General features: G+C 70.6%; 32 protein-coding genes and 2 tRNA genes. 28 read left to right on the top strand and 6 right to left on the bottom strand.

From position 1 onward, the window contains the following. The 9 genes from KMS84_RS03090 to KMS84_RS03050 all read left to right on the top strand — a co-directional run. Positions 1–2095, top strand: a 2095-nt coding sequence (locus KMS84_RS03090) for a LamG domain-containing protein (protein WP_256914439.1), incomplete at its 5' end; no start/stop codon positions are given. Positions 2096–2254: 159 nt separating this feature from the next. Continuing rightward, entirely contained in the window at positions 2255–9151 is a 6897-nt protein-coding gene (locus KMS84_RS03085) for a polymorphic toxin-type HINT domain-containing protein (RefSeq protein WP_256914438.1), read from the top strand. A gap of 214 nt (positions 9152–9365) precedes the next feature. Continuing rightward, complete coding sequence (locus KMS84_RS03080) at positions 9366–9554, top strand: hypothetical protein (RefSeq protein ID WP_256914437.1); 189 nt, start codon at positions 9366–9368, stop codon at positions 9552–9554. A gap of 210 nt (positions 9555–9764) precedes the next feature. Then, positions 9765–10085: a 50S ribosomal protein L21 gene (rplU, locus tag KMS84_RS03075; RefSeq protein WP_007381993.1), complete on the top strand. Its 321-nt coding sequence runs from the start codon at positions 9765–9767 to the stop codon at positions 10083–10085. A gap of 14 nt (positions 10086–10099) precedes the next feature. Next, positions 10100–10354, top strand: a complete 255-nt coding sequence (gene rpmA / locus KMS84_RS03070; protein WP_015660411.1) for a 50S ribosomal protein L27 — start codon at positions 10100–10102, stop codon at positions 10352–10354. A gap of 120 nt (positions 10355–10474) precedes the next feature. Continuing rightward, entirely contained in the window at positions 10475–11911 is a 1437-nt protein-coding gene (gene obgE / locus KMS84_RS03065; protein ID WP_256914436.1) for a GTPase ObgE, read from the top strand. Positions 11912–12725: 814 nt separating this feature from the next. After that, positions 12726–14225: a D-ribitol-5-phosphate cytidylyltransferase gene (locus tag KMS84_RS03060; RefSeq protein ID WP_256914435.1), complete on the top strand. Its 1500-nt coding sequence runs from the start codon at positions 12726–12728 to the stop codon at positions 14223–14225. 158 nt (positions 14226–14383) lie between these two features. Beyond that, positions 14384–16486: a CDP-glycerol glycerophosphotransferase family protein gene (locus KMS84_RS03055; RefSeq protein ID WP_256914434.1), complete on the top strand. Its 2103-nt coding sequence runs from the start codon at positions 14384–14386 to the stop codon at positions 16484–16486. Between the two features lie 237 nt (positions 16487–16723). Beyond that, positions 16724–17950 (top strand): glycosyltransferase family 2 protein, encoded by a 1227-nt coding sequence (locus KMS84_RS03050; RefSeq protein ID WP_256914433.1) that lies wholly within the window; start codon positions 16724–16726, stop codon positions 17948–17950. Positions 17951–17984: 34 nt separating this feature from the next. On the opposite strand, the gene KMS84_RS03045 is transcribed toward KMS84_RS03050, so the two are convergent. After that, positions 17985–19373: a polysaccharide pyruvyl transferase family protein gene (locus KMS84_RS03045; RefSeq protein ID WP_256914432.1), complete on the bottom strand. Its 1389-nt coding sequence runs from the start codon at positions 19371–19373 to the stop codon at positions 17985–17987. A gap of 255 nt (positions 19374–19628) precedes the next feature. On the opposite strand from KMS84_RS03045, the gene proB reads away from it, so the two are divergent. The 5 genes from proB to KMS84_RS03020 all read left to right on the top strand — a co-directional run bounded on the left by proB (position 19629) and on the right by KMS84_RS03020 (position 24878). Beyond that, positions 19629–20735 carry a glutamate 5-kinase gene (gene proB, locus KMS84_RS03040; RefSeq protein ID WP_256914442.1) on the top strand — a complete coding sequence of 369 codons (1107 nt, stop codon included), beginning with the start codon at positions 19629–19631 and terminating at the stop codon, positions 20733–20735. Positions 20736–20916: 181 nt separating this feature from the next. Continuing rightward, a complete protein-coding gene (locus tag KMS84_RS03035; protein WP_256914431.1) occupies positions 20917–21447 on the top strand; it encodes a DUF8830 family protein in 531 nt (176 codons plus the stop codon). A 243-nt stretch (positions 21448–21690) separates the two neighbouring features. Beyond that, on the top strand, positions 21691–22977 hold the full coding sequence (locus KMS84_RS03030) for a glutamate-5-semialdehyde dehydrogenase (RefSeq protein ID WP_256914430.1): 1287 nt from the start codon (positions 21691–21693) through the stop codon (positions 22975–22977). A 131-nt stretch (positions 22978–23108) separates the two neighbouring features. Further along, positions 23109–23684, top strand: coding sequence for an SCO2584 family spore wall biosynthesis protein (locus tag KMS84_RS03025; protein ID WP_256914429.1), 576 nt, complete (start codon positions 23109–23111; stop codon positions 23682–23684). A gap of 123 nt (positions 23685–23807) precedes the next feature. Beyond that, positions 23808–24878 carry an SCO2583 family membrane protein gene (locus KMS84_RS03020; protein WP_256914427.1) on the top strand — a complete coding sequence of 357 codons (1071 nt, stop codon included), beginning with the start codon at positions 23808–23810 and terminating at the stop codon, positions 24876–24878. A 37-nt stretch (positions 24879–24915) separates the two neighbouring features. Here the strand turns inward: KMS84_RS03020 and KMS84_RS03015 are convergent, their stop codons facing one another. Further along, on the bottom strand, positions 24916–26076 hold the full coding sequence (locus KMS84_RS03015) for a M48 family metallopeptidase (protein WP_256914426.1): 1161 nt from the start codon (positions 26074–26076) through the stop codon (positions 24916–24918). Positions 26077–26213: 137 nt separating this feature from the next. On the opposite strand from KMS84_RS03015, the gene KMS84_RS03010 reads away from it, so the two are divergent. The 7 genes from KMS84_RS03010 (at position 26214) to KMS84_RS02980 (ending at position 30838) form a co-directional block, all read left to right on the top strand. Then, positions 26214–26375 carry a hypothetical protein gene (locus KMS84_RS03010; RefSeq protein ID WP_256914425.1) on the top strand — a complete coding sequence of 54 codons (162 nt, stop codon included), beginning with the start codon at positions 26214–26216 and terminating at the stop codon, positions 26373–26375. Positions 26376–26518: 143 nt separating this feature from the next. Continuing rightward, positions 26519–26683 (top strand): hypothetical protein, encoded by a 165-nt coding sequence (locus tag KMS84_RS03005; RefSeq protein WP_256906461.1) that lies wholly within the window; start codon positions 26519–26521, stop codon positions 26681–26683. A 97-nt stretch (positions 26684–26780) separates the two neighbouring features. After that, the gene (gene nadD, locus KMS84_RS03000; protein WP_190151494.1) at positions 26781–27407 is read left to right on the top strand and encodes a nicotinate-nucleotide adenylyltransferase; all 627 of its coding nucleotides are present in this window, start codon (positions 26781–26783) and stop codon (positions 27405–27407) included. Between the two features lie 16 nt (positions 27408–27423). Beyond that, positions 27424–29364, top strand: a complete 1941-nt coding sequence (locus tag KMS84_RS02995) for an LCP family protein (protein ID WP_256914424.1) — start codon at positions 27424–27426, stop codon at positions 29362–29364. Between the two features lie 189 nt (positions 29365–29553). Beyond that, positions 29554–30000: a ribosome silencing factor gene (gene rsfS, locus KMS84_RS02990; protein ID WP_256914423.1), complete on the top strand. Its 447-nt coding sequence runs from the start codon at positions 29554–29556 to the stop codon at positions 29998–30000. Continuing rightward, positions 29997–30671 carry a histidine phosphatase family protein gene (locus tag KMS84_RS02985; RefSeq protein ID WP_256914422.1) on the top strand — a complete coding sequence of 225 codons (675 nt, stop codon included), beginning with the start codon at positions 29997–29999 and terminating at the stop codon, positions 30669–30671. Before rsfS ends, KMS84_RS02985 begins: the two co-directional genes overlap by 4 nt. 94 nt (positions 30672–30765) lie before the next feature. Beyond that, a tRNA-Ala gene (locus tag KMS84_RS02980) sits at positions 30766–30838 on the top strand. Positions 30839–30941: 103 nt separating this feature from the next. Here KMS84_RS02980 and KMS84_RS02975 read toward each other — a convergent pair. Beyond that, positions 30942–31817 (bottom strand): helix-turn-helix transcriptional regulator, encoded by an 876-nt coding sequence (locus KMS84_RS02975; RefSeq protein ID WP_256914441.1) that lies wholly within the window; start codon positions 31815–31817, stop codon positions 30942–30944. A gap of 202 nt (positions 31818–32019) precedes the next feature. Here KMS84_RS02975 and KMS84_RS02970 point away from each other — a divergent pair, with 202 nt between their 5' ends. The 4 genes from KMS84_RS02970 to KMS84_RS02955 all read left to right on the top strand — a co-directional run bounded on the left by KMS84_RS02970 (position 32020) and on the right by KMS84_RS02955 (position 34238). Beyond that, positions 32020–33522 (top strand): MFS transporter, encoded by a 1503-nt coding sequence (locus tag KMS84_RS02970; protein ID WP_285893071.1) that lies wholly within the window; start codon positions 32020–32022, stop codon positions 33520–33522. Between the two features lie 69 nt (positions 33523–33591). Beyond that, on the top strand, positions 33592–33765 hold the full coding sequence (locus tag KMS84_RS02965) for a hypothetical protein (RefSeq protein ID WP_256914421.1): 174 nt from the start codon (positions 33592–33594) through the stop codon (positions 33763–33765). Positions 33766–33768: 3 nt separating this feature from the next. After that, a complete protein-coding gene (locus KMS84_RS02960; protein ID WP_003976229.1) occupies positions 33769–34002 on the top strand; it encodes a hypothetical protein in 234 nt (77 codons plus the stop codon). A gap of 163 nt (positions 34003–34165) precedes the next feature. Beyond that, positions 34166–34238, top strand: a tRNA-Ala gene (locus tag KMS84_RS02955). 161 nt (positions 34239–34399) lie between these two features. Here the strand turns inward: KMS84_RS02955 and KMS84_RS02950 are convergent. Together KMS84_RS02950 and KMS84_RS02945 are read right to left on the bottom strand one after the other, a co-directional pair. Further along, positions 34400–36010, bottom strand: a complete 1611-nt coding sequence (locus KMS84_RS02950) for an NADH-ubiquinone oxidoreductase-F iron-sulfur binding region domain-containing protein (protein ID WP_256914420.1) — start codon at positions 36008–36010, stop codon at positions 34400–34402. Then, positions 36007–37323: a cytochrome b/b6 domain-containing protein gene (locus KMS84_RS02945; RefSeq protein ID WP_256914419.1), complete on the bottom strand. Its 1317-nt coding sequence runs from the start codon at positions 37321–37323 to the stop codon at positions 36007–36009. Before KMS84_RS02945 ends, KMS84_RS02950 begins: the two co-directional genes overlap by 4 nt. 427 nt (positions 37324–37750) lie before the next feature. Between KMS84_RS02945 and leuS the strand changes: the two genes are divergently transcribed. From leuS to KMS84_RS02930, 3 genes are all read left to right on the top strand, one after another. After that, positions 37751–40639: a leucine--tRNA ligase gene (gene leuS / locus KMS84_RS02940; protein WP_256914418.1), complete on the top strand. Its 2889-nt coding sequence runs from the start codon at positions 37751–37753 to the stop codon at positions 40637–40639. A gap of 195 nt (positions 40640–40834) precedes the next feature. Further along, complete coding sequence (locus tag KMS84_RS02935; protein WP_256914417.1) at positions 40835–41590, top strand: hypothetical protein; 756 nt, start codon at positions 40835–40837, stop codon at positions 41588–41590. Between the two features lie 112 nt (positions 41591–41702). Beyond that, positions 41703–42548, top strand: a complete 846-nt coding sequence (locus KMS84_RS02930; RefSeq protein WP_256914416.1) for a DegV family protein — start codon at positions 41703–41705, stop codon at positions 42546–42548. A gap of 197 nt (positions 42549–42745) precedes the next feature. Here the strand turns inward: KMS84_RS02930 and KMS84_RS02925 are convergent. After that, a partial coding sequence (locus KMS84_RS02925) for a hypothetical protein (RefSeq protein WP_256914415.1) occupies positions 42746–42937 on the bottom strand: 192 nt, incomplete at its 5' end.

Raw genomic sequence — 42937 nt, 5'->3', positions numbered from 1 at the left:
GAAGCGGATCTGCGGCAACGCCTACCTGTCCATCTCGTACAACAACCTGCCGCGGCAGATCAAGACGTCCGACATGTCCACCGACCCCGGTGGCGTGTGCAAGTGGGGCGCGAGCCGTCCCACCGTGGACACCCCGCCCAAGCTGCGGGCCATCGCGAGCGACCCCGACCACGGCAACGGCCAGACCGACAAGGTGAAGGTCGAGTTCAAGGTCGAGTGGGGCGGCACCACGCCCGGTTCCTACACGTACATCACCAAGGACGCGCTCTCCCCGACGGCCAACACCAAGTTCGAGCACACCGTCAAGTCGAGCATTCCGCAGAACACCGTCATCTACTGGAGCGCCCGCGCCAACGACGGCGACGGCAACGGGCCGTGGAGCTCGGACGGCGACCCGGCCCAGCGCTGCGAGTTCGTCTACGACGCGACGTGGCCGGGCAAGCCGCTCGTGATGTCCAAGCAGTACCCCTCGGACACCGTCTACCACGACGGCGTGGGCACCTACGGCAGCTTCACCTTCTCGCCCAACCCGAACGACAAGATCGCGGACACCGACGTCGTCAAGTACCAGTATTCCTTCGACGGCGCCGCGCTGACGCCCCTCACCCCGACCACCGGCGGCGGCTCCGTCACCGCGCAGTGGGTGCCCACCAGGGCCGGACGGCACGTGCTCGAGGTGATCGCCCTCGACAAGGCGGCGCACGCCTCCAGCAACTCCTACGACTTCCTGGTGGCCGAGGGCCGGCCGGTCGTCGGCCAGTGGAACCTCGCCGACGAGGCCGGCGGCGAGGCGCACGACGAGAGCGGCGAGTACTCGGCGACCGCGGGCAGCGCCGTCACCTTCGGCGTGGACGGCCCCGGCGGCCGGGCCGACAAGGCCGCCCGCTTCGACGGCAGCGCCGAGTCCTACCTCGACGCCGACGAGACCGTGCTCGACTCCGCCAAGTCCTTCAGCGTCAGCGCCTGGGTCCGGCCCACCGCGCTGGACAAGGACATGGCGGCGATCAGCCAGGACGGCACGGGCGAGCCCGGCTTCACCCTCGGCTACGACGCGTCCGCGCAGACCTGGAAGTTCTCCGTCCCGGTCAACGACGTCGACTCGCTCGGCGAGTGGAAGGCCGTATCCACCGGTCTGTCGGTGGTCAAGGACCAGTGGGTGCTGCTGACCGGCGTGTACGACGCGCAGAAGACCGGCGGCCCGCTGCTCCAGCTGTACGTCAACAAGGACCTGAAGGCCTCCGCGGGCCGCCGCTCCACCTGGAAGTCGTACGGCCCGCTGCAGATCGGCCGCGCCACGGCCAAGAGCGGCTACCGCGACCACTTCACCGGTGACCTCGCCGAGGTGCGCGTCTTCGACCGCGTCCTCCTGCCGGCCGAGGTCGCCGAGCTGCTGACCGTCAAGCCGGCCCGGAAGGGCTACTGGCAGCTCGACGACGCCGCGGGCGGCGCGGCCGCCGAGACCGGCGGCGGCCAGGCGCTCACGCTGGCCGGCAACGCGTCCATCTACCGCCCCGCCGACCCGCTGTTCGACACGGCGGCCCTCGTCGGCGACGGCAACCTGGTCCTGGACGGTGACGGGGACTACGCGTCCACCGCCACCGCCCCGGTCACCGGCAACAGCAGCTTCACCGTGACCGCCCGGGCCCAGCTCACCTCGCTGGACCCGGAGAAGTCGCAGACGGTGCTGTCCCTGCCGGGCGCCAACGCCAACCGCGTCCAGGTCCGCTACCAGGCGACCACCGGCCAGTGGGAGCTGGCCGTCGCCAAGTCGGACGTGGCCGCCCCCGCGGTCGTCACCTTCACCGACGACCAGGAACTGCCCGACACCGGCGGCTCCGGCCAGCACCTGGCGGTCGTGTACGACGCCTTCGCCAACTCGCTGCGCCTGTACGTGGAGGGCCAGCTCGTCGCGGGCGCCTACGGCACGGACGACACCCTGTGGTCCGCCACCGGCGGTCTCCAGGTGGGCCGTTCGCTGCGCGGGGCGAGCGAGTACTTCGCCGGGGCGATCGACGAGGTCCGTGTCTACAGCGGAGCCGCCGACCCGGTCACGGTCCAGCAGATGGCGGCGCTGACGGCCGTCCCCGAGCTGTGACAGACCGTCGGTTCTGAGGTGTGCCGGGTCCTTCCGAGGCCCGGCACACCTGTCCCGTCACCTTCTTTCCCCCTTCTTTCACGACGTCTCCTTCACGACGTCCTCCTCCGATCAGGAAGTTGCCGAATGTTCTTCCGTGGCCGCTCACTGAGCCGCCGCATGCCCAGACCGGCGCTCGCCGCGACAGTGCTCGGGCTCACGCTCGCGCTGTCCGCGTCGTCGGTGCAGGCATTGGCGCTCGACGACGGCGACCGGGGCCGCACCAGCCGCCCCGGCGTCCAGGACGACGGGGATCCCGCCAGGGGCTCCGCCGCGAAAGCGAAGTCCCGCCCCTCCGACCCCGCGCGCAAGGCCGCGGTCAAGGGCCTCGACAAGGCCGTGTGGCCCCACCAGGGCGGCGCCGAGGTGAAGCTCGGGGCCACCGCCGAGGCGGGCGGCCTGCCCGTCAAGGTCGGCAGGGCGCAGGCGAAGGCCACGGCGTCACAGGCCGCCGGCAAGGTGCGCGTCGACGTCCTCGACCCCCGGCGCGCCGCGAAACTCGGCGCCGGTGTGCTCCTGGGCGTCGCGCGCGCCGACGGGGCCGACCGCTCCGCGAAGGTCCGTCTCACCGTCGACTACTCCGAGTTCGCCGAGGGCTTCGGCGGCTCCTACGCCTCCCGGCTGCAACTGGTCCAGCTCCCGGCCTGCGCCACGACCGCCACCCCCGGCAGCAAGGCCTGCCCCGAGCTGCCCAGGGCGCTGCCCACGGTGAACGACGCGAAGGCGGGCACCGTCTCCGCCGACGTCACCGCCGCGCCGGCCGCCGCCGAGGGCGTCTCCACGATGGCGGGCACCGCGACCTCCCTGGTCGCCGTCGCCGCGGGCCCCTCCGGCGCCCAGGGCACGTACAAGGCGACCGCCCTCTCGCCGTCGGCGAGCTGGAGCGTCGCCACCTCCTCCGGCGCGTTCAACTGGAACTACCCGCTGAACACGGTGCCGACCCCGGGCGGCCTGACCCCCACCGTGGGTCTCGGCTACTCCTCCCAGTCGGCGGACGGCCGCACCTCGGCGACGAACAACCAGGGCTCCTGGGTGGGCGAGGGCTTCTCCTACGACCCCGGCTACATCGAGCGCCGTTACAAGCCCTGCTCCGACGACGGCCACTCCGGCTCCGGCGAGCAGTGCTGGGCGTTCGAGAACGCCACGATCATGCTCAACGGCTCCTCCGGCGAGCTGGTCAAGGACGACGCCACCGGCAAGTGGCACATGTCGTCCGACGACGGCTCCAAGGTCGAGCGGCTGACGGGCGCGGTCAACGGCGACGACGGCAGTGCCGACGACAGGGGCGAGCACTGGAAGGTCACGACCTCCGACGGCACCGAGTACTTCTTCGGGCTGAACCGCCTCCCCGGCTGGGCGACCGGCAACGAGGAGACCAACTCGGTCTGGACCGCCCCGGTCTTCGGCGACGACTCCGGTGAGCCCTGCTACAACGCCACGTTCACCAGCGCCTCCTGCCAGCAGGCGTGGCGCTGGAGCCTGGACCACGTCCGGGACACGCACGGCAACGTGATGTCGTACTTCTACGACCGCGAGACCAACTACTACGCCCTCAACGGCAAGACGGACGTCAACGGCACCGCCTACCACCGCGGCGGCTGGCTCAAGCGCATCGACTACGGCCAGCGCGACGGCAGTGTCTACGCCGCCAAGGCCCCGGCCCGGGTCGTCTTCAACACCGCCGAACGCTGCCTGACGACCTCCGACTTCGACTGCGCCGAGAGCAAGCGCACCAAGGCGAACGCCTCGCACTGGCCGGACGTCCCGGTCGACCAGGAGTGCAAGTCCGCCACCAAGTGCACGTCACCGGTCCAGACGTTCTTCACGACGAAGCGTCTGACGTCGGTCGTGACGCAGATGCGCAAGGACGCCACGAACTACCAGGACGTGGACGCCTGGCTCCTCACGCACCTGTTCACGGACAACGGCGACGACTCCAAGACGCTGTGGCTGTCGAAGATCGAGCACGAGGGCCGCGTCGGCACCGCCGTGAAGCTGCCCTCCGTCGACCTCTTCGGCGAGCAGCTCGCCAACCGCGTCGACGCCGTCGGCGACAACATCGCCCCGTTCTACCGCTTCCGACTCTCCATGGTCCTCAGCGAGACCGGCGCTCAGCTCGACGTCACCTACGCGCCGGCCGACTGCACCAAGGCCACGCTGCCCAGGCCCGGCGAGTCGAAGAAGCGCTGCTACCCGGTCAAGTGGGCCCCGCCGGGCTATGTCGACCCGATCACGGACTGGTTCCACAAGTACGTGGTGTCGGCGGTCATCGAGACCGACCGCACCGGCGGCAGCGACTCCATGGTCACCCGCTACGACTACCAGGGCGACGCGGCCTGGCGGAAGGCCGAGCCGGACGGCATCACCGACGACAAGTACCTCACCTGGGGCGGCTGGCAGGGCTACGGCAAGGTCAAGGTCACCAGCGGCACCGCCGACCAGCAGAAGACCCGGGTCGACTACACGTTCCTCCAGGGCATGAACGGCGACAAGGACGCCGACGGCGCCACGCGCTCGGTGTCGGTCAAGGACTCCACGGGAGCGTCGTACGACGACGACAAGGAGTTCACCGGCCAGGAGCTGGAGGTGGCCACCTACGACGGCCCCAAGCTCGTCGCGAAGACCATCAACGTTCCCTGGAAGTACAACACCGCAACGCAGAAGCGTAGTTGGGGTACCTCCAACGCGGTGATCGTGCGCACCCAGACCGGTCGCGGCTTCAGCCTGAAGTCGGACGGCACCTGGAGCGAGACGAAGTCCACGACGACGTTCGACACGGCGAACGGCACCGGCCGCACGCTGACCGTCGACGACCAGGGCGACGTCTCCACTGCCAAGGACGACACCTGCACCCGCACCACCTACGCGGACAACGCGACGAAGAACATCCTGTCGTTGCCGGCCCGCAGCGAGGTCGTGTCCGTCAAGTGCGCCACGACCCCGGACCGCAAGACCCAGGTCCTGGGCGACGAACGCACCTCGTACGACGGCGGCGCGTTCGGCGCGGCGCCCACCAAGGGTGACGCCACCAGGACGGAGCGGCTGACGGCGCACGACGGCACCACGGCGACCTACCAGGTCACCGGCGCGACGACCTACGACGTCTACGGCCGTCCGAAGTCCCAGCAGGACGCCAAGCAGTACGGCACGGCGGACCAGACGAAGACCGTCTACGTCGAGACCAACGGCCTGCTGACCAGGACGACCGTCACCAACGCCCTCGGCCACAACACCATCACCGACTACGCCCCCGCCTGGGGCATGTCGGCAGGACAGACCGACCCCAACGGCAAGCGGACGGACCTCGCCTACGACGCGCTGGGCCGGCTGACCTCGGTGTGGCTGGCGGACCGGGCCTCGACCCAGACGCCGAGCATCAAGTACTCGTACAACGTCCGCAAGGACAAGGTCACCGCGATCAAGACGGAGAAGATCGAGAACGACGGCTCGTACGGCGCCGAGTACCAGCTGTACGACAGCATGCTGCGTTCCCGTCAGATCCAGACCGAGGGTCCCGACGGCACCCGCATGGTCGCCGACACCTGGTACGACGGCACCGGCAACATCAAGAAGACCAACTCCACGTACAACGCCGAGGGCGCCGCCTCGGACGAACTCCTGCTGGTGAGCAACAGCCAGGTCGGCGCGCAGAGCCTGCTGGAGTACGACGGGCTGGGCCGCGCCACCGCCCAGATCTCCGCGGTCTCGGGCGCCGAGCAGTGGCGCACGACGACCTCGTACGACGGCGAGCTCACGAACGTCGACCCGCCGGTCGGCGGCGTGCCCACGACGACGATCACCGACAACCAGGGCAACCTCTCCGAGATCCGCCACTACCGCGGAGCCTCGCCGGGCGCCGGCGTCCCGTACGACTCGACCAAGTACACCTACAACACGGCCGGCCTGCTGGAGACGGTCACCGACGCCAAGAGCAACGTGTGGCGCTACGAGTACGACCAGCTCGGCCGCAAGACCAAGTCCGTCGACCCGGACGCGGGCACCTCCCGCACGGAGTACGACGAACTCGACCGGCCGGTCGTGGCGTACGACGGCCGCAACAAGAAGACCTCCACGTCCTACGACAAGCTCGGCCGCGTGACGACGACCTGGCTCGGAGACCCCGACACGGGGACCAAGCTTACGGAGACCAAGTACGACAAGGCGGGCTGGCTCGGACAGGCCTACGGGACGCTCAGCTACGTCTCGCCCACTGACTACTTCGCTTCGGCGGTGCAGTCGATGGACGAGTTCTACCGTCCTTTGAAGACCGCCTATCAGGTGCCCACGTCCCAGGGCTCCCTGGCCGGCACCTACGTCTACACGTCGACGTACAACCGGGACGGCACGCTTCAGACGTCCGGCCTGCCCGCCATCGGCGACCTGCCGGCGGAGGTGCTGACCTACACGTACGACGCGTTGCAGCGTCCCAAGACGATGAAGGGCACCACCGACTCCTACGTCACCGACACCGTCTACAACAGGAACAGCCAGCTTCAGCAGCTGGAGCTGTTCACGGGCGGCAGCGGCAAGAAGGTCTGGCAGACCTACGGCTACGAGACCGGCACCGACCGGCTGACCCGGTCGGTGGTCGACGTCTACGGCGCGACCGCCCCGGCCAAGGACTCCACCTACTCCTACGACCAGGCCGGCAACGTCCTGTCCATCGCGGACACCGCGAACTCCGCCACGCCGGACGTGCAGTGCTTCGCCTACGACAGCCGGCAACGGCTCCAGGACGCCTGGACGCCCTCGGCCACCGCGGCGACCGCGGCCGGCTCCGGCAGCCGCGGCTCCACGACGCCGGTCAACGGCACGGGTCCCACGGCGTGCGACTCCGCCGCCGGTTCCACCTCGCTCGGCGGTCCGGCCCCGTACTGGAAGTCGTACGAGACCGACGCCATCGGCAACCGTGTCTCCGAGGTCAACCACGACACCGGTCTGAACGCGGCGAACAACATCACCCGCAGCTACGAGTACGGCGGCGCCGGCGCCCTCGGCGACGGCCCGCACCAGGTCACCAAGGTCACCGAGACCCTCCCGACCGGCACGAGGCAGTCCTCGTACGAGTACGACGACGCGGGCAACACCACCAAGCGCACCATCGGCGGCAACGCCCAGGCCCTCGCCTGGGACGACACCGGTGCGCTCACCAAGGTCACCGAGGCGAGCGGCGCGGAGACCGGATTCCTGTACGACGCGTACGGAAACCGTGTGCAGCGCAAGGACCCGTCCGGTACGACCGTCTATCTGCCCGGCACCGAGCTGGAGTTGTCGGCCGACGGCACCAAGAAGGAGGCCACCCGCTACTACGACTACGCCGGTGAGACCGTCGCAGTTCGGACCGCCTCGAACGTGTCCTTCGTCGGCGCCGACCACCACGGCACCGGTGAAGTCGCCATCGACGCGACCACCGGCGCGATCTCGCAGCGCCGCTTCGACCCGTTCGGTGTCGACCGTGGCACGAAGACCGGGACCTGGCCGGGGGAGAAGGGCTTTGTCGGCGGCACGATCGATGCCTCTACCGGCCTGACCCACCTGGGGGCGCGGGAGTACGACTCGGCGATCGGCAAGTTCATCTCGGTGGACCCGGTCATCGACTACACCCAGCCGCAGCAGATCAACGGCTACGCCTACGCCAACAACTCCCCGGTCACGCACGCCGACCCCAGCGGCATGATCGTCCCGGAGTGCCGTGAGGGCCTGATCGAGTGCCGCGGCGGAATACCGGTCACCAATGCGGACCCGGAAGTCTCCAAGGCGCAGTCCGACGTCAGCAAGGCATCCAGTGACGTTGCGGTGGCGCAGCAGCAGCAGGCGTCCGCCCGGCAGCGCATCAAGTCCGCGGGCAAGGCCCTGATCAAGATCGCCCGGGACATCCTGGGCGTGGACGCGGCCCTGGACTGCATCTCCAGCGGCGACGTCGGCGCCTGCGGCGAGACGCTGCTCAACATCGCCGGAAGCTTCGCGGGCGGCCTGGCGGGCAAGATCCTCGCCAAGTACGGGGCGCCCTGGAAGTGGGCCAAGGGCATCAAGCTCGCCAAGCGGGTCACCGGCCTGGTCAAGGACATGATCGGCGGGGTCAAGGGCCTGTGGAACGCCAACAAGGCGGTGGGCCGGGCCAAGCTGGGCCTGTCCAAGGCGGCGGAGAAACTGGCCGAGGTCAGAAAGAAGGCCGCGGCGGCCCGTAAGAAGAAGGGGGCCGAAGACGACATCGGCGGCTCCTGCCCCTTCGAAGGCAAGCACAGCTTCCTGCCCGGCACCAAGGTGTTGCTCGCCAACGGCAAGACCAAGGCGATCGAGAAGGTGAAGCTCGGCGACAAGATCATCGTCACGGACCCCAAGACGGGGAAGACAGCGGTACGCCAGGTTGTCGGCACGATCGTCACCGAGGACGACAAGCACTTCGTCGACCTGACGGTGAAGGCCGGGTCCGGCAAGGCCGAGGCGCTGGTCTCCACCACGACCCATCCCTTCTGGTCGGAGTCCGAGAAGGAATGGGTCGAGGCCGGCGACCTCGAACCGGGCATGCGGCTGCACACGGCGGACGGCGACTCGGTCGACGTCACGGCCGTCCGGCCCTTCGACCGACGCCAGCGCACGCACGACCTCACCGTCGAGGACATCCACACCTACTACGTGTTCGCGGGGGACTCGCCGCTCCTGGTGCACAACTGTGGCGAGCGGATCTACGAGGCGGGAGGAAAGCACGGCAGCGAAGCCCGAGGAAGCTCCCGCGGCGAGAACAGCGCCGAACCCAACAACGGGCAGGATGCGCTCGACAACTCCGTGCAGATCAAGGAGACGTCGCCACGACGGGTAGGCATCGACCGGACCACCGGCGATAGCGTGGTTCTCGACCGCACCCGGGAGGTTCCCTGCGGATGCACGGTCGAAGGCGGCACCAACGAGATCTTCCACGGACACGTGCGGACGGACATCAATACCGATCCGAGCATGGCCAAGGCGAAGAGCGCACTACGCCGGGGGATCAAGAGCAAAGAGGTCAAAACTGAGTAGACACGATGCCCAAGGACGGTCTGCGCCGGACGGGTCGGCCGGGCCGGACGTCTCCGCGTGGCGCGCGGCCCTCACGGCCGACGTCGGCGGATCCGACGTCGGCCGGGCCACCCGGGCGCTCCTCGCCCTCACGTACGACGATCCGGACCGGCAAACGGTCGAGGCGCTCCTCCTGGAGTGCCTCGGCCCCGCCGGCCGGGCGGTCGACCCGCAGGTGACGGCGCTGGCGGTGACCTGCGTGGGCCACATCGCCCGGCTGCACGGAGCGATCGACGCCCGGCTGGTGACCCGGGTGCGGGACCTGTTGCAGGACCCCGTACTGGGCGGCCGGGCCGAAGACGCGCTGGACGACATCGCGTCCTTCGCTCCGGGAGCACTGAAGCAACGCGACGACGCCGACTGACCGGATCGAACACGGACCGGGGCCCGGTTTGACCCCTCAAGCCGGGCCCCGTAGCCTTGACCATCGGCGTGTCGAGTGGCGCGCCACATCTCCGTAAACCCTCTTCCTCCCGGGTACCGGTACCTAGGTGGCCGGGAGAGGCCGTCCGTGTTCGTTCCCGGGTGGCTGGACTGCGGGGATGCCGTCCCAGAGCGAGAGAGTGAGATCCGCGTGTACGCCATCGTGCGCAGCGGTGGTCGCCAGCACAAGGTTGCTGTCGGCGACATCGTTGAGGTTGACAAGATTTCCACTGCCAAGGTTGGCGACACGGTCGAGCTCTCGACCCTGCTCGTTGTCGACGGCGACGCTGTGACCAGCGACCCGTGGGTCCTGGCCGGCATCAAGGTCCAGGCCGAGGTCGTGGACCACCACAAGGGCGTCAAGATCGACATCCTTCGCTACAAGAACAAGACCGGCTACCGCCGTCGTCAGGGCCACCGCCAGCAGTACACGGCGATCAAGGTCACTGAGATCCCCGCGGCTGCGAAGTAAGGGACTGAGGAGACATGGCACACAAGAAGGGCGCATCGTCCACCCGGAACGGTCGCGACTCCAATGCCCAGCGGCTCGGCGTGAAGCGCTTCGGCGGTCAGGTCGTCAGCGCGGGTGAGATCCTGGTCCGCCAGCGCGGCACGCACTTCCACCCCGGCGCGGGCGTCGGCCGTGGCGGCGACGACACGCTGTTCGCGCTGAACGCCGGCGCGGTGGAGTTCGGTACCCACCGTGGCCGCAAGGTCGTGAACATCGTTCCGGTCGCCTGATCGGAAGCTTTCGCGAGGCGGACCTCACTTCCCGTGCGGGAAGGCGGGTCCGCCTTTCGCGTGTTACGCAGTAGACAGATACGTACGTTCCGTTTTGTAGCCAGTGCTGGAGGCACCCAGATGACCACCTTCGTGGACCGCGTCGAACTGCATGTCGGCGCGGGTAACGGAGGCCACGGCTGTGCCTCCGTCCACCGTGAGAAGTTCAAGCCGCTCGGCGGCCCCGACGGGGGCAACGGCGGCCGTGGCGGCGATGTGATCCTGGTCGTCGACCAGTCGGTCACCACGCTGCTCGACTACCACCACAAGCCCCACCGCAGCGCCACCAACGGCAAGCCCGGCGAGGGCGGCAACCGGTCCGGCAAGGACGGCCAGGACCTGATCCTGCCGGTCCCGGACGGCACGGTCGTCCAGGACAAGGCCGGCAACGTGCTGGCCGACCTGGTCGGCCACGGCACCTCGTACGTCGCGGCCCAGGGCGGCCGCGGCGGCCTCGGCAACGCGGCGCTGGCCTCGGCCCGCCGCAAGGCGCCCGGTTTCGCGCTGCTCGGCGAGCCCGGCGACCTCCAGGACATCGTCCTGGAGCTGAAGACGGTCGCGGACGTGGCCCTGGTCGGCTACCCGAGCGCCGGCAAGTCCTCGCTGATCTCGGTCCTGTCCGCCGCCAAGCCGAAGATCGCGGACTACCCGTTCACGACCCTGGTCCCGAACCTGGGCGTGGTGACGGCCGGCTCCACGGTCTACACCATCGCCGACGTGCCGGGCCTGATCCCGGGCGCCAGCCAGGGCAAGGGGCTGGGCCTGGAGTTCCTGCGCCACGTCGAGCGGTGCAGCGTCCTGGTGCACGTGCTGGACACCGCGACCCTGGAGTCCGAGCGCGACCCGCTCTCCGACCTCGACATCATCGAGGAGGAGCTCAAGCAGTACGGCGGCCTCGGCAACCGGCCGCGACTCGTGGTGCTCAACAAGATCGACGTGCCGGACGGCAAGGACCTCGCCGAGATGGTCCGCCCGGACCTGGAGGCGCGCGGCTACCGCGTCTTCGAGGTGTCCGCGGTCGCCCACACGGGTCTGAGGGAACTGTCCTTCGCGATCGCCGAGATGGTGGCCGCGGCGCGCGCGGCCAAGCCGAAGGAGGAGGCGACCCGGGTCGTCATCCGTCCGAAGGCGGTCGACGACACCGGCTTCACCGTCTCGCTGGAGGAGGACGGCCTGTTCCGCGTCCGGGGCGAGAAGCCCGAACGCTGGGTGCGCCAGACCGACTTCAACAACGACGAGGCCGTCGGCTACCTCGCCGACCGGCTCAACCGCCTCGGCGTGGAGGACGCGCTGATGAAGGCGGGCGCCCGCGGCGGCGACGGCGTCGCCATCGGCCCCGAGGACAACGCGGTCGTCTTCGACTGGGAGCCGTCGGTCACGGCCGGCGCCGAGATGCTCGGCCGCCGGGGTGAGGACCACCGCTTCGAGGCCCCGCGTCCGGCGACCCAGCGCCGCCGGGACAAGCAGGCCGAACGCGACGAGGCGGCCCAGGAGTTCGAGGGCTTCGAGCCCTTCTGATCCCCGCCCCGCCCGATCGCTTTCGGGCACCCCTGAGCACGTGAACACCGTCGAGGCAGGCGCCCCACTCCGGGCGCCTGCCTCGGCCGTTTCGCCGGCGTCCCGCCCCGCCCGCCGCGCCTCCTGTCGATGACTCCCGCCTCGCCTCCTGTCGATCACGCCCGCGCCCGTCGGCGCCCGCCGGGTCTCATCCGCCTCCCACGCTCCCCTCAGGGAGCCTTCAGGAACCCCGTCCGGCGTTCGTCGCGAGCGCCGCCGAACGGGTGGTGATTTCCCGGCGGTTCGCGCCCCGCACGGCAGACCGTTCTCCCGCGGCCGGCGGCGCCGAAATGCCGAGAAATACCGGCGGGGAATTCCCCGATATCGACTTCCGCCGACTTCCGTCAGGACCGCTCAATTCACGGCCGGCCCGCCGCCGGGCGTCCCGTATATGAAGGACGGGTGCAGCACCGTCGGCCGGGACGTGAAGATCCGGAACCGGGGCCGGACGGCCGCCGCGCCGGGAGCCCACGAGGAGGCTTGTGCGGGGCATGCTCGCGGCCGCCCCGGACGGCCGCGGCGATGACACCCCTCCGGGACCGTTAGAGTCACACCCGTCACCCCCGGCCACGGCAATGCGTTACTTCTGTGGAGTAACTCACAGGATTTCCCAAGGGCATCCGCGGGAAGCCGCGCCGATGCCTCGACAATCGTCAGCGTCGCAAGGTGAATGCCAGGTTGCCAGCACATTTGCAGCGAACGGCGCTCACCTTGCATCGCGGTAACCGCAAGTGGGACCATTTCCCCGTCCCTGACGCCCCAAGGTAGGTCCCCTGTGTCCCAGCACATAGCCAAGCCCCGTACCACCGCAGTGATCCTGGCCGGTGGCACCGGCCAGCGCGTGGGTCTGTCGATCCCCAAGCAGTTGCTGAAGATCGCCGGCAAGGCAGTCATCGAGCACACGCTGACCACCTTCGAGAAGGCGGACTCGGTCGACGAGATCATCGTGCTGATGGCGCCCGGCTATGTCCCCGACGTCGAGAAGATCGTCGCCAAGGCCGGTTTCAAGAAGGTCCGGGCGATCATCGAGGGCGGCTCCACGCGGAACGAGACCACCGAGCGCGCCATCGCCGCGCTGGGCGAGGGACTGGCCGACGGCGAGGACCTCAACGTCCTCTTCCACGACGCCGTGCGCCCCCTGCTCTCGCGGCGGGTCATCGACGACTGCGTCACCGCCCTGGAGCGCTACCAGGCCGTGGACGTGGCCATCCCGTCCGCGGACACCATCATCGTCACGCGCACGCACGGCGAGGACGGCGAGTTCATCACCGAGATCCCGGACCGCTCCCGGCTGCGCCGCGGCCAGACGCCCCAGGCGTTCAAGCTGTCCACCATCCGGCGGGCCTACGAGGTGGCGGCGGGCGACCCCAACTTCCAGGCCACCGACGACTGCACGGTCGTCCTGCGCTACCTGCCGGACGTGCCGATCCACGTCGTCGCGGGCGACGAGTACAACATGAAGGTGACGCAGCCCGTCGACGTCTTCATCGCCGACAAGCTGTTCCAGCTGGCCTCCTCCGCCACCCCCGAGCAGGTCGGCGAGGAGGTCTACCGCGAGCTGCTCACCGGCAGGACCGTGGTCGTCTTCGGCGGTTCGTACGGCATCGGCAAGGACATCGCCGAACTCGCGGAGTCCTACGGCGCCCGGGTCTACGCCCTGGGCCGCTCCACGACGGGCACGCACGTGGAGAACCCGGAGGAGGTCGACGACGCCCTGTCCAAGGCCTACAGCGAGACCGGGCGCATCGACTACGTCGTCAACACCGCCGGAGTGCTGCGCATCGGCAAACTGGCCGAGACCGACAACGCGACCATCGAGGAAGCGCTGAAGGTCAACTACCTGGCGCCCGTGCAGATCGCACGTTCGGCGTACAAGTACCTGGCGGAGACCAAGGGGCAATTGCTGCTCTACACCTCCAGCAGCTACACCCGCGGCCGCGCCGAGTACAGCCTGTACTCCTCGACCAAGGCCGCCATGGTGAATCTCACCCAGGCCCTGTCCGACGAGTGGGCCGGCGACGGCATCCGGGTGAACTGCGTCAACCCCGAACGCACCGCGACCCCCATGCGGACCAAGGCCTTCGGGCAGGAGCCGACGGGCAGCCTGCTGTCCTCCGAAGCCGTCGCCCGCACCTCCCTCGACGTGCTGCTTTCCGAGCTCACGGGCCATGTGATCGACGTCCGTCAGCAGGACCCGACGGCCGCCGCCGGCAAGGCCTCCGACTTCGAGCAGGCCCTGGCCGCGGTGCTCGATCGACAGGACGGCGTGGCATAATCGTCGCCAAATAGCCATCGAATTTTCAGGCCTCTGTGGCTCCCGGTTTACGGAGAATTCACAGAGGCCTGAATCCGTAAAACTCCCGAAACCTTCAAAAAGGATTTTCCGGACTTTCAGGTACCTATGACCGGCCCCCTCCCAGAGCAGGTTTCTCCGTGATATCCACCGCTATTCGCGTAGCCCGGGTGGGCAGCGCGGCCGAACTGGCCGCAGCGGTCCTCATGATGCTGGGCTACCCCGGCCTCATGGCGACCGCGCTCGTCCCGAGCGCTCCCGCCTTCGCCGTCGCGGCCGCCGTGACCTACCTGGCGGACCTCTATCTCCACCGCAAGCGCAGTCGCCTCATCGGGCTGCTGTCGAAGGTGCGAGCCGGTGCGTCCACCCGGTTCCTGGTCCGCGAGCTGCTGCTGATCCTGCTGCTGGCGAGACTCGACCTCTCTCGGGAGCCGGTCTTCTACGCCGCGATCGCGTGCTTCACGGTGTTCTTCGGCCTTCAGGCGCCGCACGGCGCGCTGGTCACCCTGATCGGCAAGCGCCGCCAGATGCCGGTCGCGACGAGGAACGTCGACCTGGCCTCCCGGCTGCGCATCCCGGACGCCCCGCCGCGTCTGCTGCTCAACCGCGCCACCGTCAAGATGCTCCACCTCGACCTCGCGGCCGTCGTGGGCCTGCTGCTCGTCGCCATGAGCGACTCGGTGCGCCCGGGCTTCGTCGGCATCGCCGTCACCCTCGGCCTCGGCGCGCTGTACGTCCTCGCCCTGGTGCCGCACCTGCGGGCCAGGCGGCTCCCGCCGAGGGCGCCCAAGGTGCTGGCCACCGTCAGCGCCTGGCTGCGCGAGTACCGCCCCGAGGTGGTCCTGTACTTCTCCGGCTCCGACGACTCCGCCTACCAGGTCAACATGTGGCTGGAGACCATGGAGCGGATGGAGGCCCGGCCGCTGGTGATCCTGCGTGAGCGCGCCATCCTGGAGAAGATGGCGCCCACGTCGGTCCCGGTCGTCTGCGTGCCCGGGGGGGTGCACCTGATGAACCTGGACCTGTCCATGGTGCGGGTCGCGCTGTACTGCGCGAACGTCGGCAAGAACATCCACCTGCTGCGCGTGCCGACCATGAAGCACGTCTTCATCGGCCACGGCGACAGCGACAAGGTCGCCAGCGTCAACCCGTTCAGCAAGGTCTACGACGAGGTGTGGGTCGCCGGGCGCGCGGGCCGCGACCGCTACGCCATCGCCGACGTCGGCATCCGCGACGAGGACATCGTGGAGGTCGGCCGCCCGCAGCTGGCGTCCATCAGGCCGGGCGACGGCGTGCCCGCGGACCGCCTCCCCACGGTCCTGTACGCGCCCACCTGGGAGGGCTGGGACGACAACCCGGGCAACACCTCGCTGCTGCTGGCCGGCGAGAACATCGTCAAAAAGCTGGTCGCGGCCGAGCCCCCGGTCCGCGTCCTGTACAAGCCGCACCCGTTCACCGGCACCCGCAGCGCCAAGGCCGGCGCCGCGCACCGGCGGATCGTCGCCCTGGTCAAGAAGGCCGCCGCCCAGCGTGCGAGCGACCCGCGCTTCACCGCGGACCCGGCCGCCCAGGCGAAGGCCAAGGCCGAGCTGACCCGGCTCAAGACCCGCCTGGACAGCCTCTCGCTCGCCTTCGACGAGCGGGCCGACGAGGCCGTGACCAGCCGTGACGGCATCGTCGACGTCCGCAAGCACCAGGAGGCCGCCCGGTTGCGCGCCGAGTGGAACGAGACCTACTGGCGCTCCTTCCCCTCGTACGAGCACCGGGTGATCACCGGCGCCTCCCCGCTTCTGTACGACTGCTTCAACGCGTCCGAGGCGATGGTCTCCGACATCTCCAGCGTGGTCTCCGACTTCATCGCGAGCGGCAAGCCGTACGCGGTCACGGACTCCGCGGAGCTGGGCGAGGAGGAGTTCAGGCGGCAGAACACCGCGGTGCGCGCCGCGGTGATCCTCGGCAACGACGCCGCCGAGCTGGACCGGCTCCTGGACGCCGTGCGCGACCCGGCCGGCGACCCCCTGGCCAAGGACCGCCTGGCGCTCAAGGAGTACCTGCTCGGGCCCGACGAGCCCACCTCCCGTGAACGGTTCGACACCGCCGTCACCGACCTCGCGCTGAAGGCCGAGGCGCGCAACGTGGGCCAGACGTCCCTTCTGGTCCCGCCGGACGACATGCCGGACGGCGAGACGGACGCCGAGACGGACGCCGAGACCGCACGCGCCAAGGACGTCACCACCGCCTGACGGCGCGCAGCCCGACGACGCGCCGTACGGCGGCGCACCGCCGTGGGCCGGGGCCCCGGAGAGAGAACTCTCCGGGGCCCCGGCCTTGGTGCATGCTGTGATGTGTAACACGTGCGGCAACCCAGGCAACCCGTCCTGTTCGCCTGCCGTCTATCGGGTGTCCAAAGCATTCTTGTGCCGGGAAAAGCGATCTGGTGCCGGGAAACCGTTGCGTGCCGAGCGCGATGAGAGGGAACAGTGACCGTTGCGCAGCCTGACGTCACGGTGGTCATCGGGGCGTACGAAGCGATGCCGTACCTGGTGGAGTGCCTGGCATCGGTCGAGGCGCAGACCCTGGACCCGGCCCGCATCGAGGTCATAGCCGTCGACGACGGGTCCCGGGACGGCACCGGCGACTGCCTGGAGGAGTTCGCCGCCCGCGTTCCCATGGACGTCACGGTGATCCGCCAGGACAACTCGGGCGGCCCCAGCGGCCCGCGCAACGTCGGCCTGTCCAAGGCCACCGGCCGCTACGTCTTCTTCCTCGACGCCGACGACCGGCTCGGCGCCGAGGCGCTGGAGCGCATGGTCGCCATGGCCGACCGCAACGGCACGGACGTCGTCCTCGGCCGGGTCGAGGGCGTCAACCGCAAGGCGCCGGGGTCGATGTGGGGCGAGACGCTCGACCGCACGGACGTCTACTCGTCCAACATCAAGTTCACCCTCAGCGCGCAGAAGCTGTTCCGCCGGGAGTTCCTGGAGCGCCACGGCATGCGCTTCGACGAGTCGCTGTGGACCGGCGAGGACGCGCTGTTCACGATGGAGGCGTATCTGCGGGCCGACGGCGTCTCCGTGGTCGCCGACTACACGTGCTACTACCTGGTGGGCCGCTCCGACGGCAAGCATGTGACCAAGAGCGGCAGCTACACGCTGCGCTTCGACTCCGCGCGCGCCCTGATGGGCCTGCTCGAGCGGCTCGTCCCGCCCGGCCCCAAGCGTGACGTGCTCATGGTCCGCCCGTTCCTGGTCACCGTGCTGCCGCAGTTCGGGCCCGTCTTCCTCAGGAACGACGAGGGGATCCGGAGCACCAAGCTGGAGCTGGCCAAGCCGCTGATGGACGCCTACTGGAACGAGGGCGTCGCCCAGCGACTCCTGGTCCACGAGCGGCTGCGCCTGGAGCTGGTGGCCCGCGGCCGTGCCGACCTGCTCGTGGACGTCCTGCGGTTCATCCAGGCCAAGAGCAAGCCTGAGCCCGTCCTGAAGAAGCGCGGCACGCAGCTCTACCTGGCCTACCCGCACTACGGGTCCGCCGAGGCCGGCGTCCCCGACCGGGTCTACCTGGCCGAGCCCCGCGAGGCCAAGGCGTACCCCGGATGGCGCAAGAACCCCACCGAGACCTTCCTGCGCGGCTTCGTCCGCAAGGTCCGGCGCAGGGTGCGCCGCATGCGCCGCACCGCCCGTCCGGGCGGCACGGCCGCCGCCTGAGGAACCGGCGGGCGGCGGCCGTGCCCCGGGCGTCCTACTTGGCGGGCTTCAGGGCGCGGCGCAGCGGGCCGCCCACGGCCCGCCTGGCACGGCGGTAGATCGAGGGCGCGGGAACGCCCGCGACGACCTTCGCGCCGGACCGGCTCCGGGCCAGGTCGCGCTTCAACTGGGCGTTGTGGGAGTCCAGTTCCGCGATGCGCTGCTGGAGCCAGCCGAACCGGCTGGTCAGCGAGGCCATGTCGGCGTCGTTCCAGGGGCGCACGCCCGGCGGGAAGGACAGTGAGCGCAGCCGCTTGTCGAAGGCGGCTCCGCCGTCGCCGTGGGTGAAGGTGTTCTGGAGCCCGTTCCTGTCGAGGAACGCCGTGAACCGGTCGAAGCGGCCCTTGTGGTTGCCGGTGAGGGCGCTGAAGTCGGACTCCTCGTACAGCGCCGCCGGGTCGAGGTCCGCGGGCGCCTCGTCGAGCAGGCGGTGCGGGATCTCGAAGTAGCGGCACAGCTCCAGCGTGCGGGAGTCGAAGGCCAGGACGGTGGCGGGCGTCCCGGCCAGGAGCGCCGCGATGTTGCCGTGGATGCGCGAGCCGAACGAGAAGTCGAACTCCCGCAGGTCGTCGATCCAGGTCGACGGGTCCACGTACACCCGGACCTTGTCCTCCCGGTACATCGGGTGGTCCGGATGCGTCGGCATCTGCGTCATGCGGCCGGCGGGCGAGTCCACGTCCCGCCAGTGCAGCTGTCGCGCGTCGGTGAGGTTCTGGCCGATGTAGCGCAGGTTCGGGTAGCGCGCGTGGGCGTGGGCGATGATCCGGTGCAGGCCGCCGCCGCGCACCGCGGTGTGCGAGCCGTTGACGGCGATCCGGGAGTCGGCCGTCAGCGCCGGCGTCCTCTTCTCCACCGGGAGCCGGTCGCCGTACAGGAACATCGAGGGGCAGCCGATGACCTCGACGTCCCGGAAGCCCATGTCGTTGAGGTACTTCTCGGTGAACTCGCCCCGCACGCCGATGGAGGCGCTGTGGTCGAGCACGGCCGCGCAGAACGCCCGCACGCTGGGCTCCATGGCCTTCAGCCGCTCCGGCATCTGGCCCAGGGGGGCCTGCGCGCCGACCCCCAGCACCACGACCGGGATCCGCAGCTTCGCGATGAGCCGGGTCAGTCGCTGCAGCGACGGCTCGAAGGTCGGCCGGAACGCGTTGGCGAGGGGCACGACGAAGGCGTCGTACTCCTCGTTGATCCGGGCCGCCGCGCCCACGTCGGTCCGCATGCCGTTCGAGACGACCTCGGTGTCCGGCGCCTGAAGGATCTTGTGGGCGGCGTCGCTGAAGATCAGGTTGCCCGCGTTGGTGGCGATCACGTCGCGGTGGAGGGCCTCCTCCACGGGAACGACGTCGAAGGGGCTCTTCCCCGATCGGAGGAGTATGCGCTTCACGGGTCGAACTCTAGGTCACGCAAACTTCAAAATAAATTTGTCTTCTCTTCAAATCTTCTAGGGAACCGACACCTTCTCTTTGCCGTACGCAAAGCGTGAGCGAACGGTTACGCGAGCGCGCCCGTCCGGGCAGTGAAACCCCTGCGCGGCCCGCGCCCCCGTTCGCGTAGATTGCCGGAAAGGCAGCCGTGAGCCGTGGGACGGTCGCGGCCGATGCGAGGAGCGCAGAACAAGGTGGCAGGGGCAAGGCAGGCCGTGGGCGAAGCCCGCAGGATCGTCGTCAAGGTCGGCTCCTCGTCGCTGACCACCGCCTCCGGCGGACTGGACGCCGACCGGGTCGACGCGCTCGTCGACGTCCTCGCCAAGAGCCGCAGCGGAGGGGAGAAGGAGGTCGTCCTCGTCTCCTCCGGCGCGATCGCCGCCGGACTCGCCCCGCTGGGCCTGCGCCGCCGACCCAAGGACCTCGCCCGCCAGCAGGCCGCCGCAAGCGTCGGCCAGGGACTGCTGGTGGCCCGCTACACCGCCTCCTTCGCCCGGTACGGCGTCCGCGTCGGGCAGGTGCTGCTGACCAGCGACGACATGAGCCGGCGCGCCCACCACCGCAACGCCTCGCGCACCCTCGACAAGCTGCTCGCGATGGGCGCGTTCCCGGTCGTCAACGAGAACGACACCGTCGCCACCGACGAGATCCGCTTCGGCGACAACGACCGGCTCGCCGCCCTCGTCGCCCACCTCGTCCACGCCGACCTGCTGGTCCTGCTGTCCGACGTCGACGGCGTCTACGACGGCGACCCCAGCCGGCCGGGCACCGCACGGATCGCCGAGGTCCGGACCCCGCGGGACCTCGCGCACGTCGACATCGGCAGCGCCGGCAAGGCGGGCGTCGGAACCGGCGGCATGGTCACCAAGGTCGAGGCCGCCCGGATCGCCGCGGCCGCCGGCATCCCGGTGGTCCTCACCAGCGCCGTCCACGCGGCCGAGGCCTTCGCGGGCGGGGACACGGGCACCTTCTTCCACGCCACCGGCAAGCGCTCGGCCGACCGGCTGCTGTGGTTGCAGCACGCGTCCACCCCCCAGGGGTCGCTGACGCTGGACGACGGCGCAGTGCGCGCGGTCGTCGAACGGCGCACCTCGCTGCTGCCGGCCGGGATCGCCTCCGTGGAGGGCGAGTTCAGCGCGGGCGACCCCGTGGAACTGCGCGACGCCCGGGGGCGCGCGGTGGCCCGCGGGCTCGTGAACTTCGACGCCAAGGAGATCCCCCAGCTGATCGGGCGGTCCACCCGGGAGCTGGCCCGCGAGCTCGGCGCTCAGTACGAACGCGAGGTCGTCCACCGGGACGACCTGGTGATCCTGCACCCGTAAAAGCGCTCGAACGGACCGTACCGGTGGGGGACGTTCCGTGAAACCGCCCCACGGAGCCGTGCGGCCTGCTCAACTTTGTCTCAGGGACGGACCGTCGGTCCGCCCCTGGGAACAGGCCGCAGGAGTCCGGTGGGCGAGCGCGGCACCCGATCCGCACGAGCGCTGCGTGAAGGAGGCCGTCGTGAGACGAGTGCGCCCTGGGGTGGCAGCGGCCCGTGGGAGTACCGGCGGGGCCGGCGGGACGGCGTCGCGCACGGCGGGTGCGCCGGCGCGCGCGCCCGGCGAGGAGCGCGCCCTGACCAGCGTGGCCGCCGGTGAGACGTACCGGGCCCGGGAGGTCGCCGAGTCGAAGGCCGGGCAGCCCGTGGACGTTCCCCGGCTGTGGCACGTGACCCTCAGCGTCTCCGGCGAGCAGGCCCCGCTGAAGGAGGTCCGGCGCGCTCTCGAACAGCTCGCCCACGATCATCCCTTCCTCCTGACCAGCAGATACGCGGGCGATCACGCCGAGATCCGGTACTGGGAAGAGGCCCGCGACCTGCATGACGCGGCCGCCGTCGCCCTGCGCCTGTGGGGCGAGCACCGCCAGACCGCCGGGCTGCCGCCCTGGGAGATCGTCGGCCTGGAAGTCATCGACCGCCAGACCTACCACCAGCGCATCGCCGAGGGCTACGGCCCCGCCCCGGCGACCCCGGTCGGCGTCCACCCCTACTGAGGCCCGTCGCCCTCCGCCGGCCCTACGCCCGCGCACGTGTCCGAGCGCCTCGGGGCGCCCCGGGATGCCCAAGGGATGACCAGGGGATGCTTCGGGGCACCCGACGCGGCCTGACGATGTCCGGGGCGCCCGGGGGACCCGGGGGCACCCGGGGGCGGCGGGGGCGCCCCCAGGGTTTCCCGGAGCGTCTCGGGGTGTGGAACGAGCCGGGAACGCGCCGGTGCGGCGCACTACCCTTCCCTTATGACCACGCTCTCGCCGTACGACTCCATGTCCCCGGTCACCCGCGCCGCCTACCGCGCCAAGGCGGCCGCCGCCGACCTCGCGCCGCTGCCGCGTGCCGTGAAGGACGACGCGCTGCTCGCCATCGCGGACGCGCTGGAGGTCCGCACGAGCGAAATCGTCGAGGCCAACGCCAAGGACATCGCCAAGGCCCGGGAGGCCGGCACCAGCGAGGCCATCGTCGACCGGCTGACCCTGACCCCGGAGCGGGTGCGGGCCATCGCCTCGGACGTGCGGGACGTCGTCGCCCTGCCCGACCCCGTCGGCGAGGTCGTCCGGGGCTCCACCCTCCCCAACGGCATCGACCTGCGCCAGGTCCGCGTCCCGCTCGGCGTCGTCGGCATCATCTACGAGGCCCGGCCGAACGTCACCGTCGACGCCGCCGCCCTCTGCCTGAAGTCGGGCAACGCGGTGCTGCTGCGCGGCTCCTCCTCCGCCTACGAGTCGAACACCGCCCTCGTCAGGGTGCTCCGTGACGCCGTCGGCGGCGCCGGGCTGCCCGCCGACGCCGTGCAGCTGGTTCCCGGCGAGGGCCGCGAGAGCGTCGGCGAGCTGATGCGCGCCCGCGGACTCGTCGACGTCCTCATCCCGCGCGGCGGCGCCTCGCTCATCCGGACCGTGGTCACCCAGTCCACCGTCCCGGTCATCGAGACCGGCACCGGCAACTGCCACGTCTACGTCGACGCCCACGCCGACCTCGACATGGCGATCGACATCCTGATCAACTCCAAGGCGCACCGGGTCAGCGTCTGCAACGCCGCCGAGACCCTGCTGGTCCACCAGGACATCGCCCCCGCGTTCCTGCCGCGTGCCCTCGACGCCCTCGCCGAGGCCGGCGTGACGGTCCACGCCGACGAGCGGGTGATGGCGTACGCCGAGGACTCCAAGGCCACCGTCGTGGAGGCCACCCCGGAGGACTGGGAGACCGAGTACCTCTCCTACGACATCGCCGCCGCCGTCGTCGACTCGCTGGACCGGGCCGTCGAGCACATCCGGCTGTGGACCTCCGGTCACACCGAGGCGATCGTCACCACCTCGCAGCAGGCGGCCCGCCGGTTCACCCAATTGGTGGATTCCACCACCGTGGCCGTGAACGCCTCCACCCGCTTCACCGACGGCGGCCAGTTCGGCTTCGGCGCGGAGATCGGCATCTCCACCCAGAAGCTGCACGCCCGGGGCCCGATGGGCCTGCCGGAACTGACCAGCACCAAGTACATCGTCACCGGCGACGGGCACGTGCGGCGCTGACCGGGGGCGCCGCGTACGCGCCGCGGCGACCGGCCGGACCCGGTCGCCGGCGCCCGTGACAGCCGTCTCATCCGGCGGACGAATTTCCCTACCGCCTGCCCAAATTGACCCCCCAGGTCTACTCTGGAATCGTGCCGGAGGACGTGGGGGGTATGCCGTTCCCTGACGGCTGGGAGCCCGACGACGATCACGACCGCGGAGTGTCGGACGAAGAGTTCGCCTCCGTGGTCTTCGACGAGGCCTTCGTACAGGCGGCCGTGGTGCACGAGCCGACCGCCGTCGAACGCCTCCTGGCCGCCGCCGAGGCGAGAGCCCGGGCCTCCGAGGCCGAGGCCCGCAGAGCCCGCGCCCGCGGCGACCGCTACGACGACCCCTACGGGACCGGCGGTTTCGGCCACGACCCCGACCTCGACGACGCGGACGACGCCGACCTCCCCGAAGCCTGGGAGCGCGGCTACGGCACTCCCGGCGCATACGGCAAGCAGATCCGCTGGCATCGCGCGGTGGCCTGGATGCTCGCCGTCGTGATGGGCATCGGCATGGTCGCGCTGGCCTTCGCCGCGGTCTACCGGGGCGGCTCGTCGAGCAGCCGGGACCAGGCGCCGCCGCCCGCCACGACCGGTCTCGAACAGGGGAGCGTGCCGCCCCCGTCCGCATCCGCCGACTCCTTCCGGCCACCCGTCTCCGCGGCCCCGCGCACTCCCTGAACGCCTGTGCGGCGCAGGGCTGTGCGAGGACGCTGCGGGCAAGGGTGAAGCTGGTGAGTACCTGTCAGAAGTTGCGGTATGGCGGGGCGTTTACCCGAGCTCCGCGCGACCTACTCTGAAAGTATGGCCGGGCCTGGAGACCCACCGGAGGGGACACCCGACGGCACTTCCGGAGGCGCAGAGGACGAGTACCGATCCGTCGTCTTCGACGAATCGTTCATCCGCGCTGCCCGGATCCAGGAGTACTCCGCCCAGGAGCGTCTGAGCGACCACGCGCCCGCCGTCCGCCGGCGCCCGCCCCTGCGCCGGGGGCTGTCCCGGCAGGCGCTGATCCTCGTCGTGCTGGTCGCCGTCGCCTTCGGCACGGCCGTCTACATGGGTCTGCGCAGCCCCTACCAGAACCAGGCGATGCGCCGCGCCGTCGAGCCCCTGCGGATGACCGTCATCCCGCTCTCGCCCCAGGGCGTCGTGCCCGGGGCGGCCACCCCCGAGGCGCTGTTCGCCCACAGTCCCGCCGCACAGTTCCGCATCGGCGCCGAAGGCATCCCGCTGCCCGCCTCCCGGCGGACCGCCCACTTCTCCGAGAGCCAGGTGGTCACCGCCCTCACCACGGCCAAGGACTACCTCGTGCACTCCTCCCTCTCCCCGGAGGTGCTCACCGGGCAGCAGGTGCGGCCCGTGCGCGCCCTGGTGGACGCCGACCAGCTCGACCAGTTCGACGAGAGCTTCAGCGGCCCGGCCGCCGACGGCCGGCACGCGCCGACCGGCTGGCTGATCCGCTTCGACCCGGCCCGGGTGGAGCTGGCCGACACGAGGATCCGCGTCCAGGGCACCCTGGAGGCCGCCGAGACCGACTCCGCGACCCTCGAGGTGACCGCCGACCACACCTTCGTGTACGCCCTGCGCCCCACGGGCGCGCGGGCGGGCGCCGCGGCCTCCCTCTTCACCGTCCGCCGCGAGCTGCACTTCCGCTTCGACCGCGTCGACCTGCGCACCCACCAGGTCCAGCTCAGCGTGTCCTACGTCCAGGCGGGCCCGCTCTCCTGCGCCGAGGACTCCGCCAACCACCTGCGTCCCCTGCTGGCCGGCCAGACCGCGAAGGCGGGCGGCCCGGCCGGCACGGACCCCTACGCGACCGACAACGCGACGGCCCTGTGCGGAGCCCTGGCCACCAGCGCCCAGCCCAGGGTGTGAGCCCCGGGCCCGAGCACTCGGGGTCGGGCGGCGGCCCTCAGTCCGCGTCGCGCGGAGGCGTCTGCGACGGGCCGTCGGTGCCGTCCGTTCCGTTCCGGCCGTCGGCGCCGTCCGAGCCGTTGCGCGGCGACGTGTCGTCCGAGGGGGCCTGGCCCGTGAACCCGCCGAAACCGCGGCGCACCCTGCCGCCCAGGTCGCCCGCCCCGCCGGCTATGTCGCTGACCAGCTTCATCAGCGGATCCTTGGAGCTCTTGACGTTGGTCGCGTAATGGGCGGCCGACTCGCGGAAGGAGTCCGTGACCGAGGTGTTCTTGTCCTCGCCGCGTCGCGGGTAGTGGCCGTCCATGATCCGCTGGTAGTCGCGGGACTGCGCCCACTTCCTCAGCTCGGCCGCGCGCACGGTGGAGAAGGGGTGGGTGCGCGGCAGCACGTTGAGGATCTTCAGCACCGAGTCCCGCAGGTCACCGGCCGCCTCGTACTCCTCCGCCTGCTCCAGGAACGCGTCCACGTTCATCTCGTGCAGGTGGTTGCCGCCGGCGATCTTCATCAGACCGCGCATCGACGCCTTCACGTCCTGGCCGACGAGAAGACCCGCACGGTCGGCGGACAGCTCCGACTTGCGGAACCACTCGCGCAGCGCCGTCACGATCGCCATGATCGCGAGGTTGCCCAGCGGGATCCAGGCGACCCGGACGGCCAGATTGGTCAGGAACAACAGGATCGTGCGGTACACGGCGTGCCCGGACAGGGCGTGGCCCACCTCGTGCCCGACGACCGCGCGCATCTCCTCCTCGTCCAGCAGCTCGACGAGTCCGGTGGTGACGACGATGATCGGCTCGTCCAGGCCGATGCACATCGCGTTGGGCTGCGGATCCTGGTTGACGTACATGGGCGGGACCTTCTCCAGGTCCAGGATGTGGCAGGCGTCCCGCAGCATGTCGTTGAGGTGCGTGAACTGCTGGTCGGAGACCCGCACCGAGTCGGACAGGAACAGCAGCCTCAGGCTCCGCTCCGGCAGCAGCCCGCTCAGCGCCTTGAACACCGTGTCGAAACCGCTGAGCTTGCGCAGCGCCACCAGCGCGGAGCGGTCCGCGGGGTGCTCGTACGCACGCGAGGAGATTCCGGGGAAGCGCCTGCGCTGCCTGCTCGGCGCCTTCTCGTGACCGGCGCCGTGGCGCTCGTGGCCTTCGTCCGACATGTCTTCCCCCAAGTGCGTCTGTATGGCCTTTACCTGACCCTTTACGGACCCTTGTGCGGCCCTTTGCGCCCCCGAAGCAGAGCCCAGCCTAGGCGGAGATACCGTGGACGGGCACTACACCTAAGGAGTCCCGCCCCATGGAGCACCACCCCGCAGCCGCCTGGCTCACGCAAGCCGCCGGCGCCGCCCAGCAGCAGGGGGCGGGGAATCTGCTCCGCGTCGTACTGATCGTGATGATCCTGGGCTGTGTGCTCACCGCGTGGTTTCTGCTGCGGGGCTACAAGCGGAAGGACGACTGAGCCGTCGCGAAGGTTCCCAATGGCGGAGTCGGCGTGATCGCCGCCGAGCCCCGCGCTTACCATGGGCCGACGTCTTTTCCCGCCTTCCCCCACTCTCGACCCGCGTCGAGCGGGGGACCTCCATCGGATAGGTCCTGCCGAAGATGAGCCTTCACAGCGCCGCTGCCCAGTTGGTCACCCTCGCCGCCGAGGGCGAGGAGCACGGTGGCAACCACGAGAGCCTGAACCCCCTGGTCACCGGTGGCGGCGCGTTCATCGTCCTGCTGCTCCTGCTGTGGATCACCACCCGCTTCAACCGCGACCGCTGAGACGACTCGTGTCCACCGACGGGCGGTCCGGCATAGCGGGACGCTCCGGACAGCCGCCGGCCGGGGCCCCGGGACCGGGCCGGTAGGGTCTGCACGCATGGGAGAGCAGGACATGCCTACCGGCCCGCGGAACCCGGGCAAGCGCCGCCTCGGCGTCATGGGCGGAACGTTCGATCCGATCCACCACGGACACCTCGTGGCGGCCAGTGAGGTCGCCGCGCGGTTCCACCTGGACGAGGTCGTGTTCGTTCCGACCGGGCAGCCGTGGCAGAAGAGCCACCGCAGTGTCTCCCCGGCCGAGGACCGTTACCTCATGACGGTCATCGCGACCGCCGAGAACCCGCAGTTCTCGGTCAGCCGCATCGACATCGACCGCGGCGGCCCGACCTACACCGTGGACACCCTCCGCGACCTGCGGGCCCTCAACCCCGACACGGACCTCTTCTTCATCACGGGCGCCGACGCCCTGGGCCAGATCCTGACCTGGCGGGACAGCGAGGAACTGTTCGCCCTCGCGCACTTCGTGGGCGTCACCCGGCCCGGGCACAACCTCATGGACCCCGGCCTGCCCGAAGGGGGCGTCTCGCTCGTCGAGGTCCCCGCGCTCGCCATCTCCTCGACGGACTGCCGCGCGAGAGTCGCCAAGGGCGACCCCGTCTGGTATCTGGTGCCCGACGGAGTCGTGCGCTACATCGACAAGCGCGAGCTGTACCGCGGCGAGTGAGCCGAGAGGGGTACCGGTGAACGACCGATACGACGCGGGGTACGGGGACGACCAGTACGAACTCGTCGGCTACGACGAGTACGGACAGCCCGTCTACCGACCGATCCCGCAGGTCCCGCCCCAGCAGATGCCCCAGCAGCCCTACGACCACGGAGGGCAGGGGCAACAGGGGTATTCCGGCCAGCAGGGCCAGCAGGGCCGGCACCTCGGGCAGGGGAACGCGGGGCAGGGACACCCGGCGCACCAGGGGCAACAGGCCTACGGCTACGACCCGTACGCCACGGACGCCTCGAGCGGGCAGCAGCAGACGCCCGCCTACGACCCGTACGACACCGGCCACCGGCAGACCGCGTCCGGTTACGACACGGGCCGTCAGGTCCCCGCCGGCTACGACCCCTACGGTACGGACGCGCAGGTCCCGTACGACCCCTACGGCCGGACCGCCGCCGGCGGACAGCAGCCCCGTGGCGAGCAGCCCCGCGCCGCCGAGCAGACCGCGTACATCCCCCAGCAGGCCGGTCCCGTCGAGCCCGGCTCCTTCGCGACGGGGACGTTCGAGACCGGGACCTTCGGGACCGGAGCCTTCGAGGCCGGGACGTTCGACGCCGACCGCGAGGCGGACGATCCGGCCTCCCCGGCGCACGGTGCGTCCGACGCCCCCTCGGGGGAGCAACAGGACTACCGCACCGAGCAGTTCGCGTTCGTCGAGGAGCAGGGCGGCGACTCCGAGGACGTCATCGACTGGCTGAACTTCACCGAGAACCGCACCGAGCGCCGCGAGGAGGCCAAGCGCCGCGCCCGCAGCCGCGTCGTCGCCCTCGCGGTCGTGCTCGCGCTGGTCGCGGTCGGCGGAGTGGGCTACCTCTGGTCCGCGGGCCTGCTGCCCGGTCTGTCGTCGTCCTCGGACTCGGGCGCCAAGACCACCACGGCCGGAGCGCAGAAGCGCGACGTGGTCGTCGTCCACCTGCACAACACCGCGGGCGGGGGCACCTCCACGGTGCTGCTCGTCGACAACGCCACGACCAAGCAGGCCACGACGGTGCTGCTGCCGAACTCCCTCGTCCTCACGGACGACGACGGCGCCACGACCACCCTCGCCAAGTCCGTCGACGACGACGGCTCCGCCGGGACGCGCGACGCGCTGGACACGGTGCTCGGCACCAGCATCGAGGGCACCTGGCGGCTCGACACCCCGTACCTTCAGAACCTCGTCGACCTCGTCGGCAACATCGAGGTGGACACCGACGCGGCCGTGCCCGACCCCGCGGCCAAGAAGAAGGGCCAGGCTCCGCTCGTCCCCAAGGGCGAGGACCAGACCCTCAGCGGCAAGATGGCCGTCGCCTACGCCACCTACCGCGCCCCGGGGGAGGCCCAGAACGTCCAGTTGCAGCGGTTCGGCCAGGTCATGCAGGGCGTGCTGCGCAAGGTGTCCTCCGACGCGCAGGGCGCGACCGTCACCGTCCAGACGCTGGCCCAGATCCTCGACCCCTCCCTGACGGACAAGGACCTCGGCGCCTTCCTCGCCAAGCTGGCCGACCTCGCCAAGGGCGGCGACTACAAGACCGCCCTGCTCCCGGTCCGAAACGACGGCACGCTGAGCGCGGAGGCCAGCGCAAGCGTCGTCAAGGACGTCCTCGGCGGCACCGCGAAGAGCCCCGACAAGGGCGCCGCCGTCAGCGTGTCCGTCCAGAACGCCAGCGGCGACAAGGCGAAGACCGAGGACGCGCGCGTGGTCCTCCTCAACGGAGGCTTCACCTTCCTGGAGGCCGGCAGCCCGTCGGGCTCCGAGGCCGACTCCCAGGTGCTGTACTCCGACCCGGCCGACAAGGAGAACGCCACCGAGGTCGCCAAGACGCTCGGCCTGGACGCCGGAGCCGTGAAGAAGGGCGCCGTCGCCGGGAACGCGGACGTGGCCGTCGTCCTGGGTCAGGACTACAAGCCCTCCGCGACCGGGTGAGCCGTCCGGCGGGACCGGTCGCCCCGGTGGCCCGCGCCAGGCGGCGGCAGAAGGAAGAGGAACGACGGGAGAGGGGAGGGCGGGGGCCGTGCGAAGGCCCCTGCCCGTGTGATCCGCTCATCACGTGGGGTGGTGTCGGCGGTCCGTGAGACCCTTGGGGACAAGTGTCCGCCGACGGAAAGCCACGTAGTGACCGCCACCGACCGCTCCATCGAGCTCATCCAGACCGCCGCCCAGGCGGCTGCCGACAAGCTCGCGCACGACATCATCGCCTACGACGTCAGCGACGTGCTGTCGATCACGGACGCCTTCCTGCTGGCCTCCGCCCCCAACGACCGCCAGGTCAAGTCGATCGTCGACGAGATCGAGGAGCGCCTCCAGAAGGAGCTCGGCGCCAAGCCGGTACGCCGTGAGGGCGACCGCGACGCCCGCTGGATCCTGCTCGACTACGTCGACATCGTCGTCCACGTCCAGCACAGCGAGGAGCGTGTCTTCTACGCCCTCGAGCGCCTGTGGAAGGACTGCCCCGAGCTGGAGCTGCCCGCCGACGCCCAGGCGACCCGCGGCAAGGCCCAGGAGCACGCCCAGCAGCAGGCCGAGGAGGACGCCGACGCCGGATTCGGGGAGCTGCGGTGACTGCCCGCGCCCAGGGCGCCGCGTCCCGCGAGCCGGGGCGCGGCCGCCGCGTCATCCTCTGGCGGCACGGCCAGACCGCCTGGAACGTGGAGCGCCGCTTCCAGGGCACGACGGACGTCGAGCTGACCGAGACCGGCGTGGCCCAGGCCCGCCGCTCCGCCCGGCTGCTGGCCTCCCTCCAGCCCGACGCGATCGTCGCCTCCGACCTGTCCCGGGCGGCGAACACGGCCGCCGAGCTGGCCGCGCTCACCGGCCTGGCCGTCACCCACGACGAGGCCCTGCGCGAGACGTACGCGGGCTCCTGGCAGGGGCTGACGCACGAGGAGATCATCTCCCGCCACGGCGCGGAGTACGCCGCGTGGAAGCGCGGTGAGCCGGTCCGGCGCGGCGGCGGCGAGTTGGAGACCGAGGTGGCCGACCGCGCCGCCCCGGTCGTGCTGCGGCACGCCGAGAAGCTGCCCGAGGACGGCACGCTCGTCGTCGTCAGCCACGGCGGCACCATCCGCACCACCATCGGCCGCCTCCTCGGCCTGGAGGCGCACAACTGGGAGAGCCTCGGCGGTCTCTCCAACTGCTGCTGGTCGGTCCTGGGAGAGGGCGCGCGCGGCTGGCGTCTGCTGGAGCACAACGCAGGCACCCTGCCCGAGCCGGTGCTCGGCGACGACGACTGAGCGGCCGCTCGGCCCGCGGGGGCCGGATTTCACTTTCCGGCAGGTCGCAGGCTAAAGTTCTTCTTGTTCGCACCGCGCAGCGGGAAGAACGCGAGGGGCTATAGCTCAGTTGGTAGAGCGCCTGCATGGCATGCAGGAGGTCAGGAGTTCAATTCTCCTTAGCTCCACAGATCGATCGGTTCGATCAGTCGGTCGACACTCTGTTGAGTTGTCAAAGATCGAGGAGATCAGCGGTAACCGGTCCGGATCGGTTCACGAAGATCCCGTCCCTCAGGGGGCGGGATTTTTTGTCGTCTCCTTCCGCAGCAGGGCCGTGCGCCGTGCCGTCTCCTCGTCGTCGGGCGTGTAGACGACGATCCGGCACTCGGGCATCCCGTCGATCGACAGCGACCTGGACGTCATCCGCAGCTCGCCCACCTTCTCGTGCCGGAAGGCCTTCACGCGGCGGCCCGGCTCCGCCACGTCACCGGAGGCCCACAGCTGTGCGAACAGGGGACTGGCCTGGGACAGCTCGGCTATGAAGTCCTCCCAGGCGGGCTCGCCGGCATGCAGTCCGTACGACGCCCGCAGGGTGGCGACCATCACCCGCAGCTCCTGGTCCCGGAAGAGCAGCGGGCAGTCCTCCTCCCGCACGGTGAACAGCCGCCACATGGCGTTCGCCGGCACCCGTGCGGCCGCCCCGGCCGTCGGAACGACGAACAGGTCGCGGTAGACGGGGTTGGCCGCCAGGATGTCGTAGCGCGAGTTGTAGACGACCGCCGGGCGGGGCGCCAAGGCGTCGATGATGCCCTGGATCTCCGCGCCCACGCTCTGCACCAGCGCCTCGGGCGCGGACACGAACGGCACTTCCGCCAGGTGGTACAGGTGCTCCCGCTCCGGCGGGTCGAGCCGCAGGGTGCGCGCCACGGCGTCCAGGACCTGCGCGGAGGCGTTGATCGGACGCCCCTGCTCCAGCCACGTGTACCAGGTGACGCCCACCCCCGAGAGCTGGGCGACCTCCTCGCGCCGCAGCCCCGGAGTGCGCCGCCGCAGACCCGGCGGCATCCCGACGTCGCCCGGTGTCACCCGGGCCCGCCTGCCGCGCAGGAATGCGGCCAGCTCGGGCCTGCGGCGGTGGGCCCGCCCCGGCCCGCGCGGCCGCGGGATCTCCTCCCCGGCTCCTGCCGTCGCTTTCGGCCCGCCGCCCGCCCTCGGCTCCGGGCCCGCCCACGCCCCCGTCACGTTCCCCGTCGTCACGTTCCCCACGTCCCCCATGGTCGATCCCCCGTCCGGCCTCTGCCAGGTGCTGTCAGTACCAGCATCGGCGGGCTCTCGGCACCCGTACCGGATCGTCGTCACGCTCGACGGCATGACGACGACATCCGGGACGAGCCCGGTACCCGCGCCCGTTACACCCGTTTCACGTCCTGCCGCCAGTAAAGCCCCCGGCACTGACAATCGGCCCCGGCGGTTGCTGGCGGTCGTGCTCGCCGCCCAGTTCATGGCACTGCTCGACGTCTTCATCGTGAACGTCGCGGCCCCCACGATCGGTTCCGACCTGAACGCCTCCGGCGCGGACCTGCAACTGGTCGTCGCCGGCTACGCCATCACCTACTCCGTGCTGCTGATCACCGGCGCGCGCCTCGGCGACCGGTTCGGGCACGGCCGGGTGCACCTCGTCGGGCTCGCCCTGTTCACCGCGGCGTCACTGGCCTGCGGACTGGCTCCGGGAAGCACGGAGTTGATCGCGTTCCGGCTGGTACAGGGCGCCGGTTCGGCGGTGATGATCCCGCAGGTGCTCAGCCTCATCCAGCGCACGTTCACCGGCGAGGCCCGGGTGCGGGCGCTCGGCGTCTACTCGGCGGTGATCGCCGTCGGCGCGGCGGCCGGACAGGTGGTGGGCGGCGTTCTGGTCAGCGCCGACCTCCTGGGCGCGGGCTGGCGCCCGGTGTTCCTCGTCAACGTGCCGGTGGGCCTCGTCCTGCTTGTCGTCGGCAGGCGCGTCCTGCCGCGCGGCGGGGGCGTGACGCGGGACGTGACGGGGCGAGCGGCGCGCGAAGGGGCGCGCGGGTCGGACTGGCCCGGGCTCGTGCTCCTGGGCGCGGCCGTGTCGATGATCACGGTGCCGTTGGTGCTAGGGCAGGACGAGGGCTGGCCGTGGTGGTCCTGGCTGTCGCTGGCCGTCGGCGCGCTCGTGTTCATCGCCTTCTGCGCTTACGAGACGCGGCTGGCCCGGCGCGGCGGGAGCCCGTTGATCGCGCCGCGGGTCCTGCGGCACCCCGGAATGGGGCCGGCCGTCCTGCGGGTCATGGCCGTGATGGCGGTCAACGGCGGCTTCCTGTTCGTGCTGACCCTGCACGTCCAGGGCGGTCTGGGCTACAGCGCGCTGCGCGCCGGGCTGACCTTCGCGCCGACCGCGGTCGTCTTCGGGCTGGTGGGGCTGACCTGGCGCAGGTGGCCCGAGCCCTGGCGGCGGTCGCCCGCCACGGTCGGGTTCGTACTCACCGCGCTGTCGGTGACCGGTGTGGGACTGGCCCTCAAGGGCGGTGGCCACGGGGGCGCGTGGGTGTTCGTCGCGTACGCCGGCGTGGGCGTCGGGCTCGCGCTCGCCTTCAGTCCGACGCTGACCGGGGCGCTGGCGTCGGTGCGGCCCGAGGACGCGGCCGACGCCAGCGGACTGCTCGCCACCGTCACCCAGCTCGGGCAGCTGATCGGCGTGGCGGTCTTCGGCACACTGTTCTTCCACCGGCTTGAGTCACTCGGGGCCCCGGCGGCGTATACCTCTGCGGAAGCGCTTCTCACATGCATGTTCGCGCTCGCTACGACAGCTGCCCTCGGTGCCGTGTCCGGACTGGTACTGAGGCGTCGCTGACCGTATTGGTCCGGCCGTGGCAGAATCAAACGACCGGAAGGGGGCGCGGCCCGACGGGAGGGAGTAGCGATGCCTGCGAGCATCCTCGGAGAGGTCGGCCACCTCTCCGAAGCGGCGTTGACACGGGACAAGGCCACCCGGCTCAGCTGCCCCTCCTGCGGTTCCGGTCATGTGGCCCTGGTGCTCGGCGACAACGGCGGGACTTCCTACGTGTGCACGGCCTGCGGCCACAGCTGGAGCTGATCGATGGGTGCACACAGGCGAAAGTGCGACTGGTGCGGCAGCGGCACCCCGATCGTCCGTGACATGGAGCCGGTCAATCCCGACTACCAGTACTGGTGTGAGGAATGCGCGCGGGCGCTGATCATAAAAGGCGACCCGATCGAGACGTACCGTGAGCTGGAGGGCGAGCCGATCTACGGGCGCCTCCTGGAGGAGCACTGCACGCTCAAGCGGTTCTATTCGTTCGTCACCGCCTGACCTCGCGGGCCGGGATCCGACGCCGCCGAGCAGGAGCGGATCGGGTCAAAGCGGACAGGGTGGAAACGATTTGGTGGTCCACCCGTCGTACCGGTAATGTTGGCGTCGCCGCCGGGGAAACCGGGCGGCACGGTCGAAGAGCGGCTTCGCCGCCGGACCACGAGGGGCTATAGCTCAGTTGGTAGAGCGCCTGCATGGCATGCAGGAGGTCAGGAGTTCAATTCTCCTTAGCTCCACGGCAGATCCCGCCGGATCGGATGCGATCCGGCGGGATCTTTTTTGCGTTCGAGGGCTGTCGACGAACGTGTGAGGGGCCGCCTGTTCCCAGGCGGCCCCTCACACGTTCGCGTCCCGCGCGTCCGGGTTCCTCGCTGCTGTCGTCGCCGGGGGGCGCCGCTCAGCGTCCCAGGGCGCGGCGGCCGCGGCCCTGGGAGAGGACCGGCAGGTTGCGGGCGGGCGCCTGCGCGCGCGTGTCCTCCTCGATGCGCAGGGCCAGCGCCGGGCAGCGACGCACCGCGCGTAGAGCCTTGGCCTCCGCGTACTGCGGCACCTTCGCCTGGGCCACCGTCGGGAAGCCGTCCGCGCCGAGCTGGAAGACCTCCGGGAGGATGTCGGCGCACAGGCCGTGCCCGCGGCACAGGGTCCAGTCCACGAAGATCTTCTGACGGCTGGAGCCGCTGTCCTCCGGCGCGTTGCCGCTCGTGATGCCCGCCGGGGCCATGCCGGCCTCGAAGAGCGGCAGAACGCCCTCCACGGGCCGTCCGCAGCCGTTGCCGAGGACATGGGCGGCCAGGTCGTCGGTGAACGCCTTGATGGTCGACTCGAGGAACATCGCGGAGCCGTCCGGATGCGAGCAGGCGCCGCGTCGCTTGACGTTCTTGGCGACCTGCTTGAGCGCCTCCAGGGCGGCCGGGCCGCCTCCGTTGAGGATGTCCTCCATCCCGCGCGCGGCGGCCGGCAGACCCAGGTAGCAGGGGCCGCACTGGCCCGCGCTCTCGTCGGCCAGCCACTGGGCCACGCGCAGCGACTCGCCCAGCGGGCAGGTCTCCTGGCTGATCGGCAGGATCGCGCCGGCGCCGAGCGCTCCGCCCACCGCGTCCAGGGAGTTGCGCGAGACGATCGCCTCGTTGACCGTGGCCGCGTCGATCCACTTGCCGTGGTAACCGCCGGTCAGCACGCCCTGGGGCACCGGCGGGGCGCCGGCGAGCTGAAGGACGTACCGCAGCGGTACGCCGGTCGGGACCTCGATCACCATGGGGCGCGCGACCGCGCCGGAGACGGTCAGCATGACGGTCCCCGGCTCGTCGTACAGGCCGGTGTTGCCGTAGCGCTCGGGGCCGATGCGGGCGGCGATGGCCAGCTGCGCGAACGTCTCGGCGTTGGACAGCAGCGTCGGCGCGCCCCCGACGCCGTTCTGCGAGGCGCTGACCTTGCGGCCGGGCGGGATCGGCGGGCCGCCGTCGATGGAGCGGATCAGCGACGCCGCGGCGCCGGTGACCATGCGGATGGGGTTGCGCTGGACGAACGCCTTCAGCGCCGATCTGCGGCCGTTGCTCAGGCCGCGCTCGGCGAGCGCGGCCTCCATGGAGCGCTGGGTGGATTCGCGGGTGACCCCCACCACGAGCGTGCGGGCTCCCAACGCCTCCGCGACCAGCAGCGCGCCGTCCAGGATGAGGTGCGGGGCACGGTTGATGAGGACCGTGTCCTTGCGGCAGGCCGGTTCGTCCTCACTGCCGTTGACGACGACGACCGGGCGGACGCCGCGCTTGATCGCGGCCTCGGCGACCGAGCGCAGCTTTTTGTGGAAGGGGAAGCCCGCGCCGCCGCGGCCCTTCAGGTTGATGTTCTCGGAGAGTTTCGCGAGGGCCTCTCCGCCCAGGGGTTCGAGCGGCCCGTGCACCTTGAGGTGCATGGGCAGATCCAGTCGTTCGACAAGGTCGAAGCCCGACGTGAGCTGCGGAAGTCCGACCACGCGGACTTCTGGGACGTCGGGCAGGGCCTCGTTCACCTATAGCCTCCGGAAGGCGTGTTCCAAGGTTCGCCCGAACCCGGCGCGTCGAACGACGCGCCGGGCGTTGGTTCGCCGGCGGGACCGCTGTTGTACGTGTCGTTCTGGTTGTACGCGCCGTAGGCCTGATTCGTCTCACCGGTGTCGTACACGTCACGTGCGCCGTACCCGCCGGCGCCCGAATTGCCATAGACCGGGATATTGAATCCCGTGTCCTGGAGGGGGTCGTAGGCGGACGGCGGGGCCTCTCCGACCGGCGGCGGCGACGGGATCGGCCAACTGCCCGAGGTGCTGCCCCCGTTGTCGACCCTCGGGATCGCCTCCGTGGCCTGCTGAAGGTCGAACGGCATGCCCATGCGTGCCGTCTGGTCGGCCACGTAGGGCGGCTGCTGCTGACCGCGCGGCGGCGTGTTGACGGCGCGGTAGGCGGCCGCGAAGCCGTTGGCGGGCTCCGGCGCGGCGGGCGTGTCGTACATCGGCGACGCCGGCGGGGACATCCGCGTGGAGCTCATCGTGTCGGTCAGCGGCGAGCGGCCGGAGCGGCCCTCGTATCCCGGCAGCGCGGACGACCCGGTCTCGGACACGCGCGCGCGTGACGCCTCGAGACCGTCCATGTCGTAGCGGTCCTGGGTGCCCAGCAGGCTGGTGATCCGGTCGGCGACCTTGCGCTTGAACGGGCGCGGGGCGGCGCGCAGCGCGAGGGCGGCCATGACGCCCACCAGGCAGAGCTCGTAGGAGATCATGAAGAACGGCTTGGCCGCGCGGCCCGCGTACAGGCCGTGGATGAGGGCCGCGCACAGTGCCGGGTAGGCCAGCATGTGCATCGCGCGCCAGCGGGCGGCGACCTCGGCCGGTGCGGCGAACTGGTTGCGCAGCGCGCCGGTGATGCCCACGAAGATCATGAGGAGCGCGGCCAGGGAGCCGAGGCCGATGAGCCCGGCGCTGCCCTTGACGCCCAGGCTGAACGGGATCAGCGCGGCGATCAGGACGGTGTGTTCCAGGGCCAGCTTGACGGTGATGTGCACCACGAGGAACGCGATGGATCCCACGGCGGTCACGCGGTGGATGCCCTGCGCGAGGATCCGCTGACGCGTGTTGAGGATGAGCCGGTCCTGGGCGACGAGGCCCCAGATGACCGAGCAGGTCAGACATACCAGCGACAGGACGCCCGCACCGAAGTTGAGGAAGGCCTGCACCTGGTCGCCGCCGACCAGGACGACCACGGGTATGAGGACCAGGACGGCAGCCGTCGCCAACCCGTAGGCCGACCGGCCGGGCTTGGGGAGCGAGCTGTAACTAGAACGAGGGTTCATGGGGGCAACTCCGAGCAGTTTCGGGAAAGCGGTCCCGCTGCCGAACTCTAAGTGGCTCCATACCGATGGGTACGAGGTTTGAGTTATTGCGTTGTTATGAAACGACGATGTGGCTGGTGTGATGTCCTATAGCGGCTGTTACGCGAAGTAACCATTGGCCTTGGCTCAGCTTCGACCCCCCGTTCTCGCCTCCTCAACGTTGTCGCGACCATGCATACGTACGTTCGTCGCTGCCTGCTCAAGGCCTGCGGTACCCTAACGCCATGCGTGCTGTACGCCTTCTGCTTAGCGAGCCGCGCTGATCAGTCCCGACCGCCGGTGAACGGACGGTTCGGAATCGGCGCGGCGTCCCCTCCTGTGCGAGGGGATTTTTCGTTTCCTGGACGACAACCCGCTGGCAGAGACGATCGATGGAGCTTTGAGGACCATGAGCGAGACGAACCCCGCTGCCGCCGCTGTCCCGGCAGAGGCCGCGCCGCACCGCTACACGGCTGCCATGGCCGCCGAGATCGAGGCACGCTGGCAGGACTTCTGGGACGCGGAGGGCACCTACGCGGCGCCGAACCCCAAGGGTGACCTGGCGGGCGACCCCGAGCTGGTCGCCCGGCCGAAGAAGTTCATCATGGACATGTTCCCGTACCCCTCCGGTGCGGGCCTGCACGTCGGCCACCCGCTGGGCTACATCGCGACCGACGTCTTCGCGCGGTTCCAGCGCATGACCGGCCACAACGTGCTGCACACCCTGGGTTTCGACGCCTTCGGCCTGCCCGCCGAGCAGTACGCCGTGCAGACGGGCACGCACCCGCGCGTGTCCACCGAGGCCAACATCGAGAACATGAAGGTCCAGCTGCGCCGGCTGGGTCTGGGCCACGACAGGCGCCGGTCGTTCGCCACGATCGACCCGGAGTACTACAAGTGGACCCAGTGGATCTTCCTGCAGATCTTCAACTCCTGGTACGACACCGACGCGGACAAGGCCCGCCCCATCTCCGAGCTGGTCGCCCGGTTCGAGTCCGGTGAGCGGGCCGTACCGGGCCACACGCGCGCGTGGAGCGAACTGACCGCCACCGAGCGCGCCGACGTCCTGAGCGGCTTCCGCCTGGCCTACGCCTCCGACGCGCCGGTCAACTGGTGCCCCGGCCTGGGAACCGTGCTGGCCAACGAGGAGGTCACCGCCGACGGCCGCTCCGAGCGCGGCAACTTCCCCGTCTTCAAGGCCAAGCTGCGCCAGTGGAACATGCGCATCACCGCCTATGCCGACCGCCTGCTGGACGACCTGGACGCCCTGGACTGGCCCGAGGCGATCAAGCTGCAGCAGCGCAACTGGATCGGCCGCTCGGAAGGCGCCCGCGTCGACTTCCCCGTGGACGGCGAGCGGATCACGGTCTTCACCACCCGCCCCGACACCCTGTTCGGCGCGACCTACATGGTGCTGTCCCCCGAGCACCCGCTGGCCGACAAGTTCACCCCGGACGCCTGGCCCGAAGGCACCCACGACGTGTGGACCGGCGGACACGCGACCCCGGCCGAGGCCGTCGCCGCGTACCGCGCGCAGGCCGCCTCCAAGTCCGACGTCGAGCGCCAGGCCGAGGCCAAGGACAAGACCGGCGTCTTCACCGGCGTCTACGCGACCAACCCGGTCAACGGCGAGCGGGTGCCCGTCTTCATCGCCGACTACGTCCTGATGGGCTACGGCACCGGCGCGATCATGGCCGTCCCGGCGCACGACACGCGTGACTTCGCGTTCGCGCGCGCCTTCGAGCTGCCGATCACCTGCGTGGTCGAGCCGACCGACGGCCGTGGCACCGACACCTCCGCCTGGGACGACGCCTTCGCCTCGTACGACGCGAAGATCGTCAACTCCGCCCACGACGACATCTCGCTGGACGGCCTGGGCGTGGTCGACGCCAAGGCGCGCATCACGCAGTGGCTGGAGAGCAAGGGCATCGGCGAGGGCACCGTCAACTTCCGCCTGCGCGACTGGCTGTTCAGCCGGCAGCGCTACTGGGGCGAGCCCTTCCCGATCGTCTACGACGAGGACGGCGTCGCCCACGCGCTGCCCGAGTCGATGCTGCCCCTGGAGCTGCCGGAGGTCGAGGACTACTCGCCCCGCACCTTCGACCCGGACGACGCGAACACCTCCCCGGAGACGCCGCTCTCGCGCAACGAGGACTGGGTGAACGTCACCCTGGACCTGGGCGACGGCCCCAGGAAGTACCGCCGCGAGACCAACACCATGCCCAACTGGGCCGGTTCCTGCTGGTACGAGCTGCGCTACCTGGACCCGCACAACAGCGAGAAGCTGGTCGACCCGCAGATCGAGCAGTACTGGATGGGCCCGCGCGAGGGGCAGCCGCACGGCGGCGTCGACCTGTACGTGGGCGGCGCCGAGCACGCCGTGCTGCACCTGCTGTACGCGCGCTTCTGGTCCAAGGTCCTGTTCGACCTGGGGCACGTCTCCTCGGTGGAGCCGTTCCACAAGCTGTTCAACCAGGGCATGATCCAGGCCTACGTCTACCGCGACGCGCGCGGCATCGCGGTGCCCGCCGCCGAGGTCGAGGAGCGCGACGGCGGCTACTACTACCAGGGCGAGAAGGTCTCCCGACTGCTGGGCAAGATGGGCAAGTCCCTGAAGAACGCGGTCACCCCCGACGAGATCTGCGCCGAGTACGGCGCCGACACGCTGCGCCTGTACGAGATGGCGATGGGCCCGCTGGACGTCTCGCGCCCCTGGGACACCCGCGCCGTCGTCGGCCAGTACCGGCTGCTGCAGCGGCTGTGGCGCAACGTCGTCGACGAGAGCACCGGCGAGGTGAGCGTCGTCGACGTCGAGGACGCCGACATCGACGTGGACACCCTGCGGGCCCTGCACAAGGCGATCGACGGCGTGCGCCAGGACCTGGAGGGACTGCGCTTCAACACCGCCATCGCCAAGATCACCGAGCTGAACAACCACCTGACCAAGGCGGGCGGGGCGGTTCCGCGCACCGTCGCCGAGGACCTGGTGCTGCTGGTCGCGCCGCTGGCCCCGCACATCGCCGAGGAGCTGTGGCGGCGCCTGGGCCACACCGACTCGGTGGTCCACCAGGACCTGCCCGTCGCCGACCCGGCGTACGTGGTGGACGAGAGCGTGACCTGCGTCGTGCAGATCAAGGGCAAGGTCAAGGCGCGCCTGGAGGTCTCCCCGGCCATCTCCGACGAGGAACTGGAGAAGGTCGCGCTGGCCGACGAGGCCGTCGTGAAGGCGCTGGGCGGGGCCGGCATCCGCAAGGTGATCGTGCGGGCGCCGAAGCTGGTGAACATCGTCACGGCCTGAGGCGTCCGAAGCCCTCAGGCGCCCGAGGGCCTGAGATCCGGCGTCCGAGGGTGGCCGTGACCGTCCCCTAGGGGATTCGTGCGGGCAGGTTCGGGGTTCTCCTGGAACTCCGGGCCTGCCCGTCTCGTTTACCGTTTGGAGTGCGGCGCGTACGCGGAGCGCCGGATGTGTCCAGGCGGGCCGGAGGAGGAGCTGGTGGAAGCAGTGATCACGATCGTCGCCCTGCTCTTCGTCCTCTTCGTGGCGCTCGGCGTGTACGCCACGGTGAAGGTCGTCGGCGCCGCCAAGCGAGGGGTCGACCGCACCCTCACCCAGGCCCGTCGCACGGTCGCGGACCACACCCTGCGGGCCAAGTCCTTCGCCCAGCTCGGGCCGGCCGGCGAGATCGCCCAACTCCGGCTCACGCTGCGCACCTCCATGCGGGCCACGCAGGACGCCCTGCACGCGGGCGTCGCGGAGGACGAGTCGCTCAAGGAGTCCCTCGGCCTGTTCCAGCGCCTCAGCGCGCACGGGCAGGAACTGGACGCCGAGCTCAAGCGTCTGGAGTCCGAGCCGGACCGGGTCACCCTCGCCCAGCGGCTTCCGTCGCTGCGGGAGCGCACCGAGCGCATCACGGCATCGGCCGACTCCTTGCGCTGGGCCGCCCGCGACCGCGCCCGCCGCTTCGCCGAGGACGATCTCGACTCGCTCAGCACCCAGATCGACGTCGAGGCAGGGGCCCTGCGCCACTGGACTACGCCGGAGCCCACCGCGACCTCGTCGGCCTCCCCGACCTCAGCTTCCCCGTGGCCCGAGGCCCCCGCCGCCGACGAGGCGACGGAAGGGCAGACCTGGCCGGAGACCCCCGGTGCGCGCACCGCGCAGGAGCCCACACGGCCCGCCATCACCCCGGCGGCACCGCGGCCCTCCTACCCCTGGCAGAAGAAGCCGCGCCCCGAGAACACCACCTGACGGAAGCGCGGGTTTCGGGGTCGCCAGGCGAGGTATTTGATTCGGTCAAGGGCGGTCCGCCTGTGAGGGGCCGGGCTGCCACGCGCAGGCTACGCCAGGTAACCTCCAGGTCATGTCCCGCCATGTCGCTATCGTCACGGATTCAACGGCCTATCTGCCGCAGCGGACGATGGAGCGCCACGGCATCACCTCGGTGCCGTTGACCGTCGTCCTCGGCGACCAGGCCCTTGAAGAGGGCAACGAGATCTCCACCCGCTCCCTCGCCCAGGCACTGCAGAAGCGACGCCCCGTCACCACCTCGCGGCCGAGTCCGCAGGTCTTCGCCGAGACCTACCGCAAGGTCGCCGAGGCCGGAGCCACCGGCATCGTCTCCCTGCACCTCTCCGCCGAGTTGTCCGGCACCTACGACGCGGCCGTCGTCGCCGCCCGTGAGGCGCCCGTGCCGGTGCGCGTGGTCGACACCGGCATGGTGGCGATGGCGCTCGGCTTCTGCGCGCTCGCGGCCGCCGAGGTCACCGAGACGGGCGGCACGGTCGACGAGGCGGTGACCGCGGCGGAGAAGCGAGCCGCCGGCACCTCCGCCTACTTCTACGTCGACACCCTCGACTACCTGCGCCGCGGAGGCCGAATCGGCACTGCCCAGGCCCTGTTGGGCTCCGCTCTGGCGGTGAAGCCGCTGCTCCAGCTCGCGGGGGGCCGCATCGACCTCCTGGAGAAGGTGCGTACGGCGTCCAGGGCGATCGCCCGCCTGGAGGAGATCGCCGCCGATCGGGCCGGCAGCGCGCCCGTCGACATCGCTGTCCACCATCTCGCCGCTCCCGAGCGGGCGTCGGCGCTCGCGGACCGCCTTCGCTCCCGGGTGCCCGGACTCGTCGATCTGCATGTGAGCGAGGTCGGAGCGGTCATCGGAGCGCATACCGGACCGGGGCTGCTGGGGGTCGTGGTCTCACCGAAGTGAGGCCGTCCCTCACTCGTGTGAGTGGTGGAGTTATCCACAACAATCGGTTTCTCCCCCGGAATTGAGCAAGATCATCGCGAATCGGCGAAGTGTCCGATGCTCGACGCATGGCACTTCGATCACGCTCAGGCGACACGAACCCGACCAGCGGCCCCGGCCGGCCCCCCGGCTCCGACGGCCGCTCCCCACGACGCCGTTCACTCGGCGGTGGCCGAGGGGGACACCGTCACGGCCATGCATCGGCTGAGGAGACCCGGCGCCGGGCGGAGGCCTTGTTCGCCGAACGGGCCCGACGGCGGCGGGACATGGCCACGGGCACGCCGGTCGGCGGGGGAGATGGCGACGGCGGGGGCGGCGGAGGCAGCAGGGGACGTGGCACCGGCGAAGGA

Source organism: Streptomyces hilarionis (assembly GCF_024539675.1).
Classification (GTDB): domain Bacteria; phylum Actinomycetota; class Actinomycetes; order Streptomycetales; family Streptomycetaceae; genus Streptomyces; species Streptomyces hilarionis.
Note: the sequence above shows the minus strand (reverse complement) of the source record. Positions and strands in the feature narration are given on the sequence as shown.

Bases quoted from the DNA above. Each gene is read 5' to 3' on its own strand.
- KMS84_RS02945 (WP_256914419.1), bottom strand. From the start codon at position 37,323: ATGAACCCTCGTTCTAGTTACAGCTCGCTCCCCAAGCCCGGCCGGTCG.
- KMS84_RS02970 (WP_285893071.1), top strand. From the start codon at position 32,020: ATGACGACGACATCCGGGACGAGCCCGGTACCCGCGCCCGTTACACCC.
- KMS84_RS02965 (WP_256914421.1), top strand. From the start codon at position 33,592: ATGCCTGCGAGCATCCTCGGAGAGGTCGGCCACCTCTCCGAAGCGGCG.
- KMS84_RS02930 (WP_256914416.1), top strand. From the start codon at position 41,703: ATGTCCCGCCATGTCGCTATCGTCACGGATTCAACGGCCTATCTGCCG.
- KMS84_RS03030 (WP_256914430.1), top strand. From the start codon at position 21,691: ATGACCACGCTCTCGCCGTACGACTCCATGTCCCCGGTCACCCGCGCC.
- KMS84_RS03020 (WP_256914427.1), top strand. From the start codon at position 23,808: ATGGCCGGGCCTGGAGACCCACCGGAGGGGACACCCGACGGCACTTCC.
- KMS84_RS03015 (WP_256914426.1), bottom strand. From the start codon at position 26,076: ATGTCGGACGAAGGCCACGAGCGCCACGGCGCCGGTCACGAGAAGGCG.
- leuS (WP_256914418.1), top strand. From the start codon at position 37,751: ATGAGCGAGACGAACCCCGCTGCCGCCGCTGTCCCGGCAGAGGCCGCG.
- obgE (WP_256914436.1), top strand. From the start codon at position 10,475: ATGACCACCTTCGTGGACCGCGTCGAACTGCATGTCGGCGCGGGTAAC.
- KMS84_RS03005 (WP_256906461.1), top strand. From the start codon at position 26,519: ATGAGCCTTCACAGCGCCGCTGCCCAGTTGGTCACCCTCGCCGCCGAG.
- KMS84_RS03010 (WP_256914425.1), top strand. From the start codon at position 26,214: ATGGAGCACCACCCCGCAGCCGCCTGGCTCACGCAAGCCGCCGGCGCC.
- KMS84_RS03085 (WP_256914438.1), top strand. From the start codon at position 2,255: ATGCCCAGACCGGCGCTCGCCGCGACAGTGCTCGGGCTCACGCTCGCG.
- rpmA (WP_015660411.1), top strand. From the start codon at position 10,100: ATGGCACACAAGAAGGGCGCATCGTCCACCCGGAACGGTCGCGACTCC.
- KMS84_RS02960 (WP_003976229.1), top strand. From the start codon at position 33,769: ATGGGTGCACACAGGCGAAAGTGCGACTGGTGCGGCAGCGGCACCCCG.
- nadD (WP_190151494.1), top strand. From the start codon at position 26,781: ATGGGAGAGCAGGACATGCCTACCGGCCCGCGGAACCCGGGCAAGCGC.